52 protein-coding genes and 2 pseudogenes (2 of these 54 cut by a window edge) are annotated in these 56,901 nt (G+C 67.5%); 5 read left to right on the plus strand and 49 right to left on the minus strand.

Annotated elements, in window-relative coordinates; genetic code table 11:
* A protein-coding gene (locus BLT64_RS14520) for an NAD(P)/FAD-dependent oxidoreductase (RefSeq protein WP_011751174.1) crosses the window boundary here: on the minus strand, positions 1-113 show its beginning. The gene continues 1,207 nt to the left of window position 1, outside the view; only the first 113 of its 1,320 coding nucleotides appear in the window; the start codon lies at positions 111-113; the stop codon falls past the left edge of the window.
* A 236-nt stretch (positions 114-349) separates the two neighbouring features.
* Between BLT64_RS14520 and BLT64_RS14525 the strand changes: the two genes are divergently transcribed.
* Positions 350-826 carry an Lrp/AsnC family transcriptional regulator gene (locus BLT64_RS14525; RefSeq protein WP_011751175.1) on the plus strand — a complete coding sequence of 159 codons (477 nt, stop codon included), beginning with the start codon at positions 350-352 and terminating at the stop codon, positions 824-826.
* An 18-nt stretch (positions 827-844) separates the two neighbouring features.
* On the opposite strand, the gene BLT64_RS14530 is transcribed toward BLT64_RS14525, so the two are convergent.
* The 18 genes from BLT64_RS14530 to BLT64_RS14615 all read right to left on the minus strand — a co-directional run bounded on the left by BLT64_RS14530 (position 845) and on the right by BLT64_RS14615 (position 22,238).
* A complete protein-coding gene (locus BLT64_RS14530) occupies positions 845-2,506 on the minus strand; it encodes an ABC transporter ATP-binding protein (RefSeq protein ID WP_011751176.1) in 1,662 nt (553 codons plus the stop codon).
* The gene (locus BLT64_RS14535) at positions 2,506-3,348 is read right to left on the minus strand and encodes an ABC transporter permease (RefSeq protein WP_011751177.1); all 843 of its coding nucleotides are present in this window, start codon (positions 3,346-3,348) and stop codon (positions 2,506-2,508) included. Before BLT64_RS14535 ends, BLT64_RS14530 begins: the two co-directional genes overlap by 1 nt.
* Positions 3,348-4,301, minus strand: coding sequence for an ABC transporter permease (locus BLT64_RS14540; RefSeq protein WP_011751178.1), 954 nt, complete (start codon positions 4,299-4,301; stop codon positions 3,348-3,350). Before BLT64_RS14540 ends, BLT64_RS14535 begins: the two co-directional genes overlap by 1 nt.
* Positions 4,302-4,356: 55 nt before the next feature.
* The gene (locus BLT64_RS14545; protein ID WP_011751179.1) at positions 4,357-5,970 is read right to left on the minus strand and encodes an ABC transporter substrate-binding protein; all 1,614 of its coding nucleotides are present in this window, start codon (positions 5,968-5,970) and stop codon (positions 4,357-4,359) included.
* A gap of 57 nt (positions 5,971-6,027) precedes the next feature.
* Positions 6,028-6,735: an HAD-IA family hydrolase gene (locus BLT64_RS14550; protein WP_041530734.1), complete on the minus strand. Its 708-nt coding sequence runs from the start codon at positions 6,733-6,735 to the stop codon at positions 6,028-6,030.
* A 227-nt stretch (positions 6,736-6,962) separates the two neighbouring features.
* Positions 6,963-7,877 (minus strand): 2-hydroxyacid dehydrogenase, encoded by a 915-nt coding sequence (locus BLT64_RS14555; protein ID WP_011751181.1) that lies wholly within the window; start codon positions 7,875-7,877, stop codon positions 6,963-6,965.
* Positions 7,877-9,253, minus strand: coding sequence for an aspartate aminotransferase family protein (locus BLT64_RS14560; protein ID WP_011751182.1), 1,377 nt, complete (start codon positions 9,251-9,253; stop codon positions 7,877-7,879). Before BLT64_RS14560 ends, BLT64_RS14555 begins: the two co-directional genes overlap by 1 nt.
* Before the next feature lie 17 nt (positions 9,254-9,270).
* On the minus strand, positions 9,271-10,104 hold the full coding sequence (locus BLT64_RS14565; RefSeq protein ID WP_011751183.1) for a GNAT family N-acetyltransferase: 834 nt from the start codon (positions 10,102-10,104) through the stop codon (positions 9,271-9,273).
* A gap of 113 nt (positions 10,105-10,217) precedes the next feature.
* Positions 10,218-10,571, minus strand: coding sequence for a cupin domain-containing protein (locus tag BLT64_RS14570; protein WP_011751184.1), 354 nt, complete (start codon positions 10,569-10,571; stop codon positions 10,218-10,220).
* Positions 10,572-10,579: 8 nt separating this feature from the next.
* On the minus strand, positions 10,580-11,857 hold the full coding sequence (locus BLT64_RS14575) for an NAD(P)/FAD-dependent oxidoreductase (protein ID WP_011751185.1): 1,278 nt from the start codon (positions 11,855-11,857) through the stop codon (positions 10,580-10,582).
* 2 nt (positions 11,858-11,859) lie between these two features.
* Positions 11,860-12,525, minus strand: coding sequence for a haloacid dehalogenase type II (locus tag BLT64_RS14580; RefSeq protein WP_041530735.1), 666 nt, complete (start codon positions 12,523-12,525; stop codon positions 11,860-11,862).
* 144 nt (positions 12,526-12,669) lie between these two features.
* Positions 12,670-14,118, minus strand: coding sequence for an NAD-dependent succinate-semialdehyde dehydrogenase (locus BLT64_RS14585; protein WP_011751187.1), 1,449 nt, complete (start codon positions 14,116-14,118; stop codon positions 12,670-12,672).
* Complete coding sequence (locus tag BLT64_RS14590; RefSeq protein WP_011751188.1) at positions 14,115-15,155, minus strand: tartrate dehydrogenase; 1,041 nt, start codon at positions 15,153-15,155, stop codon at positions 14,115-14,117. The genes BLT64_RS14585 and BLT64_RS14590 overlap by 4 nt, the downstream gene beginning before the upstream one ends.
* Before the next feature lie 11 nt (positions 15,156-15,166).
* Positions 15,167-16,630: an aldehyde dehydrogenase family protein gene (locus BLT64_RS14595; protein WP_011751189.1), complete on the minus strand. Its 1,464-nt coding sequence runs from the start codon at positions 16,628-16,630 to the stop codon at positions 15,167-15,169.
* A gap of 125 nt (positions 16,631-16,755) precedes the next feature.
* A complete protein-coding gene (locus BLT64_RS14600) occupies positions 16,756-17,628 on the minus strand; it encodes a LysR family transcriptional regulator (protein WP_041530736.1) in 873 nt (290 codons plus the stop codon).
* A 55-nt stretch (positions 17,629-17,683) separates the two neighbouring features.
* Positions 17,684-19,642: a hydantoinase B/oxoprolinase family protein gene (locus BLT64_RS14605; protein ID WP_011751191.1), complete on the minus strand. Its 1,959-nt coding sequence runs from the start codon at positions 19,640-19,642 to the stop codon at positions 17,684-17,686.
* A 3-nt stretch (positions 19,643-19,645) separates the two neighbouring features.
* The gene (locus BLT64_RS14610; RefSeq protein ID WP_011751192.1) at positions 19,646-21,685 is read right to left on the minus strand and encodes a hydantoinase/oxoprolinase family protein; all 2,040 of its coding nucleotides are present in this window, start codon (positions 21,683-21,685) and stop codon (positions 19,646-19,648) included.
* An 88-nt stretch (positions 21,686-21,773) separates the two neighbouring features.
* Positions 21,774-22,238 carry a GNAT family N-acetyltransferase gene (locus BLT64_RS14615; RefSeq protein WP_011751193.1) on the minus strand — a complete coding sequence of 155 codons (465 nt, stop codon included), beginning with the start codon at positions 22,236-22,238 and terminating at the stop codon, positions 21,774-21,776.
* A gap of 158 nt (positions 22,239-22,396) precedes the next feature.
* On the opposite strand from BLT64_RS14615, the gene argE reads away from it, so the two are divergent.
* Both argE and BLT64_RS14630 read left to right on the plus strand, forming a co-directional pair.
* Positions 22,397-23,527, plus strand: coding sequence for an acetylornithine deacetylase (argE, locus tag BLT64_RS14620; protein ID WP_011751194.1), 1,131 nt, complete (start codon positions 22,397-22,399; stop codon positions 23,525-23,527).
* 478 nt (positions 23,528-24,005) lie between these two features.
* Positions 24,006-25,256, plus strand: a complete 1,251-nt coding sequence (locus BLT64_RS14630; protein ID WP_011751196.1) for an outer membrane protein — start codon at positions 24,006-24,008, stop codon at positions 25,254-25,256.
* Between the two features lie 118 nt (positions 25,257-25,374).
* Here BLT64_RS14630 and BLT64_RS14635 read toward each other — a convergent pair whose 3' ends face one another.
* The 8 genes from BLT64_RS14635 to BLT64_RS14670 form a co-directional block, all read right to left on the minus strand.
* A complete protein-coding gene (locus BLT64_RS14635) occupies positions 25,375-27,234 on the minus strand; it encodes a sigma-54-dependent Fis family transcriptional regulator (RefSeq protein WP_011751197.1) in 1,860 nt (619 codons plus the stop codon).
* Between the two features lie 78 nt (positions 27,235-27,312).
* Positions 27,313-28,386, minus strand: a complete 1,074-nt coding sequence (locus BLT64_RS14640) for a 2,3-butanediol dehydrogenase (RefSeq protein ID WP_011751198.1) — start codon at positions 28,384-28,386, stop codon at positions 27,313-27,315.
* 9 nt (positions 28,387-28,395) lie between these two features.
* Positions 28,396-28,725, minus strand: a complete 330-nt coding sequence (locus tag BLT64_RS14645) for a carboxymuconolactone decarboxylase family protein (protein WP_011751199.1) — start codon at positions 28,723-28,725, stop codon at positions 28,396-28,398.
* Positions 28,722-29,510 (minus strand): SDR family NAD(P)-dependent oxidoreductase, encoded by a 789-nt coding sequence (locus BLT64_RS14650; protein ID WP_011751200.1) that lies wholly within the window; start codon positions 29,508-29,510, stop codon positions 28,722-28,724. The genes BLT64_RS14645 and BLT64_RS14650 overlap by 4 nt, the downstream gene beginning before the upstream one ends.
* Positions 29,511-29,559: 49 nt before the next feature.
* A complete protein-coding gene (locus BLT64_RS14655) occupies positions 29,560-30,663 on the minus strand; it encodes an acetoin dehydrogenase dihydrolipoyllysine-residue acetyltransferase subunit (RefSeq protein ID WP_011751201.1) in 1,104 nt (367 codons plus the stop codon).
* Between the two features lies 1 nt (position 30,664).
* The gene (locus BLT64_RS14660; protein ID WP_011751202.1) at positions 30,665-31,672 is read right to left on the minus strand and encodes an alpha-ketoacid dehydrogenase subunit beta; all 1,008 of its coding nucleotides are present in this window, start codon (positions 31,670-31,672) and stop codon (positions 30,665-30,667) included.
* Positions 31,673-31,694: 22 nt separating this feature from the next.
* Positions 31,695-32,672: a thiamine pyrophosphate-dependent dehydrogenase E1 component subunit alpha gene (locus BLT64_RS14665; protein ID WP_011751203.1), complete on the minus strand. Its 978-nt coding sequence runs from the start codon at positions 32,670-32,672 to the stop codon at positions 31,695-31,697.
* 20 nt (positions 32,673-32,692) lie between these two features.
* Positions 32,693-33,706, minus strand: coding sequence for an ATP-NAD kinase family protein (locus tag BLT64_RS14670; protein WP_011751204.1), 1,014 nt, complete (start codon positions 33,704-33,706; stop codon positions 32,693-32,695).
* 90 nt (positions 33,707-33,796) lie between these two features.
* Here BLT64_RS14670 and BLT64_RS14675 point away from each other — a divergent pair, with 90 nt between their 5' ends.
* Positions 33,797-34,987 (plus strand): RNA polymerase factor sigma-54, encoded by a 1,191-nt coding sequence (locus BLT64_RS14675; RefSeq protein WP_011751205.1) that lies wholly within the window; start codon positions 33,797-33,799, stop codon positions 34,985-34,987.
* 143 nt (positions 34,988-35,130) lie between these two features.
* On the opposite strand, the gene BLT64_RS14680 is transcribed toward BLT64_RS14675, so the two are convergent.
* The 3 genes and pseudogenes from BLT64_RS14680 to BLT64_RS14690 form a co-directional block, all read right to left on the minus strand.
* The gene (locus tag BLT64_RS14680; RefSeq protein WP_011751206.1) at positions 35,131-36,174 is read right to left on the minus strand and encodes an AI-2E family transporter; all 1,044 of its coding nucleotides are present in this window, start codon (positions 36,172-36,174) and stop codon (positions 35,131-35,133) included.
* 188 nt (positions 36,175-36,362) lie between these two features.
* Positions 36,363-36,992 (minus strand): DsbA family protein, encoded by a 630-nt coding sequence (locus BLT64_RS14685; RefSeq protein ID WP_011751207.1) that lies wholly within the window; start codon positions 36,990-36,992, stop codon positions 36,363-36,365.
* Positions 36,993-37,043: 51 nt separating this feature from the next.
* Positions 37,044-37,602 (minus strand): annotated as a pseudogene (locus tag BLT64_RS14690) (L,D-transpeptidase).
* A gap of 229 nt (positions 37,603-37,831) precedes the next feature.
* Here BLT64_RS14690 and BLT64_RS14695 point away from each other — a divergent pair.
* Positions 37,832-38,172, plus strand: a pseudogene (locus BLT64_RS14695) (response regulator); the annotation flags it as partial.
* A 178-nt stretch (positions 38,173-38,350) separates the two neighbouring features.
* Here BLT64_RS14695 and acuI read toward each other — a convergent pair.
* From acuI to BLT64_RS14790, 19 genes are all read right to left on the minus strand, one after another.
* On the minus strand, positions 38,351-39,337 hold the full coding sequence (acuI, locus tag BLT64_RS14700; RefSeq protein WP_011751209.1) for an acrylyl-CoA reductase (NADPH): 987 nt from the start codon (positions 39,335-39,337) through the stop codon (positions 38,351-38,353).
* A 22-nt stretch (positions 39,338-39,359) separates the two neighbouring features.
* Positions 39,360-40,178, minus strand: coding sequence for an enoyl-CoA hydratase/isomerase family protein (locus tag BLT64_RS14705; RefSeq protein ID WP_011751210.1), 819 nt, complete (start codon positions 40,176-40,178; stop codon positions 39,360-39,362).
* A 29-nt stretch (positions 40,179-40,207) separates the two neighbouring features.
* Positions 40,208-41,407, minus strand: a complete 1,200-nt coding sequence (locus tag BLT64_RS14710) for an MFS transporter (RefSeq protein ID WP_011751211.1) — start codon at positions 41,405-41,407, stop codon at positions 40,208-40,210.
* 38 nt (positions 41,408-41,445) lie between these two features.
* Positions 41,446-42,648, minus strand: coding sequence for an ABC transporter substrate-binding protein (locus tag BLT64_RS14715; protein ID WP_011751212.1), 1,203 nt, complete (start codon positions 42,646-42,648; stop codon positions 41,446-41,448).
* 100 nt (positions 42,649-42,748) lie between these two features.
* Positions 42,749-43,513 carry a GntR family transcriptional regulator gene (locus tag BLT64_RS14720; RefSeq protein ID WP_011751213.1) on the minus strand — a complete coding sequence of 255 codons (765 nt, stop codon included), beginning with the start codon at positions 43,511-43,513 and terminating at the stop codon, positions 42,749-42,751.
* Positions 43,510-45,627 carry an acetate--CoA ligase family protein gene (locus BLT64_RS14725; RefSeq protein ID WP_011751214.1) on the minus strand — a complete coding sequence of 706 codons (2,118 nt, stop codon included), beginning with the start codon at positions 45,625-45,627 and terminating at the stop codon, positions 43,510-43,512. Before BLT64_RS14725 ends, BLT64_RS14720 begins: the two co-directional genes overlap by 4 nt.
* Before the next feature lie 88 nt (positions 45,628-45,715).
* Positions 45,716-46,423: an ABC transporter ATP-binding protein gene (locus BLT64_RS14730; RefSeq protein ID WP_011751215.1), complete on the minus strand. Its 708-nt coding sequence runs from the start codon at positions 46,421-46,423 to the stop codon at positions 45,716-45,718.
* A complete protein-coding gene (locus BLT64_RS14735) occupies positions 46,420-47,172 on the minus strand; it encodes an ABC transporter ATP-binding protein (protein ID WP_011751216.1) in 753 nt (250 codons plus the stop codon). The genes BLT64_RS14730 and BLT64_RS14735 overlap by 4 nt, the downstream gene beginning before the upstream one ends.
* On the minus strand, positions 47,169-48,170 hold the full coding sequence (locus BLT64_RS14740; RefSeq protein ID WP_011751217.1) for a branched-chain amino acid ABC transporter permease: 1,002 nt from the start codon (positions 48,168-48,170) through the stop codon (positions 47,169-47,171). Before BLT64_RS14740 ends, BLT64_RS14735 begins: the two co-directional genes overlap by 4 nt.
* Entirely contained in the window at positions 48,167-49,033 is an 867-nt protein-coding gene (locus BLT64_RS14745; protein WP_041530739.1) for a branched-chain amino acid ABC transporter permease, read from the minus strand. Before BLT64_RS14745 ends, BLT64_RS14740 begins: the two co-directional genes overlap by 4 nt.
* A gap of 495 nt (positions 49,034-49,528) precedes the next feature.
* Positions 49,529-50,107 carry a HupE/UreJ family protein gene (locus tag BLT64_RS14750; RefSeq protein ID WP_011751219.1) on the minus strand — a complete coding sequence of 193 codons (579 nt, stop codon included), beginning with the start codon at positions 50,105-50,107 and terminating at the stop codon, positions 49,529-49,531.
* Positions 50,108-50,152: 45 nt separating this feature from the next.
* Positions 50,153-50,467 carry a rhodanese-like domain-containing protein gene (locus tag BLT64_RS14755; protein WP_011751220.1) on the minus strand — a complete coding sequence of 105 codons (315 nt, stop codon included), beginning with the start codon at positions 50,465-50,467 and terminating at the stop codon, positions 50,153-50,155.
* 10 nt (positions 50,468-50,477) lie between these two features.
* Positions 50,478-50,984 (minus strand): cupin domain-containing protein, encoded by a 507-nt coding sequence (locus BLT64_RS14760; RefSeq protein ID WP_011751221.1) that lies wholly within the window; start codon positions 50,982-50,984, stop codon positions 50,478-50,480.
* Between the two features lie 114 nt (positions 50,985-51,098).
* Entirely contained in the window at positions 51,099-51,836 is a 738-nt protein-coding gene (locus tag BLT64_RS14765; RefSeq protein WP_011751222.1) for an ABC transporter ATP-binding protein, read from the minus strand.
* A complete protein-coding gene (locus BLT64_RS14770; protein WP_011751223.1) occupies positions 51,809-52,678 on the minus strand; it encodes an ABC transporter permease subunit in 870 nt (289 codons plus the stop codon). Before BLT64_RS14770 ends, BLT64_RS14765 begins: the two co-directional genes overlap by 28 nt.
* Position 52,679: 1 nt before the next feature.
* On the minus strand, positions 52,680-53,651 hold the full coding sequence (locus tag BLT64_RS14775; RefSeq protein WP_011751224.1) for an ABC transporter substrate-binding protein: 972 nt from the start codon (positions 53,649-53,651) through the stop codon (positions 52,680-52,682).
* A gap of 15 nt (positions 53,652-53,666) precedes the next feature.
* A complete protein-coding gene (locus tag BLT64_RS14780) occupies positions 53,667-54,995 on the minus strand; it encodes an LLM class flavin-dependent oxidoreductase (protein ID WP_011751225.1) in 1,329 nt (442 codons plus the stop codon).
* 173 nt (positions 54,996-55,168) lie between these two features.
* Positions 55,169-56,710, minus strand: a complete 1,542-nt coding sequence (locus tag BLT64_RS14785) for a copper resistance CopC/CopD family protein (protein WP_011751226.1) — start codon at positions 56,708-56,710, stop codon at positions 55,169-55,171.
* Positions 56,707-56,901, minus strand: partial view of a YcnI family protein gene (locus tag BLT64_RS14790; protein ID WP_041530740.1) — the end only. It continues 243 nt past the right edge of the window; 195 of the gene's 438 nt are visible here — the last part of the coding sequence; its start codon lies off the right edge, out of view; it ends in the stop codon at positions 56,707-56,709. Before BLT64_RS14790 ends, BLT64_RS14785 begins: the two co-directional genes overlap by 4 nt.

Below are 56,901 nucleotides of genomic sequence, written 5' to 3' on the forward strand. Positions count from 1 at the left end.
CGGGCCAGATAATAGGCGGTGCAGGTGCCGACGATCCCGCCGCCGATGACGACCGCGTCGGCTTCCGGGGGCAGGCTGTCAGGGGTTCGGATATGCAGCAATGGCGCGGGCATGCCAGTCTCCTTTCAGCACAGATTACCGGCGGGGCGGGATGAATTCTGCCGCAGTTGCCGGAATTGCAGCATTTCCTTTTGCACGAAAACCATCCGGCAGCGCCTTATGCCACAAGATATATTCGCGACACGCCGCAGGCCGCCCTCGTGCTTTCGATTGAGATGGCGGCAGTTTCTGCTAGTCTGCGCAACGACTCGGAGTCCCGGTCGCGGGACATGGCGCAGACAGGTGTCCGGTGAAGCTCGACCGCATAGATATCCGCATCCTGCACGAATTGCAGAAAAACGGCCGCATCACCAACGTCGAGTTGGCCGAACTGGTTCACCTGTCCCCCAGCCCCTGCCTGATGCGCGTCAAGAAGCTGCAGAAATCCGGCTATATCACCGGCTATTCCGCCCAGATCGACATCGCCAAGCTGGGCCCGACCCTGACCGTATTCACCGAGATCACGCTGAAGAACCACCGCCAGATCGACTTTTCCCGCTTTCAGCAGGCCATCGAGAAGATCGAGGAAGCCATCGAATGCCACCTGATCTCGGGCGGCTACGACTACCTGGTGAAATTCGTCACCGCCGGGATCTCGGACTACCAGTCGATCATGGAGCGGCTGATCGACGCCGAGGTCGGCATCGACAAGTATTTCAGCTTCGTCGTCATCAAGACGCCCTTCGCCAAGTCCCACCTGCCGCTCAGGACGCTGTTCGACGTCTAGGGACCGGCCGGGCATGGCTCAGCGCCGCGCAAGGGCGGCGCTGAATTCGGGGTCGCGCGACAGCCCGTCCAGCCAGCCGGTATCCAGCTTGGGAACCGAGGCGAACAGCAGCCGGGAATAGGCATGCTGCGCACCGCCATGGATGCGGTCGGCGGGCAGGTGCTCGACCTTCTCGCCGGCGAACATGACCATCACCTCGTCGCAGATCGCCTGGACCGTGGACAGGTCGTGGCTGATGAAGACATAGGACAGGTCCAGCTCGCGCTGCAATTCCTTCAGCAATTCGATCACCGCGGCGGCCACGACCGTGTCCAGCGCCGAGGTGATCTCGTCGCACAGGATCACCTCGGGGTTGGCGGCAAGCGCGCGGGCCAGGTTGACGCGCTGCTTCTGGCCGCCCGACAGCTCGCCCGGCAGGCGGTGGCGCATGGCGGCGGGCAGGCGCACCATGTCCAGCAGCTCGACGATCCGCGCCTCGCGGGCAGCGCCCTTCATGCCGTGATAGAAGCTCAGCGGCCGGCCCAGGATGTCGCCGACCGGCCGCGCGGGGTTGAGCGCGGTATCGGCAAGCTGGAACACGATCTGCAAGCGGCGCAATTCGTCCTTGCTGCGCTGCCGCGCATCGCCGGCCAGCACCTTTCCGCCCAGCAGGATCGAACCCGAGGACGGCGGCAACAGCCCGGCGATCGCCCGCGCCAGCGTGGATTTCCCGCTGCCGGATTCGCCGATCACGCCCAGGTTGCGGCCTTTTTCCAGCGCGCAGCCGACATCGCGCAAGGCCAGCTTGTGGGGCACGCCGCTGGCATCCACCGGACCATAACCGGCGGTGACGCCGACGACCTCCAGCGCCGGCACGGGCGCCGCCTGGGGCGCCGGTGCCACCGCGGCATGCGGCACGGGATGGAAGGCCGCCAGCAATTCGCGGGTATAGGGGTGCTGGGCATCGTGCAGGATCTGCTGGGTCGTGCCCACCTCCTGCACCTCGCCGCCGCGCAGCACGACGATGCGGTCGGCGATCTGGGCCACCACCGCCAGGTCGTGGCTGACATAGACCCCGGCCATGCCCCCCGCCGTCATCACGGATTTGAAGGCGCGCAGAACCTCGATCTGGGTGGTCACGTCCAGCGCGGTCGTCGGCTCGTCGAAGATCACCAGCTTGGGACCGCCGATCAGCGCCATCGCCGCCGAAAGCCGCTGCAACTGCCCGCCCGAGACCTGATGCGGATACCGCTGGCCGATGGTTTCGGGATCGGGCAGCGCCAGGGCACGGAACAGTTCGACCGCCTTGGCGCGGGCCTGGTCCATCGGCATCAGCTTGTGGATGCGCGCCACCTCGACCACCTGGTCCAGCAGCCGCTTGCAGGGGTTGAAGGCGGCGGCGGCGCTTTGCGGGACATAGGCCACCTCGGTGCCGCGCATCGCAGCGCGCTGGCGCTCGGACAGTTGCACCATGTCCTTGCCGTCCACCACCACCGCGCCGGACTGGACATAGCAGCCGGGCCGGCAATGCCCCATCAGCGTCATGGCAATGGTGGTCTTGCCCGAGCCGGATTCGCCGATCAGCGCGACGATCTCGCCCTCGGCGATGTCGAAGCTGACGCCCTTGATGATGTCGATGTCGCGCCCGGAATCGGTCACGGCACCCAGTTTCAGATCGCGGATTTCAACAAAACTGGCCATCATTCGCTCCGGTCGCGGATTCGCACGGGAAGGTTGTCGATCAGCAGGTTGACGGCGATCGTCAACGTCGCGATGGCGATCGAGGGCATGATGACCGCCGGCGCGCCAAAGGACAGGCCGCCGATATTCTCGCGCACCAGCGAGCCCCAGTCGGCATTCGGCGGCTGCACGCCCAGCCCCAGGAAGGACAGGCCCGAGAGCAGCAGCACGATGAAGACGAAGCGCAGCCCCATGTCGGTCAGCACCGGGCCAAGGATGTTCGGCAGCACCTCTTGCGTGATCAGGTAGGGCGTGCGCTCGCCCCGGGCCCGCGCGACGGTGACGAAATCCATCGTGCTGATGTTCACCGCCAGCGCCCGGGCGAAACGATAGGCGCCGGGGGTATAGATCACCGCCAGCACCCCGATCAGCACCGGGATGGACGAGCCGATCCCGGCGACGACGACCAGCCCGAACAGCTTGGACGGGATCGAGTTCAGCGCATCGAGGAACCGGCTGAGGCAGGTGTCCAGCCAGCCGCCGATCACCGCCGCCATCATGCCCAGCACCACGCCCAGAAAGCACGAGATCAGCACCGCCGCCACCGAAATCCCGACGGTATAGCGCGCGCCCATCAGGATGCGCGACAGCATGTCTCGTCCCAGATAGTCGGTTCCAAGCCAGTATTGCCCGGACATCGGGCCGAAATAGTCGAAATCGACGATCTCGCCCGGCGGATAGGGTGTGAACTGCCCGCCGAAAAGCGCGATGAAGAGCCAGAACAGGATCACGGCCGAGGCGACCAGTCCGACGGCATTGACGCGATAGCCCAGCAGGCCGCGGGAAAGGGATGAACTGGCCATTACTTGCGCAACCTCGGGTTCGAGACGATGGCGATGACATCGGCGATGGTGATGAGGATCAGGTAGCCAAGGCAGAAGATCATCGCGCAGGTCTGGATCAGCGGCAGGTCGCGAGTGGAGACCGCATCGACCATCAGCTTGGCGATGCCGGGATAGTTGAACACGGTCTCGACGATGATGACGCCCCCCAGCAGATAGGACAGCGACAGCGCGACCGCGTTCACGATGGGACCGATGGCGTTGGGCAGCGCATGGCGCAGCACGATGCGCGGCTTCGAGGCGCCCTTCAGCAGCGTCATCTCGGCATAGGGCATCTTCAGCGTCTCGACCACGGCGGCGCGGGTCATGCGGATCATCTGGGCCGAGATCACGAAGCTCAGCGTGATGACCGGCATGGCATAGGCCTTCAGCAGGCCCATCAGCGTGGTGGTGTCGCCGGTGAAGGACAGGGCGGGCAGCCAGTGCAGCCAGACCGCGAAGACCAGCACCGCCAGGGTGGCGATCATGAACTCGGGCACCGAGATGACGCCGACGACCAGCGTGTTCACCGCCCGGTCGTAGAGGCTGCCGCGATACATCGCCGTGGTGATGCCCAGGAACAACGCCACCGGAACCGCGAACATCGAGGTCACCGCCGCCAGCTTCAGCGTATTGGCCAGCCGGCCGCCGATCAGGTCGGCCACGGGCATGTTGTTGGCATAGGACTTGCCCAGATCGCCTTGCAGCAGCCCGCCCAGCCAGCGCAGGAAGCGCAGGATGGCGGGATCGTTCAGATGCATGGCCTCGCGCAGGCCGGCGACGGCCTCGGGGGTCGCCGCCTGCCCCAGCAGGATCTGCGCGATGTCGCCGGGCAACATCTCGGTCGCGGCGAAAACGATGAAGCTCACGATGACAAGCGTGATGACGGCGACGCCGAGGCGGCCCAGCACCAGTGAGACGACCTGTGGATTCATGTCAGGTCTCCGCAATCGGGTGAAGGCCCGCGAGGGTATCGCGGGCCGTTGGAAATCAGGCTTCCAGCCACAGATACTCGGCCATGGCATAGCCCATCTGCCCGCCCAGCGGGTTGGGCAGCAGGCCCTTGACCTTGCCCGCATGGGCATCGACGTTCGAGATATAGACCGGAATGCCGGTCCCCGCCTCGTTCGAGACCATGACCTGCATCTCGTCGTAGATCTCCTTGCGCCTGGCGGTGTCCAGCTCACCCCGCGCCTCGACCAGCATACGGTCGAATTTCTCGGATTTGTACTGGCTTTCGTTCCAGGGCGCGTCCGAGGCGTAAAGCAGCGAGAACAGGATGTCCGGCGTCGGGCGCGGGTTGATATTGCCGAAATGCACCGGCGCCTTCAGCCAGTAGTTCGACCAGTAGCCGTCCGACGGCACCCGCTGGATGTCGAAGCGCATGCCGATCTCGGCGCCCGCCTGCTGGAAGATCATCGCCATGTCCAGCGACGAGGCCGCCGCCTCGGACGCCACCACCGGGATCGGCTGGCCCAGCAGGCCCGCCTTTTCGAACAGCGATTTCGCGCGCTCGGGGTCGAATTCGCGCGGTTTCAGCTCGGCGTTGTGGAACGGGCTCATCGGCGGGACGGGCTGGTCGTTGGCGATCTCGGCCAGGCCGCGCAGCGCCGATTTCTGGATCAGCTCGCGGTTCATCAGGTATTTCATGCCTTCCACGAAGCCGGCCTTGTCGCCCGGCGCCAGATCCATCCGCGCGTTCAGGTTGGTGTAGTTGCCGCCCGTGGTGATGGACAGCACGAAATCGGGCTGGCTTTCCACCAGCCGCACCGATTGCGGCTTGATCGAGGCCGCGAACTGGATGTCGCCGGACAGCAGCGCGTTCACCCGCGCGCTGTCGTCGGGAATGGCGAAATATTCGAAGCTGTCCAGATGCGCCTTTTGCGGCTTGAAATAGTTCTCGTTGCGCTTGCCGATCGAGCGGACGCCCGGCTCGAACACTTCCGAGACGAAGGCGCCGGTGCCGTTCGCGGTCGAGAAATCGGTGGTGCCGTTCGCGATGATCATGAAGTGATGCATCGCCAGGATGGTCGGCAGGTCGGCATTCGGCGATTCAAGCGTGATCTGCACCGTCTGCGGGTCCAGCGCCTTGATCTCCTTGAACTGCTTGGCGATCGAGTTGACCTTGGAGCCCACCGCCGGGTCGAGATGGCGCTGAAGCGAGAACACCACGTCCTCGGCCTCCAGCGTCTTGCCGTCGTGGAAGGTCACGCCGGATTTCAGCTTGACGGTCCATACGGCCGCATCCCCGCTTTCGATGCTGTCGGCCAGTTCCATCTCGATCGAGCCGTCCTCCTTCATGAAGGTCAGCCGGTTGTAATAGGCGCAGCAGCGCGTGTAATCCGTCGAAAGCGAGGCCTTGGCCGGGTCCAGCGTGTCGGCGGTCGATGCCGACCAGCCCGCCGCCTTCAGATGCCCGCCCGAAACCGGCGTCTGCGCCAGCGCGGCCGTCGCGCGTCCCAGGACGGTGCCGCCCACGGCCAGCGAGATGCCGCCCGCCATGAACATGCGCAGCAATTCGCGGCGGTTGGCGCCGCGGCGGATCGCGTTCTCGACCATCGCGTCGTCGGCGCGGGTCCAGTTGGTGATTTCCCTGTCGTTCATTTTCTTTTCCCTTGCTGGAATGGTTGCGACGGACCCGGTCGCCCGGATCCGCACAAGTCACGCGGTCGCGGCCTCGGCCAGTTCGGCCATCGAGGTGAAGTGATGGTCAGGGGTGGTGAATTCGGCAGGCTCGATGGTGCCGCCATAGCCTTTCTGGGCATGCCGGCGCTGGATCCAACAATTGGTCATGCCCAGGTCGCGCGACACGCCGATGTCGTGATACTGGCTTTGCGCGACATGCAGGATGTCGTCCTTGCCGGCCCCCTCGCTTTCGACGAAGGCGAAGACCTGGCGGAAGAAGGCGGGATCGGGCTTTTCGACGCCGGTATCATCCACCGTGAAGGAGGCATGGAAGGGGTGCCCCAGCGCGGCGCTGAAATGCTCGAACGCCCAACGCTGGGCGTTGGTCATGGCGATCAGCCGGTATCTGCCCTTCAGCTTCGCCATGGCGGCGACGGAATCGGCAAAGGGTTTCCAGCCCGGCACCGCGTCGCGCAGCCGCGCGGCATGGGCGTCGTCCGCAGGCAGGCCCAGATCGGGCGCGATCACCTTGTAGACGCGCACCAGATCGTCGGGGAAATGCCCGACGCCCGGCATGTAGCGGGCGGCCCGATACAGGTCCAGCGCGCGCTCGGGGTCGAAATCGACGCCCTTTTCGGCAGCGATCGCGGCCAGCGCGCCGGTCAGCCCGGATTCGAAGTCGATCAGCGTGCCGACGACATCGAAGCTCATGTATTTGAATTGCGACAGCGGTCTTGCTGGCATCCTGTGCGTTCCCCGTTGTTCCCGCGTCCTTGCGCGGCGCTTGTTCCCTCGACCGAAGGGGGCTGGCCCCCGGTTGCCCGAGCCCCGGCCCATGTCTTTCCACCCACGCCGGATGGGCGTCCTTACCCCTCATCCTTCCGGCAAACCGGGCGCGAAAAACTCCAAATCCCGTCCCGGCGCAGCATAATCTTTCGTACCGCGCTGACCCTACGGCATCGCGGATATGGTCAATAACCGCGCGCGCGGTCCACCAGCCCCTCGGGCCTCTGGCCGCGAAGATCGGCGCGGATGCCGGCCAGCACATGCAGCGCGCCCTCATGCGCCACCGTCTGGCTGGCGACATGCGGCGTCAGGATGACGCGCGGGTGGCGCCATAGCCAATGGCCGGCCGGCAGCGGCTCAGGCTCGGTCACGTCAAGCATCGCCTGCGCGATCCGGCCGCTGTCCAGAGCCTGCCGCAGCGCATCCGCGTCCAGTTGCCGCCCGCGTCCCAGATGCACCAGCCGCGCGCCCATCGGCAGCTTGTCGAACAGGGCGGCGTTCAGCATCCCCTCGGTTTCCGCGGTCAGGGGCAGCAGGCACAGCAGGATGTCGGTGCGGGCCAGAAAGGCGTCCAGATCGGTATGGCAGGCGACGCCCTCGATCCGGCGCGGGCTGCGGCTCCATCCGGCCAGGTCGAAGCCGAAGGGGCGCAGCGATTCCAGCACCGCCTGGCCCAGATTGCCCAGGCCCATCACCCCCACGCGCCTGTCGGCGGCATCGACATTCATGCGCGGCAACCATTCGCCGCGCCGCTGCTGGTCCAGATAGGCGGGCAGGTCGCGATGCATGGCCAGCGTGGCCATGGTCGCATATTCGCGCATCTGCCGGGCGATGCCCGGCTCCAGCATCCGCACCACGCCGACGCCTTGGGGCAAGGCGGTCAGATCGAACTGATCGACCCCCGCCCCGACCGAGAATATCAGCCGCAGGTTCGGATAATCGCGCGCCAGCCCCTCGGGCGCGGTCCATGCCACCAGATAGCGCACGGCATGCGGGTCCGGCGCCTGTCCGACATGGAACGGCATATCGGGCAGGTCGCGGGCAAAGACCTCGCGAAAGACCGCGCCGCGCTCGGGGGTGGACAGGAACAGGACCGCCATCAGCGCAGCGCCGCGCGGATATCGGGATCCTCCAGCGTCAGGTCCAGCACCTTGCGGGTGCGGGCGACGATCAGGTCGATCTCTTCCTCGGTGCAGCACAGCGGCGGGGCATAGCCGATCACGCCCCAGCCAAAGGCGCGGATGACCAGCCCCTGATCCCAGGCGCGGTCGAAAATGCGCGTCGCGGGCTGGCTGGCAGCCGGCAGCGGGGTCTTCGCCGCCTTGTCGGTCACCAGCTCGATCGCCGCCAGCATGCCGCGCCCGCGCACATCGCCCACCAGCGGGTGGTCGCCAAGGCCGCGCAGCCCCTCCATCAGCCGGGCGCCCATCCTGCGGCCGTTTTCCAGCAATCCGCCCTCGTAGAGGTCCAGCACCGCCAGCCCGACGGCGGCCGAGACCGGATGCGCCGAATAGGTATAGCCGTGCCCCACCGCCGCGGCGCCCGCGCCATCGGCGATCACCTGATAGACGCGATCCGACATGAACACCGCGCCCATCGGCACATAGCCCGAGGTCAGCCCCTTGGCGGCGGTGATCAGGTCGGGGACGATGCCCTCTTCCTCGCAGGCGAAAAGCGGGCCGGTGCGGCCGAAGGCAGTGATGACCTCATCGGCGACGAAAAGGATGTCGAGTTCCGCGCACAGATCGCGCATCGCACGCATCCAGCCCTTGGGCGGCACCAGCACCCCGCCCGAGCCCTGGATCGGCTCGGCATAGAAGGCCGCGACCCGTTCGGGACCGCCCAGCTCGGCGACCTTGGCCAGCAACTGCGCCCTGGACGCCTCGATGATCGCGGCATCGTCGCTGCCTGCGGGGTTGCGATAGCTGTAATGCGACGGAATCTTGTGCTGCCAGTCATAAGGCACGCCGAAACCCGCATGGAACGAGGGGATCGCGGTCAGCCCCGCCCCCACGGTCGAAGAACCGTGATAGCCCTGCTCCAGCGAGATGAACTGGTCCTTCCCCGGCATCCCGCGCGCGTTCCAGTAATAGCGGATGAAGCGCACGGTGCTGTCCACCGCGTCCGAGCCGCCCAGCGTGAAATAGACATGGTCCAGATCGCCCGGCGCAGCCTCGGCCAGGCGCGCGGCCAGGCGCACGGCCGGCTCCGAACCCAGCCCGAAATAGCCGGTCGCATAGGCCAGCTCCCGCATCTGCTGCGTCGCGGCCTCGACCACGCTGTCCTGCCCGTAGCCGGCATTGACGCACCACAGGCCCGCAAAGCCGTCGATCAGCTCATGCCCCTGCGCGTCGCGCACGCGCGCGCCCTTGCCCGAGGCCAGCAGGCGCACGCCCGCAGCCTCGTGCCCGCGCCAGCTTGCGACGGGGTGGATCAGATGGGCGCGGTCGAGTTCGACCAGTGAATTGGCCAGCATGTCGTCTCTCCTGAAAGTCAGCCAAGCGCCTGCGCGGCGAGGGCGAAGCGATGAAAGTCCCCGGACCGGGCGGCGGGCGTGCCCCGGCTCATGCCGATGCCGCCGCCGACATGGGCCAGTCCCAGCCCGGTCAGCCAGGACGCAAGGCCGCTGTCCTCGGTCGTATCGACGCGAAGGAATTGCCCCGCACGGTCGGACAGCAGAAAGGACAGCAGATCCCTGGCCTCGTCCGCATCGGTGGCAACGACCGGACCCGCAACCTCTCCGCGGCCGAAGGGGCGCAGCGCGGCATAGCCCGCAATCCCGCCCGCCCGGCGCAGGACGGCAATGCGCCCGGCATGCGGCAGCGCGCGGATCAGCGGCGCGCGGTCCGCCCCGGTCGCATCGCGGTCGATGCCGGCGATGGCGTCCAGATCGTCCTCGCCGGCCCAATCGATGCCGGCGGGCGCCGCCGTCCCGGTCAGGATGCCCTGGTGCTGGACGATCCGCCCCTGTTCGGCAAAGCCCAGCTTGCGGTAAAGCGGCAGCCCGGCCTCGGTAGCGACCAGTCGCCATTCCCGCGGCGCCGCAAGGGCCATGGCGCCCTCCATCAGCCGGCGGCCCAAGCCCCTGCCCCGCATGTCCGGGCCGACGATGATCATGTTCATCATGCCGACCGGGCCGAAGACCGTCGCCATCGCCGTCCCGACGACCCGCCCGCCGGACAGCGCGACCACGCCCCGGCTGAGGCCGTGGATCAGCGCCCAGTCCTCGGGCCGGTGCGGCCAGTGCTCAAGGCGCGACAGCTCGACCGCCTGGGGGATGTGGTCGGGCTCAAAACGCGTCAGGACGGGATCGGTCGCAATCTGCATGGCATGGCCTTCGTCTTTCTGCCCGCGCAGCCTGCATGGCGGCAGGCGGCATCTGCGGTGCGGGGAACGGTCGGGGCGTGCGCGCGGCGGATCAGGCCGCGCGCACGCTTGGGTCATCCGACGATGACATAGATCTTGCGGACGGTTTCGACAGTCTTCCAGACGCCGCGATAGCCGGGCTTCATGATGAAGCTGTCGCCCTTGCGATAGGTGACGGGCGGCTGGCCGTCCTCGGTCAGTTCGACCACGCCGTCCAGGATATGGCAGAACTCGAAGCTCTCGCCCTTGATCGAGATGGTCTCGCCCGGCGTCGCCTCCCAGATGCCGGTGCGCACCTCGCCGCCCCGCGAGGCGTCCAGCGCCCAGGTCATGAACGAGGGATCGCCCGAAACCAGCCGGTCGGGGGCCGCCTTGCCCGGCGCGCCGGCGGGAAGGGTCGATGGGTCGATGGTCTGCAAAAGCGGCATGTCTGTCCTCAGCGGATAAGGTCAAGGGTTTTGTAGTAAAGGCCCACCAGCGGCAGGAACCACGGCTTGCCGGTATGGAACGGCACCGCCTGCCAGGGCAGCCCGTCCCAGGGATTGCGATTGGCACGGCCGGTCATCAGGTCGGCCATGATCTCGCCCATATGGGTGGCGATCTGCGCGCCATGGCCGGAATAGCCCATCGAGAAGTAAACCCCGTCCGCCTGCCCGGCGCGCGGAAAGCGATCGGCGGTCATGTCCACGAGCCCGCCCCAGCAATAGTCGATCGGCACCTCGCGAAGCTGCGGAAAGGTGCGCAGCAGCCCCGCGCGCAGGATCTCGCCGCTCTTGGCGTCCGAGCGCTGGTCCGAGCTCGCCGAGAACCGCGCCCGCCCGCCCCAGATCAGCCGGTTGTCCGGCGCAAGGCGGAAATAGTTGCCGATATTCATCGAGGTCACGCAGGTCCGGTTGCCCGGCATCGTCGCCGCGACCTCGGCATCCGTCAGGGGGCGGGTGGCGATGATGAAGCTGCCGACCGGCACGATGCGGCGGCGAAACCATGGAAAGGCGCCGGTCGTATAGGCGCCGGTCGCCAGCAGCACCTTGCCCGCCGTGACGCTGCCCCTGGGCGTGGTCAGCTTCCAGCCCGCGCCGGCCTGCTCGCGCGCGATGACCGGGGCGCGTTCGAAGATCGCCGCGCCGCGCCGCGCGGCCGCCTCGGCCAGCCCCACGACGAAGCGGCCCATATGCATCATCGCGCTTTTCTTTTGCAGCATCGCGCCGTGAAAGGCGTCCGAGCCGACCTCGCCCGCCAGTTCCGCCCGCGACAGCATCGCGGTATCGGGATCGGCGTCGCGGTGCAGCGCCTCGAAATTGCGGGCAAGGCTGTCGTAATGGCCGGGTTTCGAGGCCAGCTTCAGCTTGCCCGAGCGCCGAAAGGAACAGTCGATCCCCTCTTCGGCGATGATGCGCTCGATGGTTTCGATGCCCTGGTCGAAGGCATGATAAAGCGCCCGTGCCCTGTCCGCGCCGAAATGCTCGCGCGCAGCCAGATAGCTGTGGGCGATGCCGTTGTTCAGGTGCCCGCCATTGCGCCCCGATGCCCCGAAGCCGACCGTCTCGGCCTCCAGCACGACGACCGAATGCCCTTCGGCGGCCAGCTTGCGCGCGGCCCCGAGGCCCGTAAAGCCCGCGCCGATCACCGCCACGTCGTATTGGCCGGAGACGGGCCCCGGCGCACCCGAGGCGAATGCGGGCGCGGTGTCGTGCCAATAGGACTGAAATTTCATCGTCACAGACCGAACACGCCCGGCAGGCCGCGGATATCCGCGATCTCGGTATATTCGTAATAGGGGTTGGCGGGCTCGTGGCCGCGATTGACCCAGACCTTGGACTTGATGCCCAGGTCATGGGCCGTCATCAGGTCGTAGCGGAACGAGGACGAAACATGGGTGATGTCCTCGGGTCCGCAGCCCAGCGCGTCCAGCATGCATTCGAAGCCGTTCATCTGCGGCTTGTAGGTGCCGGTCTCCTCGGCGGTCAGGACCAGATGGAAGGGCGCGCCCAACTTTTCCACGTTGGACATGATCTGGCTTTTCATGGCGTTGGACAGGATCACCAGCGGGATTTCCCGGGCGACCTTGGCCAGCCCCTCGGGGACGTCGAAATGCGGACCCCAGGTCGGCACCTCGTTATAGATGCGCAGCGCGTCCTCGTCGCGGAAGGTGACGCCGTTGCGCTTGCAGGTGCGTTCCAGCGAATTGTGGACCACCTCGGCATAGGGTTTCCACGCGCCCAGGATCTCGTCCAGGCGATAGGCGGCGAAGTTCCTGATGAACTTCGCCATCGCCGACTCGGAGAGCTGCTCGGCATAGATGCGGCGGGCCGCCCCGGCCATGTCGAAATTGGTCAGCGTGCCGTAGCAGTCGAAGGTGATGAATTTTGGGCGGAAGGTCATGGTCCGGGTTCCCTGTCTGCGGCGCCAGCGCGGCGCCATTTCTTTCGATCCTATGCCGCGTCCCGCAGGCGTCGCTTGCCGTTTGCGGGACGCGGAAAGCATGAAACGCCGTATCCGCGCGGGCGGGCGGCAAATTCTACGGCGTCAGAGCCCGCCCATGTGGAAGGCCTTCACCTCCAGATATTCCTCGATCCCCGCCCGCGCGCCCTCGCGGCCCAGGCCCGAGGACTTGACGCCGCCAAAAGGCGAAACGGTGGTCGAGACCGCGCCGGTGTTCAGCCCCACCATGCCGAATTCCAGCGCCTCGGCCACGCGCCAGGCACGGCGGATATTCTCGGTATAGAAATAGGCGGCAAGGCCGAAGGGGGTGCCGTTCGCGATGGCGACGGCCTCGTCCTCGGTCTCAAAGCGGAAAAGCGGCGCGACGGGGCCGAAGGTTTCCTCGGATGCCAGCTCCATCTCGGTCGTGGCACCCGTCAGGACCACGGGGGCGGCATATTGCCCCTCGGGGATCTCGGCCCGGGCGGCAACGGTCGCGCCTTTCGCCACGGCATCCGCGACATGGCGCGCGATCTTGTCCAGCGCAGCGCGGTTGATCATCGGGCCGATGTCGTTGCCGGCCTGCGTGCCGGGACCGACCTTCATCGCCGCGACCTTGGCGCCCAGCTTTTCGGCAAAGGCGTCGTAGACGCCCGCCTGCACCAGGATCCGGTTCGAGCAGACGCAGGTCTGGCCGCCATTGCGGAACTTGGACGCGATCGCCCCCTCGACCGCCGCGTCCAGATCGGCATCGTCGAAGACGATGAAGGGCGCGTTGCCGCCCAGTTCCAGCGACAGCCGCTTTACCGTCGGCGCGGATTGCGCCATCAGAAGCGAGCCGACGCGGGTCGAGCCGGTAAAGCTGACCTTGCGCACCGTCGGGTTGGCGGTCAGTTCCGCGCCGATCTCGGCCGGCATCCCGGTGACGATGTTGACGACGCCCGCCGGAATCCCCGCGCGCTCGGCCAGAACGCCCAGGGCGAGCGCGGAATAAGGCGTGAACTCGGAAGGCTTGATGACCACGGTGCAGCCCGCCGCCAGGGCCGGGCCGACCTTGCGGGTGATCATCGCGTTCGGGAAGTTCCACGGCGTGATGATGGCCGAGACGCCGACCGGCTCCTTCAGCGTCAGGATACGGCGGTCGTTCGTCGGCGCCGGGATCACGGTGCCGTCGATGCGCCGCGCCTCCTCGGCGAACCATTTCACGAAAGAGGCGCCATAGGCGATTTCCCCCCGTGCCTCGGAAAGCGGCTTGCCCTGTTCCAGCGTCAGGATCAGCGCCAGATCCTCGGCATGCTGGTTCATCAGGTCGAACCAGCGTTCCAGCAGCGCCGCGCGCTCGGCATGGCTGCGCTTTTTCCACGAGGCGAAGGCGGCATCGGCGGCATCGATGGCCGCGCGGGTCTCGGCGGCCGACAGGTCGGGAATGGTGCCCATGACCTGCCCGGTCGCGGGGTCGGTGACCTGGACCACGGCGCCGCTGGCCGCATCGACCCAATTGCCGCCGATCAGCGCCTGCTGGCGAAGCAGATCCTTGTCCTTCAATGCCGTCATGCCTTGCCCTCCAGCGCGGCCAGAACGGCCTTGGTGATGTCGTCGGTCTTGTCGCGGCCCGGAACGGTGCCGATGCCCTGCGCGGTCACCGCCTCCATCGCCGCCATGATGCGGGCGGCGGTCGCGGCCTCGCCCAGATGATCCAGCATCATCGCCACCGACCAGATCGCCGCCATCGGATTGGCGATGCCCAGATGCGCGATGTCGGGGGCCGAGCCATGCACCGGCTCGAACATCGAGGGCGCCGAGCGGTCGGGGTTGATATTGGCCGAGGCCGCAAAGCCCAACCCCCCCTGGATCGCCGCGCCCAGGTCGGTCAGGATGTCGCCGAAAAGGTTCGAGGCCACCACCACGTCCAGGCTTTCCGGCGCCATCACCATGCGCGCGCACATCGCGTCGATATGGTAATGCGTCACCTCGACCTGCGGATATTCGGCAGCCAGCCGGTCGGTGATCTCGTCCCAGAACACCATGGAATATTTCTGCGCATTGGATTTCGTGACCGAGGCCAGCTTCCCCCGCCGTCGCATCGCCTGCTCGAAGCCGAAGCGGATGATCCGTTCCACGCCCGCGCGGGTGAAGATCGAGGTTTCCACCGCCACCTCGTCCGGGGTGCCGACATGGACGCGCCCGCCGGCGCCGGAATATTCGCCCTCGGTATTCTCGCGGATGCAGAGGATGTCGAAATCGCGGGTCTTCAGCGGCCCCTCGACACCGGGCAGCAGGCGGTGCGGGCGGATATTGGCATATTGCACGAAGGCCTTGCGGATCGGCAGCAGCAGCCCGTGCAGGGACACGCTGTCGGGCACCTTGGCGGGCCAGCCGACCGCGCCAAGGAAGATGGCGTCGAAGCCGCGCAGGGTCTCGATCCCGTCCTCGGGCATCATCTTGCCGGTTTGCAGGTAGTGGTCGCAGGACCACGGGAAGGTCGTGGTTTCCAGCACGGCGCCCGCAGCCCGGGCAACGGCGACGGCCGACTCGGTCACGGCGGTCCCGATGCCGTCTCCGGGGATGAGGGCGATCTTGTGGGTGGTCATGTCCGGCTCCTTCAAAGGTCGATCAGCACGCTTTTCTGGCGGCGGTTGGCGTGATAGGCGGCGCGGCCCAGATCCTTGCCGATGCCCGAGGACTTGTAGCCCCCCGTCGGCAGGATATGGTCGCGCGAGCGGCCGTAGCGGTTGATCCAGACCGTCCCGGCCTCGATCCGGCGCATGACGCGCAGCGCGCACGACAGGTCGCGGGTGAATATCCCGGCGCAAAGGCCATAGGTCGGATGGTCGGCCATGGCGACGGCCTGCTCTTCGTCCGCAAAAGGCTCCAAGGTCAGGACCGGGCCGAAGATCTCTTCGGTCACGGCGGGGGAATCGGGGGCGACGCCCGCCAGCAGCGTCGGCGCATAGAACCAGCCCGGATGATCCAGCCGCGCCGCGCCGGCCAGCACCTCGGCCCCTTGGGCAACGGCAGCCTGCACGATGCCGTCTATGCGGGCGATCTGGCGTTCCGAGATGATCGGGGAATATTGCGTTTCGGCATCCCATGTGGTGCCGGGACGGTGGTCGGCCATGCGCGCGATCAGCCTTTCCGCCAGCGCCTCGGCGATTTCCGCCGCGACCAGCACCCGGCTGCCCGCGACGCAGGCCTGCCCGGCGTTGAAGGTGATGGAACGCGCGATGCAATCGGCGGCCAGATCCAGGTCGGCATCGGCAAAGACGATCTGCGGCGACTTGCCGCCCAGTTCCAGCGTCATCGGCTTGACGCCGTTGCGGGCGATATTGCCCATGATCGCCTGCCCCGCCCCGGTCGAGCCGGTAAAGCTGACCTTGCCGATCCCGGGATGGCCGGTGATCGCATTGCCGGTGACCGGCCCGTCGCCCAGCACCACGTTGACCAGCCCGGCGGGAATGCCTGCGCGCACGGAAAGCTCGGCCATGTAAAGCGTCGAAAAGGGCGTCATCTCGGACGGCTTCAGCACCACCGCATTGCCTGCCGCCAGCGCCGGTGCCAGCTTCCATCCCGCCATCGACAGCGGAAAATTCCAGGGCGTGATCGCGCCCACGACGCCATAGGGCTCGTCCACGGTCATCCCCAGCGAGGCGTCGCGGGTCGGCACCAGGTCGCTGCCCTCCTTGTCCGCCATCTCGGCGAAAAAGCGGATCTGCTCGGCGGTCACGGCGATGTCGCCCACCGGCAATTGCGCGACGGGGCGGGTCGAGCAGGCGGCCTCGAACCGGGCCAGCGTCTCGGCCTCGGCCTCGATCAGGTCGGCCCATTTCAGCAGGGCGCGGGTGCGGTCGCGCGGGACGCCGCAACCCCAGCCCGAGGCGGCCAGCGCGGCCCGCCCGGCCGCGACCGCGCGATCCACCATATCCGCATCCGCGACCGGACTCTCGCCGAACGCCGCCCCGTCCGAGGGGCGATGCATGGCCAGCCGGCCCCGGTCGGCGACATGTTCGCCGGCGATGAAATGCCCGCGCGGCAGGTCCAGAGTGTCGGGATCGAAGGATCGGGTCATGGCACGCCTTCCGTTTTGCCTTGGACGAAAGCTTAGCCATCGGGGCCGTGCAGATATGCCGTGATCGCAATGGGCCGGAGCGGATTGTCCCGTTTGCGCCCCCGCCCGCGCAATTCTGTATCGCCCTAGCCGGGCGCGCGCAAAAGCGCGATCAGCGCCTGCGCAAGGCGCGGGATCGGCCGGGCGCCGTCGGTGGCAAGGGCCAGCCCCATGGCAAGGCGCGGGCGGAACGGGCGCATGGCCAGCCCCGCCATGTCCGCCCAATCGACCAGCCCGTCCACCAGCGCCACCCCCAGCCCCGCGCGCACCAGCGGCACCGCGGCGACGGAAGAGGCGACCTGGATCGCCACCTGCCGCACCAGCCCCTCGGCGCGAAAGGCCTGGTCCAGCGCCGGGCCGATCTCGGCATGGCTGCCATATGAGATCAGCGGCTGGCCGGCCAGATCGCCGGGGGCCACGGCATCGAGCCCCGCAAGCGCGTGGCCCTGCGGCATCAGCACCGCCAGCGGGATGGGGGCCAGCGTCTGTGTCCGCACGGTCGGGGCGAGGATCGGCGACAGGGTGACGGCAAGGTCGATGGCGCCGGTGCGCAGCGCCTCGGCGATCTCCTGCTTGGGCAGGGTGTGCAGGTGGATGCGGACCTCGGGGTGGCTGGCACGGAACCGGGCCAGCGCGGGCGGCAGCACCGACCACGCCACCGGCAGGCTGGCCCCCAGCCGCAAGAGGCCCAGCCGCCGCTCGCCCACGCGCCGGGCCAGATCGCCCAGCACCTCCATCTCGCGCAGCACGCGGGCGGCATCCTCGTGAAGCAGGTCGGCCTCGGGCGTGGGGATCAGGCGGCCGCCGATGCGCTGGAACAGCGCATAGCCCAGCTGATCCTCAAGGTGGTGCAGCAGCTTCGAGGCGGCGGGCTGCGAGATCGACAGGCTGTTCGCCGCCGCCGTCACCGAACCGTCGCGCATGATGGCGCAGAAAATCTCGAGCTGCCGCGTGTTCATGGGGGCCAGAGGCGCACAGGCGCTGCCCCTTGGCAAGGGGCAGCGCATGGGGGTGTCACAACGGATGGCGGTCGCGCAGATCCGCAAAGATCGCCGCCATCTCTTGCCCGACAGGCGCGGTGCCGCCGGCCTTTTCCACAGCCGCAAAGACCTGCTGCTTGAGGAAGAAGCGCCAGCCGACGGGAACCGAGGCCAGGAACTCCGTCAGCAAGTCATAGCGTTCCGGGGTCCAGACCCGCTCGAATTCGACGCGGCGGGCACCGAAGGTGAAGTCGGGCGCCTTGGCGCGAGGCGCGGCGCGGCAGGCCCTGGTCGCCGCATGGTCCACCTCGCCGTCGCGGATGACGACGCCGTAATCGGCCTCGGCCCGCTCGGCGCTGATCGCCCCCTTGGCGACATCGGCCATGACCAGGTCGACCGGCCGGGTCAGCGGATCGCCCCAGCCGCCGGCACCCGGCCCGACCACGCGGATCACGTCGCCCGGGGCACATTGCACGACGTCGGTATTGCCCAGATCCTGCTCGTCCGCGCGGCCCGGATTGCGGGTAAAGGTCGAAACCCCCGCCTCGGCCGCGCCGCGCAGCCCCCATGCCGGCATGATCGAGCGGTTGCGGTTGCGCGCCGTGACCACGGTGCCTGGGCTTGATACCTCGAATTCCATCACCGCCGAAAGGCCGCCGCGCCAGCGCCCCGCCGCGCCGGTGTCGCGTTCAAGGCCGTAGCGGCGGAAGCGGATCGGCACCTCGGCCTCGGAAATCTCGATGGGGGTATTGCGCAGGAAGCCGGTCGCGCCGCCCGCCCCGTCGCTGCCGTCCCCGAAGGGGGTGGCGCCGCCGCCGCCGCCCACCGGCCCGATCGAGGCCATGACCGGACGCCCCGCCCGGTCCACGGTCTTGATGTTCATGATCGCGTTCCCGCCCGGCGCCGCCGCCGGGATCAGGTCGGGCAGCGCGCGCGCAAACGCCCCCACCGTCACGATCTGCGTCATGGCGCAGGTCAGCGAGCGCATCCCCACCGCCGCGCCGGGGGCCGAGTTCACCACGCTGCCCTCGGGCAGCACGGCACGGGCCGGGCGCAGCGTGCCCGCGTTCAGCCACAGCGAATTGTCCAGCGTGTAGAGCACATAGGTCAGCCCGACCATGACCAGCGGATGCCGCTCGCGCCCGCCGGTCGGCATGTTCAGGGACGAGCCCAGCTGCGGGTCCGAGCCGGTATAGTCCAGCTCGACCTGATCGCCGCGGATGCGCAGGGTCAGGGCGATGCGGGCGGGCAGGCCCTGGGGCGCGTCCTCGTCGGCGTAATCGGCAAAGAAGTAATCGCCGTCGGGAATGGTCGTCAGGATGCGGCGGACCTGCGCCTCGGCATGGTCCAGGATCTGCTCGACGCCATCCAGGAAGGTGTCGAAGCCAAAGCGGCGGATGATCTCGGCCATCTTGCGCTCGCCCACGTTCACGCTGGCGACCTGCGCGGCCAGATCGCCGATATTCTGCTCGGGCATCCGCACGTTGGACCGGATGAGCCGCGCGACGAAGGGGTTCTCGACGCCCCGGTCGTAAAGCTTGACCGGCGGGATGCGCAGCCCCTCCTGCGCGATCTCGGTCAGCGCGCGCGACAGCGAGGCGGGCACCGCGCCGCCCACGTCGGTATTGTGGATATGGCCCACGACGAAGCAGGCCAGTTGCCCCTCGTGGAAGACCGGCTTCCAGATATGGATGTCGGGGGTGTGGGTGGCCACATGGCCCGCCGTCGGGTCGTTGGTGATGCAGATGTCGCCTTCGTTGTATTCGTCGATGCAGGCCAGCAACGGGCCGTAGTCGATGCCGGAATACCAGGGCGCGCCGAACTGGCGGGGATTGGCAAAGGCCAGCCCCTCGCGCGTCACGATCTGGCAGGAAAAATCCTCGGTCTCCTTGACGAAGGCGGAATGGGCGGTGCGCATCAGGGTAAAGGCCATCGCATCGGCGGCAGCACCGCAGAAATTGGCGAGAACCTGAAGGTTGCGTGCGTCGATCATGGGTCAGGCCCCTTTCGCGATCAGGAGGTTGCCGAAATCATCGACCTGCACATGAAAGCCGGGCGGAACGACGGTGGTGGTGTCGTCCTGCCGCACGATGGCCGGGCCGTCGAAGGCATGGCCGGGCGCCAGCGCCTCGCGGTCGTAAAGCGCCACCGTCGCGGGCCGGCCCGCGAACCAGGCCTCGACGTGATCCGAAGGCATGGCCGGATCGGTCGCCGGCGCGGGACGCGGCATCGCAGGCTTGGGCGTCGCACCCGCGATCACCAGTCGCAGGTTCACCATCTGGACCCCCGCACCCTCGCTGGCATGGCCGAACAGCCGCGCATGCTCGGCATGAAAGGCCCCCGCGATGGCCGCGACATCGCCCGAGGCGATCCAGCCGGCCTCCAGCACCGTCTCGATCTCATAGGACTGGCCCCGATAGCGCATGTCGGCCGAGACGCCGACCACCCCCTTGCCCGGATGCCCTTGCCGCGCCAGCCAGTCGCGGGCGGTCGCCTCCAGCTCGGCCAGGGGCGCGGCCAGCGCCGCCACCCCCTTGGCGTCGAGATCCAGATACAGCGTGCGGATGAAATCGTTCTTCAGATCCGCGATCAGCCCGCCTAGGGCCGAGACGCAGCCCGGGCGCGGGGGAACGACAACCCCCTTCATGTCCAACTCGCGCGCAAGATAGCAGGCCAGCATCGCGCCCGCGCCGCCGAATGCGAAAAGATGGAACTCGCGCGGATCGATGCCGAAGCGCGAGACCAGGCCCGAGACCTCGGCATACATCGCCGAGACCGAGATATCGACGATATGGCCCGCGACCTCCTCGACCGGGGCGCCCAGCCGCCCGGCCAGCGGCCGGATCGCCGCACGGGCGGCCGCGTGATCGACGCTGACCGCGCCATAACCCAGGTCGCCGTGGCCGATCAGGTTCTGCGCCGCCATCGCATCGGTGATCGTCGGCCTGACCCCGCCGCGCCCATAGCAGGCCGGACCGGGGGTCGAGCCCGCACTTTCCGGCCCCACCCGCAACACGCCCAGATCGTCCACCGAGGCGACCGAGCCGCCGCCCTGCCCGACCGAGCTGACCGCGACAGAGGGGATATGGATCTGGAAATCCCCGATCAGCTCGCCCGTGCCATATTGCGGCTGCCCGTCGAGGATCACCGCCACATCGGCCGAGGTCCCGCCGATATCGAGGCTCAGCACCTTGGGAAAGCCGCATTCCCTGGCCAGCCAGCCCGCGCCGATCACCCCCGAGGCGGTGCCGGACAGGATCATCTGCACGGGTTCCGCCCGCGCCTGCCCGATGCCCATGACGCCGCCGTTCGACTTGGTGATATGGGCGGGCACGGGGACGCCCTTGCCGGCCAGCGCCGCCTCGAACCGATCAAGGTAATGCGCCACGCGCGGCTGCACATAGCCCGAGATCACGGCCGTTACCGTGCGCTCGAACTCGCGGATCACCGGCCATGTGCCCGATGAGGTGACGACGGGCATCTCGGGCGCCATCTCGGCCAGCATCGCGGCGACGGCGCGCTCGTTTTCCGGGTTCCGGCAGGCATGCAGGAAGGCGACGACGATGCCTGCCGCGCCCGCCGCCCGTGCCGCCGCCAGCGCGCGGGCCACGTCCGCGCGTTCGGGGGCGTGCAGGATGGCGCCGGTCGCCTCGGTGCGCTCATCGATGCCAAAGACGTTTTCGCGCGGGACCAACGGCTTGGGGCGCACGGAATAAAGGTTGTGGATCTGCGGGATCTTCAGCCGGGCGATTTCCAGCACATCCTCGAAATTGCGGGTGGTGAACAGCGCCAGCATCGGGCCGTTCCTCTGGATCACCGTGTTGATGCCGACCGTGGTGCCGTGGGTGAAATACCCGACATCGCCGGGCGCGATCCCGTCCCGCGCCTGAAGCCGGTCGAGGCCGGCAAGGATCTCGGCCCCCGGCTGGTCGGGCCGCGAGAACACCTTGAGCGTGCGAAGCTGCCCGCTGCCCTCTTCCAGCACCGCGAAATCCGTGAAGGACCCGCCGACATCCACCCCGATGCGATAGCCCATTGCCCGCTCCCTATCCGTTTCGCGGCACTCTGCCACGGGCAGGCCGGCCCGGACCAATTCCCATTGGCATGATATCCATAGCCAGTGGTTATGAACCGGGCTTCGGCACCGACATGTAGAATTCGGGATGCGGCACCGGGCGGAAGCCGGCCTTTTCATAAACCGCATGGGCGTCGCGCGTGGCCAGCATCCAGGTGGGAATGTCCGCAAGTTCGGGATGGGTGCGGATGACCCTGGCCAGCCACACGGCCAGACCACGCCCGCGATGCGCCGGCAGCACGAAGACGTCGCGCAGATAGGCAAAGACCGTGTAATCCGTCACCAGCCGCGCAAAGCCCGCCATGGCCCCGTCCGGCGCGATCACCGCCATCGGCAGCGATCCGGCCAGCGCACGCTCAAGCCGGTCCCGCGGCAGGCCGTCGGACCAATAGGCCTCCTCTGCCAGAAAGCGCCCGACCAGATCCACGTCGACCGACGCGCGGTCGGTGGTCAGCAGATAGCCGTCGGCCCGGCGCCATGCGACGGGGGCGATATCGGGTGGGGTGATGGTCATTCCGGGCCTCCTTCTTTGCGCCAGACTGGCACGGCCAAGGCGAAAGGACAGGCCCAAGCCCGCCCCGCAACGGCAGGGAATTGCGCCTGCGCGGCCTTATTCGGCAGCATCTTCGTCCGACCCGCGCCGATGCTGGCGCAACGAACAAGGGGGTCCGCATGAATGTCGAGACGATCCTGGCCGACCTGGTCGCGGTGCCCTCGCTGCCCGGGACGCCCAACCGGGTGATGACGGATTGCCTGCGCGACTACCTCGCCGGGGCGCAGGTGACCGAGATCCCCGGCCCCGAGGGCGACCGCTTCAACCTGTTCGCCACCATCGGCCCGCGCGACGTGCCCGGCTATGTCCTGTCAGGCCACAGCGATGTCGTCCCGGTCGAGGGGCAGGACTGGGCCACGGATCCCTTTCGCCTGACCCGCGACGGCAACCGGCTGATCGGGCGCGGCACCACCGACATGAAGGGCTTTCTGGCCTGCGTCCTGTCGATGGTGCCGGAATTCGCCGCAATGGACCTGCGCCGGCCGATCCATGTCGCCCTGTCCTATGACGAGGAAATCGGCTGCCGGGGCGTCGGCCACATGATCGCCCGCCTGCCCGGGCTTTGCGCCCCGCCGCTGGGCTGCATCGTGGGCGAGCCCAGCGACATGCGCCCCGTCCTGTCCCACAAGGGCAAGCAGGCCATCGCCATCACGATCGAGGGACAGGCCGGACATTCCTCGAATCCCGCATTGGGGGTGAACGCGCTTTATCCGGCGGGCGAATTGCTGGTCTGGATTCGCGACCGGGCCGCCCGGCTGGCGACCGAGGGGCCGTTCGACCCACGCTTCGACCCGCCGCATTCGACGCTGCAAGCGGGGGTGATCCGGGGCGGCAGCGCAGTCAACATCATCCCGGATCGCGCCGTGATCGACATCGAGGTCCGCTCGGTCCCCGGACAGGCACCGCAGGAGGTGACGGCCGAGGTTCTGGCCGAACTTCACGCCGTCGCGGCGCGGTCGGGGGTGCGGGCGTCCTCTGCCGAGTTTTCCAGCTATCCTGCCCTGCCACCGCCCGAAGGCGACGACCTGTCCCGCCTGCTGGCGCGGTGGACCGGGCAAGAACCGCTGGCCGCCGTCAGCTATGGCACCGAGGCCGGGCTGTTCCACGCGGCCGGCATCCCCTCGATCATCTGCGGGCCGGGAAGCATCGCCCGCGCGCATCGCGCAAACGAGTTCATCCTGGACGAAGAGCTTGAAGCCTGCCGCCGGATGTTGCTGGCCCTGTCTGCCGAAATATCCGCGCCCGCGTAAGGGCCTGCACCGGGGCGAATCTGGATCGCTGGCCGGCCGGCCGGCATCGTCGCGAGGTTGCCTTGAGTTCAGGCCACGCATGCAGCCGGATCGGCTGCAACCCGCGCCGCTTCAATGCTGCGTTGTAAGACCCCGGTTTGCCCTGCAACAGCGGGAAGGTTCAGGCCGGATCATGGCAGGTTCTTAACCTGCTGGATTTGCCTTGTTAATCCTCCTGAACGACAAAGTTCTGCAAGAATGTCCATTGCAATCAAAAGTTGCAAAGCCGGTTAAGCGACACAGCTATCACTCTCACGTTTATCAGCATGTTTTCGGGCAGACGGGCCGCCGCGCACATATACCCACCGCTCGCAAGGCGGCCGGTAATGGGCCCCTTCGCACAAGGGCAATATCAACCAAACCAGTACAAACGGACAGGTTGCAGAAAATCGCCAGTGGTTGCTTTAAGAGATAAGTTAACAAGTGCATAGGAGACGAGATGAGCAACCGTATCGCTCTGATTTTGGCCGCAACCACTTTTCTTGCATCGCCCGCTTTTTCTGGCGGCTACGTCGCTCCGGTGATCCAACCGCAAATCAGCCCGGTCGTGGAAGTCGCCCGCCCGGCATTCAGTTGGACTGGTCCTTATGTCGGCGCTTACATCGGAAATACCAAACTCGATCTGAAGTCGACTGGTGAAATCCACCATGATGCCATTACGGTCGAGCACGACGCCATTACCGAGGAAATCCCCGCCGAAGTCATCGAACATCCCGAAGTCACCGAAGACCGGGTTGTCGAGGTGATTGAACACCCCGAAGTCACCGAGGAAAAGGTCGTCAAGGAGATCGACCATCCGGCGATCGTCGAGAAAATCCCTGCGGTGACAAAAGAACATCCAGAGGTGAAGGAAAAGGTAACGGTCGGCTGGGAAGAGGTTCAGATCGGAACTGAAACGGTAAAAGTCAGGGAAGACGTATACCGCGATGAAAATGGCGAAAAACAACGGGATGAAAATCACCATACCGGCTGGCGCCATGTCCCCGTCTATGAAGAAGTTCCGGTCTATGAAAATCGTCCCATCTATGAGGAACGGGTAGTTCAGGATGCATGGGTCGAAGTGATCTCGCCTGAAAAAGAGGTCGTGATCAAGGATGCCTGGACCGAAACCGTCACCGAAACCGTCGTGGTCCAGGAGGCATGGGTCGAAGAAGTCACCGAGACCGTCGTGGTGCAGGAAGCCCGGACCGAGATCGTGAAACCCGCCAGGACTGTCGTGGTGCAGGAAGCATGGACCGAGGTTGTCCGTGAAGCGTGGACCGAACAGCTCACCGATAGTTTCAGCGAGGATGGCAATAGCTATGGCCTGTTCGCGGGCTATCGCCGCCAATGGCAGAACAACTTTGTCGGTGGTATCGAAGTCCACTACGGAAGGAACGGCTCTAACCGATTCAACCTCGCGGAACTTGGAGGGACGGTGCAATTCGGCAAGGATACCTACGGCGCCGAACTTCAGGCGGGTTATGCGATCAAGCGCGCGTTGCCGTATATTGCCGTGGGCTATGCCAACATCCTGGATCAGGATGCCATGACCGTATCGCTAGGGCTGGATTATGCCGTTACCGACCGCCTGATCGTCGGCGCCAAATATACCCATTACGATATCGGCGATATCAGTGGAATCGACAGCATTCATCGGTTCGAGGGCGACGGCAATATGGTCAGCCTGCGCGCAGCGATCAAGTTCTGACGCTTTTCCCGGCGGTCGCCATCGTGCCGCCGGGTTATTCCGCAACGCAGGGCCGTATCTGGCGGCGTTTGAAACCCATCCCGGCCTGCCGACGGCCAAAGACCCGAGGCGCCAATTCCTATTTCGACTTGCGCAAGCGCCGGTAGAATGTCGAGCGGTCGATCTTCGCGGCACGGGCTGCAGCCGAGACATTGCCCCCATGTTCGTCCAGGAGCCGCAGCAATTCGTCCTCGGGCCTGCTGCCTGCCGGCGACCGGGACAGGGCGGCTCGATCCGCCATCCCTGCCGGCAGATGCGCGGGCAGGACCGGGGCACCGTCGCACATCGCCGCGGCAAGCTCGCAAAGATTGACGATCTCGCGGACGTTGCCGGGCCAGTCATGGGCCAGCAGCAGGGCCATGGCCTGCGGGGAAAATCGCGGCTTGCCCTCGGTCGCGCCGGCGATGCGGGCGATCAGCCATTCCAGGTCGGCCCGCGCCCGGACCGGCGGGATGTCCAGCACCAGCCCGTTCAGCCGGTAATAGAGATCCTGCCGGAACCGCCCCTCGGCCACCAGCTGGGCCAGGTCATGATGCGAGGCCGAGATGACGCGGATATCCACCGGCTCGGCGCGCGTGGCACCGACCGGCAGCAACTCGCGTTCCGACAGCACGCGCAGCAGCCGCGCCTGCAAGGCCAGCGGCATGTCTCCGATCTCGTCAAGGAACAGCGTGCCGCCATGCGCCTCGCGGATCAGGCCCTTCTTGCCGCGCGCGTGGGCGCCGGTAAAGGCGTTCGGGGTATAGCCGAACAGCTCGCTTTCGATCAGAGCCTCGGGCAGCGCGGCGCAGTTGATCGCGACGAAGGCCCCCCGCCTGCGCGAGGACTCGTGCATGGCGCGGGCGATGAACTCCTTGCCGGTCCCCGTCTCGCCGCGCAGGATGACGCTGATCTGGCGGTCCACCACCTTGGCGGCGCGCTCGGCCAGGCATTCCATGGCCGGATCGCCGCCATGGATCGCGCGCAGCGGCTGGGGCAGGCTGCCTTCCGCAGCCCGGCGCGGCGGCGCGGTCGGCGGCACGGCACGGGCAAAGATCAGCCCGCCGGCCTGCATCTCCAGCGCGCCGTCGACCGGCGCCATGGCGCGCGACAGCTTGGGCAGGTCGTCCATGTCATAGGCGAAGATATCGTCGAAGCGCCGCCCGATCAGCGCCTGGGCCGGCCCGCCAGCCAAAAGCTCGCGCGCATTGTTGGTCATGCCGCTGATGCGGCCCTCGGGGTCGATGGCGACCGCGGCCATCGGGTCCACGTCAAGGAACTCGGGCGAGGGGTTCAGCCGCAAGATCCAGTCGGCGCGATGCCGGCGCACCAGATTGGCCATCTCGATGCGCCGGACGCAGGATTTCATCACCTCCAGCGTCAGCGCCTGGCTCATCTTGTCCTGCGGCGCCTGCAGATGCGACAGGTCCAGCACGCCGATCAGCCCGCCGCGCGTGTCATGGACCGGCACTGCGGTGCAGGACAGCGGCGTCAGCGCCACGTCGAAATGGTCGGTGCGATGCACGGTGATCGCCCGCCCGGTGGCGAGGCAGGCGCCGACGCCGTTGGTGCCGACATGGCGTTCATGCCATTCCGAACCGGCGATCAGTCCGGCATGGCGCAGCTCGCGGTCCAGCTCCGCATCGCCGATGGCATCGACGGTCACGCCGCGCGCATTCGCGAGCAGCAGCACATAGCCCATCGCGTTCACACGGCGATACAGGTCCTCCATGCCGTGCCGGGCCACGCCCAGCAGCTCCTCGGATTCCTGGCGATGCTGGCGCAGTTCCTTCTGGGTGACGATGCGCGGCCCGGCATGGCGGCTGGGGTCGAGCTGGTGTTCGTTGACGCAGCGCCGCCACGAGGCCAGGACATCGGCATCCCGGCGCGGCGAGGTCTCGCCCTCGGCCACGCGAATGACTTCAAGGACATGCGTCCCCGTATCCGGCATCCCCCGCATCGGCTCCTCCCAAAGCCCGGCGCGACCATAGCACGGGTTGGCCGCGCCGGGGCAGAAATCTTGTCGCAGGCGCGGTTGTCAGCGCGAGAGGTCGATCAGGATCTTCAGCTGGCTGCCGGCAGGGTCCAGGAGTGCCTCGAACCCCTCGGCCACGGCGTCGGCCAGCGCGATGCGCCTGGTCACCACCCGCTTGGCCGGGATGGCGCCCGAGGCGATCAGCTCGATGGTGCGCGGCCAGCTATGGGTCGGATAGCACCACGAGCCGCGGATCTCGGCATCCTTGAACGTCAGCTGGAAGAAATCCACGCTGCCCTTGCCGGGATGCAGCCCGGTCTGCACGATCACCCCCTGCTTGCGCACCGCGTCGAGGCAGGATTGCAGCGCACGTTCGTTGCCGACGCATTCCAGCGCCACGTCGCAGCCGATGCCGTCCTGCGTGCCGGCGCGCACCCTCTCGCCCACATCCTCGCGCGCAGGATTGACGGTGACGACGCCCGGCACGACCTCGGCCGCAAGCGCCAGCCGCGTGTCGTTCACGTCCGACACGAACAACCGCGTCGCGCCGAAGGCCCGCGCGGTCAGAAGCGCAAGGATGCCGATGGGACCGGCGCCCGTCACCAGCACCGAATCCCCGGCGGTGATCCGGCCCCGGTCGCAGGCATAGACGCAGACGGCGGTCGGCTCGACCAGCGCGGCCTCTTCGTCGCTCATGCCGTCAGGGATCTTCTCGACATTGTAGTCGTTCAGCAGCGCCATCTCGGCCATGCCGCCCGAGGCCCAGGAAAGCCCGACCAGCGCCAGGCTGCCCGAGAGGTTGTGCCAGCCGCGGTCGGCAAAATATTCGCCGCCGCGCGGCATGATCAGCGGCTGCACCGCCACCCGGTCGCCGGGCGCCACCTTGGTCACGCCCTCGCCCACCGCCACGACCTCGCCGCCGAACTCGTGGCCCAGCACCTGCGGGCCATGGGCGCCGGAATAGGGATGCGGCTGGGTCGGGATGAAGATCGGACCCGAGGCATATTCATGCAGGTCGGTGCCGCAGATGCCGACATGGCTGTTTCGGATCAGCACCTGGCCGGGTCCGGGGCGGGGCGGCTCGGGAATGTCCTCGATCCGCAGATCCCTGGCGGCATGGAAACGCAATGCTTTCATGGCGACACCTCACAGCTCGTCGAAGGCGGCCAGCGCCTTTGCCGCATAGACCGTGCCCGGCCCGCCCGACATCTCGATGGCGACGGCCAGCACCTCCAGCAATTCCTCGCGGCTGGCGCCGTGGGCCTTGGCCTCGCTGGCGTGAAAGACGATGCAATCCTCGCAGCCGCGCCCGATGGCGACGGCGATGGCGATCATCTCCTTCATCGCCGGGCCGACCTTGCCCTCGCGGTTGGCGGCGACCATCAGCCCGCGAAAGGCGGACATGGTCTTGCCGTCGGCCTTGTAGAGCGCGGCGGCGCGCGCGTTCATCTCGGCCAGCTTCTGTTTCGCGTTCATACCAGCACCATCCCTCCATCGACGACCAGGCTTTGCCCGGTCATGTAATCGGACCCGGCCGAGGCGAGAAAGATCGAAACCCCCGCCAGATCGTCTGGGCGCGAAGGCCTGCCCAGCAGGATGTCGGCGGAAAAGCCCTCGAATGCCTCGTTGTCGCGTTGGGTCAGCCCCTCGTCCTTGAAGCCCTTGTCGATCAGCTTCCACATGTCGGTCGCGACCACGCCGGGGCAGATGGCGTTGACGCAGATGCCGTGCTTGCCGAAGGCGCGGGCGGCGGCCTGGGTCAGCGCCACCACGGCGAACTTGCTGGCCGAGTAATGCGCCAGGGGCTCATAGCCCTGCTTGCCGGCGATCGAGGCGGTGTTGACGATCTTGCCGCCGCCGCCCTGGGCGATGAACTGCTTCGCCGCCTCCTGGATGCCGATCAGCACGCCCATGGCATTCACGTCCATGACGCGGTGCCAGTCCTCTTCGGTGATGTCGTTGAACTGCTTGACCTGCGCGATGCCGGCATTGTTGAACATGGCGTCGAGCCGGCCGTATTCGGCGACGGTGCGGGCGATCAGGTCGCGCGCGCTGGCCCGGTCGGTCACGTCGACGGCAAGGCCGATGGCCTGCGCGCCCGCCTCGCGGATCTCGGCGGCGGTGGCCTCTGCGGTAGCGGCGGCAATGTCGGCGATCACCACCCGCGCACCGGCCCTGGCCAGCCCCTCGGCGATGGAGCGCCCGATGCCCCGGCCCGAGCCGGTGACGATGATGCTGCGGCCTTCGACGGAATTGCTCATGTCTCTCCTCCCATTGCAAAGGGCCGCCCCCTTGGGGACGGCCGGGCTCTCAGGCGATGAAGTCGCGGATCAGGCGGTTCACCTCGGCCGATTGCTCCATCTGCACCATGTGGCCCGCCCCAGAGACCACATGGCGGGACGCGCCTTGCAGGCTTTCGGCATGGGCGGCAGGGATGACGGCATCGGCCTCGCCCCAGATCACCTGCGCCGGCACGCCCGAGGCGGCCAGCGCCTCGGCCACCTGCTGGGCCTGCCGGCCCTCGCGGAACAGGCTGCCGGCCAGTTCGGTCAGGAAGTCCTGCACGCCGTCGAGGCGCTTGTATTTCAGCAAATCCTCGACCATCGCGCGGCTGACCAGCGACTGATCCTTGAACAGATGCGCCAGCACCGGCTTCAGGTCCTTGCGACCGGCGGCCCTCACGAAGCCGTCGATATAGTCCGAGTTGATCTCGGACCCGAGCCCCGCCGAACAGATCAGCGTGACCGAGGCGACGCGCGCGGGATGCTGCGCCGCCAGCGTGCCGGCAACCAGCCCGCCCATGGAATGGCCGGCCAGATGCGCCTTGTCGATGCCCAGATGGTCCATGAAGGCGATCACGGTCTGGACCATCAGCTCCAGCCCTGCCGGGCGCGCCGATTTCACCGACTGGCCATGACCGGGCAGGTCCAGCGCATAGACGGGCGCGTTTTCCGCCAGCGCGTCGATGTTGAACAGCCAGTTGTCCAGATCGCCGCCGAAGCCGTGGATCAGGATCAGGGGCATGCCCTCGCCCGGTCGCTCGGCATAGCGGATGCGGCCGGCGGGCAGGTCGGCGAACTGATAGCTCGGGCCTTCCTCGCCCTCGTCGTCACCGGCCGAAGGGGTCTCGTAGGCCGCGACATAGGCGTCGATCTCGTCCTCCGCGACCGAAGGCGGCGCCATGACGGCCAGAAGCGCGCGCACCGGATAGGTCTCGCCCTCGACGCCGATGCGGCGGCGCAAGAGCCCGCCGTCGGCAGCCTCGACCACATTGGCGATCTTGTCGGTCTCGACATCCATGATCTCGTCGCCGGGCTTGATCTCGGCGCCCTCGGCGACATGCCAGGCGGCAAGCTTGCCCTCCTTCATCGACAGGCCCCATTTCGGCATCAGGATCGGAGTGATGTCTGCCATGTCAGTTCTCCAGCGTCTTGCGGACGGCCGCGGCGATGCGCTCGGCCGAGGGCACATAGGCATCCTCCAGCGAGGGCGAGAAAGGCACCGGCGCATGCGGCGGCGTCACCATCCGGATGGGTGCCTTGAGCGCGTCGAAGGCGTCCTGCGCCACGGTCGCAGCAATGTCGGCGGCGATGGAACAGCGCGGGTTCGCCTCGTCCACGCAGACCAGCCGGCCGGTCGCCTCGACGCTTTCCAGCACCGTGTCCATGTCGATGGGCGACAGCGTGCGCAGGTCGATCACCTCGACATCGACGCCGTCCTTCTTCAGCAGCTCGGCAGCCTCGACCGAGCGGCCGACCATCTGGCCATAGGTGACGATGGTTGCGTCCCGGCCCTCGCGGACGATGTTCGCCTCGCCGAAGGGGATGGTATAGGGCTCCTCGGGCACATCCGCCGTGCTGGCGTAAAGGTTCTTGTGTTCGAGGAAGATCACCGGGTCGTTGTCCCTGATCGCCTGGATCAGCAGGCCCTTGCAGTCATAGGCGTTCGAGGGGCAGACCACCTTGAGGCCGGGGATATGCGTGAACAGCGGCGTCAGCATCTGGCTGTGCTGGGCGGCGGCGCGGAAACCGGCGCCGCACATGGCGCGGATCACCACCGGGGTCTCGGCCTTGCCGCCGAACATGTAGCGAAACTTCGCCGCCTGGTTAAAGACCTGGTCCAGGCAGACGCCGATGAAGTCGATGAACATCAGTTCCGCCACCGGCCGCAGTCCCGCCGTCGCCGCACCGATGGCCGCGCCGACATAGGCGCTTTCCGACAGCGGCGTGTCGATCATCTGGTTCGGGTGCTTGGCGTAAAGCCCCTTGCTGACGCCCAGAACCCCGCCCCAGGCGTCGTCCTCGCCCTGCGCGCCGGCGCCGCCGACGATATCCTCGCCCATCATGATCACGGTGGGGTCGCGGGTCATCTCCTGATCCAGCGCCTCGTTCACCGCGTCCTTCATGCTGATGATGCGTGCCATTTCCTTTTCCTCCCTCGCTCGATCAGTTCACATAGACGTCGGTGGTCAGCTGCTCGGGGCCGGGCAGCGGCGCGGCGATGGCCTCGGCCACGGCCTCGTCGATCAACTGCGCCACTTCGGCGTCGATGGCGTCCAGCTCGGACTCCGAGATCACCCCGGCCTCGGTCACCTTCTGGCGGAACAGCTTCAGGCAATCGTTGTTGGCGCGGTTGTATTCGTTCTCGCCCGGCGCCTTGTAGGTCTGGGCGTCGCCCTCGAAATGGCCGAAGAAGCGCACGTTCTTGCATTCCAGCAGCGTCGGCCCGGCGCCTTCGCGGGCGCGGCGGATGACCTCGCCCGCCGCCTCGTAGACGGCAAAGAAATCCAGCCCGTCCACGGTGATCCCCGGCATGCCGAAGCCGGTCGCCCGGTCCACATAGCTGTCCGAGGCGGTGGCGTAATCGACCGAGGTCGATTCGGCATAGCCGTTGTTCTCGACCACGAAGATCGCCGGCAGGTTCCAGATCGCGGCCAGGTTCATGCTTTCCAGCACCGTGCCCTGGTTCGAGGCGCCGTCGCCGAAGAAGGTGATGCCGACGCCGTCATGGCCCAGCTTCTGCGCCGCCAGCGCCGCGCCGCAAACCAGCGGCGCACCGGCGCCCAGGATGCCGTTCGCGCCCATCATCCCCAAGGACAGGTCGGCGATATGCATCGAGCCGCCCTTGCCCGCGCAGCAGCCGGTGGCCTTGCCATAGATCTCGGCCATCATCGCCTTGACGTCGACGCCCTTGGCGATGCAATGGCCGTGGCCGCGATGGGTCGAGGCGATGCGGTCTCGGTCGTGCAGATGCATCATGATGCCGACCGCCGTCGCCTCCTCCCCGGCATAAAGGTGGACGAAGCCGGGGATCTCGCCGCGGGCGAAATCGACATGCAGCCGCTCTTCGAAATCGCGGATGGTCTTCATCTTGCGATAGGCGTCCAGAAGCTGCTCTTTCGGCAGCGGAAACGGATTGGACATGAACTCCTCCCTTGTCTGGTTCAGTCTGGGTTGCGGATGAACAGCCCGGCCTGCGCGGCATGGGCCATGCAGGCGGGCACGTCGATGGTGCGGAAGGCGTCGGGCACCAGCCGCACCGAGACCCGGTCGCCTTCGGTGAATGTCAGCTCGCGCTCGCCGTCGAAGGCCAGCGTGCCGGCGTGGATCGAGGGGCGATGCGCCTGGCCCGGCGCCATTCGCGCGACCCCCGCGATGCCGACGCGGTCGATGAGCCCCGGCGCGATGGGGGCCAGCAACTGGCGCGGCGCATCGGGCGACAGCCGGACATGCCGGCCCTCGGGCGTGGCGCGGTCCACCGGGTCGCAAAGGCCGGCGATGGCCGACATGCCGATGGCCTGCGGCAGGCCGAAGGTCACGAACAGGTCGCGGAACCCGGTGGTTTTCCAGATGGCGCGGGCACCGACGAAGCGGTCCTCGACCACCGCGACATCGACCAGCGCGATCTCGCGCCGCTCGCCCAGCGTGACCTCCAGCCATTTGTTCGGGCGCAGCGCCACCGGCTTGGGCACCTGCCCGGTGACGGCCAGGCCCACGGCCAGACCGGTGATGGTCGGCTCGCGCAGTTCCGGGAACGCATTGTTGGTGCCGGTCGAGACGCCGGCCACCGGCACCGCGCCACAGGCACCGACCACCACGCGATTGGTGCCGTCGCCGCCCAGCACCACGATGGCGCGCACCCCGTCCTCGGCCATCATCCGGGCGGCGCGGGCGCTGTCCTCGGGCGTCGCCGTGACGGGCATGTCGAGATAGCGCAGGCGCGGGAAATTCGCGTGGCCCAGGCGCAATTCGCGCTGGATGCTGCGCTCCAGGTGAAAGCGGATGCCGCCGTTTTCCGGCATGACCACGACTTCCTCGACCCCCGCCGCAGCCAGGCCGGCCATCATGCGCAGCACGATATTGGCGCGGTCGTTGATGGGCAGGTTGCCCGCATGCGAGATCACCCGCCGGATGTCGCGGGCCGAAATCGGATTGGCAATGATGCCGACCTTGACCATGTCTGTCCTCCCTGTTGATACTGCAAGCAACAAGCGTGCCAAAATATGGATGTGGGCTTTTCAATGGGTTGCGTGTGATGCGGCTGTGGCGTGCCACAGTCGCGGCGCAACAACCGGGCGGCGGGGCGGATGCGGCAGGAACTGACGCAAAGGCAGATCGGGAAACTGGCGCTCAGCCAGAAGATGCAGCTGTCGCTGGATGTGCTGCGCATGGATGCCGGGCGGCTGTCGCGCCGGATCAGGCTGGAACTGGCGCGCAACCCCGCGCTGACTTGCGCGGATCCCGATCTGCTGCCGCAGCCGGACGATCCGCGCGCCGAGCTGATCGCGCAGATCGGACTGCTGCCTCTGCCGGCGGACCAGATGCGGATCGCGCAGGAACTGGTCCATTGCCTCGACGACCGCGGCCTGCTGGCCGATCCGCTGGCCGAGATCGCCGGCTGGCTGGGCACCACGCCCGCCGTCCTCGAGGGCTTGCTGCCGCATCTGCACCGGCTTGAACCGCACGGCGTCTTTGCCCGCGACATGTCCGAGTGTTTCCGCCTGCAACTGCGGGCGAAGAACCTGCTGGACCCATGGATGGACCGGCTGCTCGACCGGCTGGATCTGGTTGCCGAAGGCAATCTTTCGGCGATCGCCGCCTTTCTTGGAACGGATCACGAGGATGCGGGGGACATGATCGCGGATATCCGCGCCCTCACGCCGGCACCGCTGGGCATCCCGGCTGCCGGCGGGCCGCCCCCCGAGCTGGAACTGACGGCGCAGGGCGTGTTGAAGCCCGGCCCGTCGCTTGCACTGGCCCTTGGCGACGAGGGCGACGGCGAAGCGCGGGCCATGGCGCAGGGTCTGGTCGCGGCGGTAGAGAACCGCATGCAGACGCTGCTGCGCATCGGCACGGCGCTGATCGAGATCCAGTCGTCCTGGCTGCTTGGCCACGGCGCACGGCGTCCGCTGACCATGACCGCGCTTGGCACGAGTCTGGGCCTCAGCAAAAGCACCATCAGCCGCGCGGTCGCCGGAGTGGTCATACGAACGCCCGCCGGTCCCGTGCATTTGCGCGACCTTCTGAAACCGCCGATCAGTTCGCACAACCCCGACCTGGACCGCGAGGGCGTCCTGCAGACCCTTTCCCAGATCATTGGCGACTGGCCCGAGGGATACCGCTGCACCGATGCACGCCTTGCCGAAAAGCTTGCGGCGCGAGGAATCCGCCTCTCGCGCCGGACGGTCGCCAAGTATCGGCTGGGACTAGGGGTGCCGAGGCACAGGCAGGACGAATGAAGGCGTCGGCGTCAGAGTAAACACTCGCCCCGCAGGGCGGCTGGACGCGGCAGGCTGGTGAACGGGGGACGCTGCCGCGAACCTGGGAAAAATCCGGCGGCACGGGATCGCATCCGCCGGTTTCATCGCATCCCGTGCCCGGATCACTGCTCGTCGCGAAACAGGCTCCAGACCGCGATGAAGAACGCCGCGATCAGAGGGCCGACGACAAAGCCGTTCATCCCCATCTGCGAAATGCCGCCCAGGGTCGAGACCAGCACGACGTAATCCGGCAGGCTGCTGCGCCGGCCCACCAGCGGCGGGCGCAGGAGATTGTCGATGGTGCTGATGACCAAAACCCCGACCGCCATGATGACGATGCCCTTCAGGTAGGCGCCGGTGATCAGGTAATAGACGGCGAAAGGCAGCCAGACCAGGAACGCGCCCACGGCGGGCAGCAGCGACAGCACGCCCATGATCACGCCGCAGAGCAGCGCGGCCTCGATCCCGACCAGCCAGAAGGTCACGCCGCCGATGGTGCCCTGGATGGTCGCGATGACCACGTTGCCGGTGACGGTCGCCTTCACCACATCGACGAATTTCTGCATGATGTGCCGGGTGTGCGGCGCGCTCAGCGGGCTGGCGGCGCTGATGGACCCGACCAGTCCCCGGCCGTCGCGAAACAGGAAGAACAGCACGTAGAGCATGACGCCGAGGCCGATCGAGAACTGCGCGGCCCCCTGCCCGATCACCATCGCCCGGGACGCGATGAACTGCGCCGCCTGCCCGACAAAGGAGACCAGCCGGGACTGGATCTCCTCGAAGCTGCCGAGGTTCATCGCCGACAGCGCATCCAGGACGAAGGACGGCATGGCGCCGCGAACCTGGTCCATGACCGCCGCCAGATCCGGCTCTTGCGAGCTGACGCTTTGATAGACGCTCGTCGCCTGCCGGGCCAGCGCCCCCAGGATGAGCGTGGCGGGAATGACGACGATGAAGATGCAGGCCAGCACGCTGAGCAAGGCGGCCAGATTGCGCCGTCCGCCCAGCACATGCTCCAGCCGGTCGTGGAGCGGGCTGAACAGGATGGCAAGGATGACCGCCCAAAGCACGCCGCCATAGAATGGCAGCACGACCCAGATCAGCGCGACCGTCGTGATCAGAACGACCGCGACAAGGCTGGCATCCTGTATCGTCCGTTTCTTCATCCGCAATGTGCCGCCCGGCTTATTTCGAGGTGTCCCGTTTATCGTCTCGTGGGTCTGTGCATCAAGGGCGCTCGGGGGGTTCATCAAGAGCGCCCAGACGCCCGCCCTGCATGGCATGGGCCGCTCGAACGCACAGACTGCCCCTTCGGGCGGCTCTGATCATGCGAGGCGGTTTCCGACCCCCCTTCTCAGCCCATCGTCTCCCGCGCGCGCCGGACCAGCCCGCGCAGGTCGTCGAGGCTGTATTCGCCGAAGGCGCCCTCGTCGCCTGCGACGAAGGTGGGGGTGCCGATCAGGCCCATATGCTCGGCCAGCATATGGCTCATGGAAATGTGGCGCTCGACCGGCTCGGCCGCCATGTCGCGCTCCAACCGTGCGGTATCCAGGCCAACATCGCGCGCAGCCCGCATCGTGGCCGCCTCGGTGACCCGGCCCTTGGTCCGAAACAGCGCCCTATGCATCTGCCAGTATCTGCCCTGTTGCAGCGAGGCGAGCGAGGCCCGTGCCGCAAAGTCCGAATCCTCGCCGAAGACCGGCCATTCGCGGAACACCACCCGCAGGTTCCTGTCCGAGGTGATCAGCCGATGCATCGGCTCGACCATCTTGCGGCAGAACGGGCAGTTGTAGTCGAAGAACTCGGTCAGGGTGATGTCGCCCTGCGGGTTGCCCAGAACCGGCGCCGTGGGGTCGCGCTCCAGCGATTGGCGCAGGTCGTCGGGCATCGGGTTGTCGCGCGTTTCCTGCGCAAGGCCGGCGCGACCCAGAACCGGCAGCGCCAGCAGGCTGGCACCCGCAAGGACGAGGTGACGGCGTTGCATGATGTCTCCTTCATGTTTCGGACCGGCGGAAATGCCCCGCCGCCCCTTGGTTCAAATGATCCGCACCTGCGTGCCGACCGGGCAAAGCGCGAACAGCTCGGCAATCTTCTCGTTGCAGAGCCCGATGCAGCTGTCCGAGGGCAGCCGGCCGATCTTGCGCGTGTCATGGGTGCCATGGATCAGAGAGGCAGGCCAGGGCAGATACATCGCGTGGCTGCCGAGCGGGTTCGCCGGATCGCCGCCGGCGACCGGCTTCCAGTCGGGAAAGCGCTCCATCTGCGAGGCGGTGGAGGTCCAGCCTGGCCCCTCTTTCTTGCGCACGATCTCGGTATGGCCGCGCTTGGTCAACGCGTCCGAGATCGGGACCAAGGTCGGATAGACCCGATAGATCGCCTCGTCCCCACTCCAGAAATGCAGGGCGCGGGACTTGGTGTCGGCGACGATGGCGCCCTTGCCGAGCGTATCGAAATGATCCTGCCAGCGCTGCATGGTGAAACTGCTGATATTGCGGCGCGGCCCTTTCTGCGCGCACAGGACCGCCGGCATGGCCAGCCCCCCCGACTGCGATCACGCCCAGTCCCAAGGCACGGCGACGGTTGATGTCGCTCATCTTGCCGCTCCTTTCCTTGTCTGCGGGTCATGCCCCGCCCGGCGGTTGTTCCTGCAAAAGGAAGGCAGGCTTAAGCCGACCGCCGCGCAGGCGCGTCTCGTCCAGCGTCACCCCAACAGGGTTGGGGAACAATATCGTCATCATGGGGACTGGCTAAGGATGCCACCTTAAGCCCAGCTTAAGCCCCGTCGACGATAGCGTGATCGTCACGAATTACGGGGAAACACGGATGCGCTTGCTGGTTGTCGAGGACGATCCGGTCCTGTCCACGGCCTCAGCGCCGGATTGGGGCTGTCGGGGTTCACGGCCGATACCGTCGGCACCCTGACCGATGCCCGCGCCGCGCTGGAGGGTGGCGGCTTCGCAGGCATGGTCCTGGACATCATGTTGCCCGACGGCTCGGGCCTGGACCTGCTGGCTGAACTGCGCAGCAGGGGATCGCGAATCCCGGTCCTTCTGCTGACGGCGCGCGATCAGGTGCGCGACCGAGTCTTCGGTCTCGATGCCGGCGCGGACGATTATCTGGGCAAGCCTTCTGATCTGGAGGAACTCGCCGCGTCATCCCGCGCCTTCCCCGCCCCGGAACGGCGGAAACAGCGCATCCCTCGCCATCAACGCCATCAAACCTCGCTGACCAGGGCCGCGGCGGATGCCGGAGATGGCCTTCGGGCCACGCCCTTTGCGGGCCGGTCCCGGCATCCGCAGACATCATGCCCTCGCCCCGAGATCGGTGACCGATGGCGAGTCGTCATCCGTCCCGGACGTTCACGATCAATCGCCCTCGCACCTTTCCGGCCAGCAGATCGGGCGCGCGGTCGAGCACCTTGGCAAGGGCGATCTCGGTCGCGACCTGCTCCAACGTCCTCGCTTCGACCTCCTTCGCCAGCGCCTTCCAGGCCCGGGCACGCAGCGCCATCGGGCAGAACACGCTGTCGATGCCGGCCAGCGTCACGCCGCGCAGGATGAAGGGGGCGACGGTGGCGGGAAACTCCATGCTCTCGGCCAGGCCGCAGGCTGCAACGGTGCCGCCATATTTCGTGCCCGCGCATACATTGGCCAGCGTCACGCCGCCGACGGCATCGACCGCGCCAATCCAGCGTTCGCGGCCCAGCGGCTTGCCGGGTGCCGAAAGCTCGGCCCGATCCAGGATCTCGGCTGCGCCGAGGCCGGTCAGATAGTCGGCCTCGCTGGCCTTGCCGGTCGCCGCGACGACGCGGTAGCCCCGGCCGGCGAGCAGCTTCACGGCAAAGCTGCCGACGCCGCCCGTTGCCCCGGTCACCAGAACATCGCCGTCGCCGGGCTTCACGCCATGCCGTTCAAGAGCGAGCACGCATAGCATTGCGGTAAACCCGGCCGTGCCGATGGCCATCGCCTGCCTTGTGTCCAGACCCTCGGGCAGTTTCAGCGTGCGTTCGGAGGCCACGCGCATCCGTTCGGCATAGCCGCCCCATCGCGTCTCGCCCATGCCGAAGCCGGTATGGACCACCTTGTCGCCCGGCCGGAAGGCATCGCTGCCGGACTGGACGACCGTGCCGGCGAAATCGATGCCGGGAACCATAGGAAAGCGGCGGACGACCGGGCTTTTCCCGGTCAGCGCCAGCGCGTCCTTGTAGTTCATCGTGGACCATTCGACCGCGACCGTCAGGTCGCCCTCGGGCAGCGCATCATCGTCGAGCTGCGCCAGCCTGGCCGAATATCCGCTCTCGTCCTTGTCGATCAGGATTGCGTCGAACATGGTTTCCCCCTTTCGCTTGGTGTCATGCGCCGGCAAAGCGCGCCTCGCGCCAGGCCAGCGCCTTGCCCAGCCCCTGGTCGCGCAGCACCTTGAGAAAGCCGCGCTTGAGCTCCGTCCCCTCGCCTTCCAGCAGGATGTCGATATCCAGCGAGGCCCGCAGCGCCGCCTGCATCCCCATCAGCTCATAGCTGCGGTGCATCGCCTGCTTGGTCCGCCGCATCGCCATCGCGTCCAGCCGCGAGATCCGCCGGGCCAGCGCCGCGGCCTCGGCCAGCAGATCCTCGGCCGGCACGATACGGTTGATCAGGCCCCAGTCCAGCGCCTGGGGCGCCGAGATCGAATCCTCGCCGGTAAAGATCACGCCCTTGGCGATCTTGGGCGGCACATGCCATGGCAGCAGCATGGCGACGATGCCGGCGCCGAATTTCAGCTCCGGCTCGCCGAAAACCGCGCTTTCCACGGAAAGCGCGAGGTCGCATCCCATCATCAGCTCGAAGCCGCCGGCAAGCGCCGGGCCGTTCACCGCCGCGATAGTCGGGACCGCCAGGTTCCAGAAGGACATGATGCCGCGGAAATCGGCCTCCAGCACCGGCTCCCATTCCCGCACGCCCTGCGGCGTCGCCTCGGCCTGGGCCTTGAGGTCGAAGCCGGATGAGAACGCCTTGCCCGCGCCGGTGACGATGACGGCGCGGATGCCGTCATCGCGCGAGATCAGCGTGCAAAGCTGGTCCAGCTCTGCCAGCATGTGCTGGTTCATGGCATTGGCGCGCTCGGGCCGGTTGAAGGTGACGACGGCGATGCCCGGCTCGGGCTGGTCATAAAGAAGCGTATCCCATTCCATCGGGAACTCCGTTGCTGAGGATTGCGGTTTCAGCGCCGGCCATGGGCCAGGCGCTTGGCCTCGGGCAGCCGGCGCAGCCGCCACATGGCCAGCACGCCCAGCCAGGGGCCGATGGCCAGCGTGGCAAAGGCGTGGCTCCAGCCGCTGGCCGCGACGATCAGCGGCATGGCCTGGATGATGAGGAAGGTCAGCAGAAAGCCCATGCAGGTCTGAAGCGTCAGCATGGTGCCGACCAGTTCGGGCTCGGACAGTTCCGCGACGCTGGCCGAGAACTGCGCCGAATCGGCGATCACGCTGACGCCCCAGATCAGCGCGACGGCAATGACGGCGAAGGCGCCCAGCGCCGGGGTCAGGCCGATCAGCAGGGCGCAGGCGCCGCTGATCGCCATGGCCGCCATGGTGACGGTGGTGCGGCCGAAGCGGTCGGCCAGCATCCCGGCCACGACGCAGCCAATGGCACCCACCGCGATCACCGCGAAGGTGACGAGCCCCGATTTCGCGGCCAGCGGGCTTGCCGCCTGCGTCAGCGCCCATTCCAGGAACACGCCGATCCAGGCCCACATGGCGTAAAGCTCCCACATATGGCCAAGATATCCGGCATTCGCCAGCAGCACCGGCTTGCGCAACACGGCCTGCCGGGCCTCGGACAGGCGAAAGCGGGCGGCGCGGCGCAGATGCGGGCCGAGACCCGAGAACAGGATCGCACCCGCCGCGCTGGCCGCGCAAAGGCTGGAGATGACGATCGTGGTGCGCCAGTCCAGCCCGACCACCGCGTTGAACAGGTGCGGCAGCGACGATCCCAGCGTCAGCGCACCCACCAGCACGCCGATCATCAGCCCCATGCCCTTCTGCGTCCAGCCCGCGGCCATCTTCATGCCCACGGGATAGACCCCGGCCAGCGTCATGCCGGTGACAAAGCGCAGCGCCACGGTCGCCGCGCCGTCGAAGCCCGTGACCAGCAAAAGCGCATTGGCCGCCGCCCCGCCTATGGCCGAGGCGGCGAACAGCCGCCGGGGATCGAAGCGGTCGGCCATGCCGGTCAGCGCGCTGAGCAGGGTCCCGGCGACAAAGCCAAGCTGCACCGCGCCGGTCAACAGGCCCGCCTGCTGGCCCGACAGGGTACCATCGGCCACCAGCGCCGTCGCCGCAGCCGTGGCCGAGAACCACAGCGTCATGGCCGAGACCTGACAGAACAGGATCAATCCGATGGATAGCGGTTTTCCGGCCATGGCTGCTCTTTCCTGTCAAAGCGTGGCGGGGGGCGGGGTCAGAAACCCTTGCACCCGGTTTCCTCGGGAAGCAGGTTGATCTGGTCCCAGCTCATCCGTGTGACGGGTTTCCAGCCGATGGATGCGCCGTGCCGCGGCGGGTCCAGGGCGACCGCCTCGGCGACGAAGGTGCCTTGCATCCCCTGGTGATCCTCGGCGCGGATATCGATGGGACCCACCACGGTTTCGGCGACAGTGTCTTCGAGTGCCTTGATGATCGCATCGGTCGAGATCTCGTCCGCCGCCTCCAGCACGGCCAGCACGAACTGCATCCCCGCATAGGCCTGGATGGCCTGATAGCCCGGCACGATGCCGTATTCCTCGTGATAGGCCTTGACCAGCTCCGCGATCTGCGGGCTCTCATCCTCCTGCATCCACGAGGCGGTCAGCCCGTTGGCGATCATGCCCACGCCGTTCTTGCCAAGCGCCTGCAGCATCGTGTCGGGGATGCCCGCCGGGGTCATGATCGGAAAGTCCAGCCCATAGCCGCGCGCCTGGTTGACAAAGGCGGTCAGGTCGTCGCCCACCGCCAGCGCCAGGTAGATGCCGTCGGCATCGCTGGCCTGGATCTGCGCGATGGCGCTGGACCAGTCCGCCGTGCCCACCGGGCGGCCGGCCTCTCCGGCGATCTGGATGCCGGGTATATGCGAAAACTCCGCCTTGTTGGACAGGCCATAGGCATAGTCGTGATAGACCACGAACCATTTCCGTCCGATCATGTCGGGACGCTCGGCGAACATCGCCGCGCTGGCCTTGGCGGTATTGCCGTCATGGGGCACGGTGCGGAACATGAAGCGGCTGCATTGCTCGCCGGTGATCGGCACCGCCTGGGCGTTGGTGGTGACGATGGGCACGTTCAGCCGCGGCGCCTGGGCGTTGATGCCCAGCGTGACCGCGCTGCTCGCCCCGCCCAGCAGCAGCGAGACCTTGTCCTCCAGCACCAGCTTCTGCGCCTTGCGCAACCCGTTGGCGGGATTGCCGCCGGTATCCTCGACGATCAGCCTGACCGGCTCGCCCTTGACGATGGCACCCTTCGCGGCCAGCAGAAAGCCGTTGCGCATGTCGTTGCCCAGGGGCGCCAGCACCCCGGTCGTGGGCACGAACACGCCGATGGCAACCTCGGCCGCCGCCGGGCCTGCCGGCAACGCGGCGCAGGCCGCCAGCGCGCATGCCGCCATCCCGCTGAGACGAAACTTTCCCATTCTCTCCTCCACTCCTGCGATGCGGGCATGAGCAGCCACCCGGCGCCCCCTCCCCGAGGCGCCGACGACCGGGTCCGTTCCCGCTTTGTGAACCCGTTGATTATGACCCGGCGGAACGTCGCTCTTCTTCGAGACGCTCGTGCACGGCCAGAACTCCCGTTCTGATATCGGCCAGCAGCTTGCGCACCGCCTGACGCGCTCGGACGGGATCGCCCGCGCGGATCGCCTCGCTGATCGCCTGCCAGTTGCCGGCCCAGGTCAGGCGTTCGGCCTCGTCCTGGAACAGGCGCCGCGTCAGTGGCAGCGTCTGGCGGCCCAGCGAGAACAGGATCGAGCGCGCGATCTCGTTGCCGGCCGCCTCCGAGATATACATGCTGAGTTGATAGACGATGGCGATGAACTCCTCCTCGTCACCGGCCTCGTTGGCCGCCAGCAGGCGCCGGGTGCCTTCGTCCATGATCGACGGGACCTCGGGGTCCCGCCGTTCGGCCAGTTCCTCGGCGCATATGCCCATCAGCGCCGCGCGCACGTTGAAGATGTCGCGCAGCCGCTCGGCGGTCAGCCGGGTGACGCTGGCGCCGCGGCGCGAGGCCATGGTCACCAGCCCCTCGCGCTCCAGAATCCTCAACGCTTCCCTGATCGGGCCGCGGCTGACCTCGAACCGTTCGGCCAACGCGCTTTCCTGCAACCGCTGGCCCGGTTCGAACTCGCCGTTGATGATCAGCGCCATGATCCTGGCGCTGAGCTGTTCGGGCAGGGTCTGCATGCCATCGGCCTCGGCCGGATCGGTCCGAAATGTCCTGGCCAGATCGACATGGGTGCCGAATGTCGGGGTTTGCGGATTGCTGGAAGCGCGATTGATCAATTCAATACCCTCATGCCGTGAATGAGTCTTGCCTGAGCACGAACGGCCCGCGATGTCGATTGATATACCGATATGCCCCGTTTCAGGAACTTCCTGCGCTGGTCGCGGACGAAATCGTCCTGGTATTTGTCGCCCGAGCTGCGCAATGCCAGCGACATGGCCGCGCCGTCGGGGCGCGCGCGGGCGATCGAATCGCAGATCCGTTCCAGCGCGACCAGCCCCGCCTCGTCGCTTTCCATGAAGTCGAGCACCCAGCCCATCTCGACGAAGACCACCAACCGGTCGATGACCGGCGAGTCCTTGAGCAGGTTGATGATCTCCTCGAAGATATAGCGGTCGCCGTCGCGCAGGCCCCAGACCGGGATGTCGATGGGGTTGGCGACGCTGGTGCCGGGAATGCCGAAGCGCCTCAGCCCTTCCTCGGTCGCCGGATCCAGCGCGGGCACGACCAGCCCCGCGCGTGCCGCCGCGTCCGACGCGGTGACGCTGACCCCGCCGCCCGAGCCGAAGATCGCCAGCCGCTCGCCCGGGCCACGGCCATGCGCGGCCAGCGCCAGCAGCGTGTCCATCAGGTCGTCGACATTGGACACCTGGATCACCCCCGATTGCGCCAGCGCCGCGTCCCACAGCAGGCCGTCCGTCGCCATCGCCGCCGTATGGCTGGAGGCCGCGACCTGGCCCTGCTCGGTCTGCGCTCCGCGCAGGATCACCACGGGCTTGGCCATCGCGGCGGCGGCGCGGAAGAACAGCCCCGGATCGCGCAGCGATTCCATGTAGAAGGCGATGATCTCGGTCTCGGGGTCCTGCTCGGCCTGCAGCAGCAGATCGACCATGTCCACGTCCGAGCAGTTGCCGCAGGACAGCGCCCGTCCCAGCGGCAGGCCCCAGACCTGCGCGCGGCGCACCACGTCGCCGGCAAAGGTGCCGCTTTGGGAAAAGAAGGTGATGCCCCCGCCCTCGGTCGGGTTGTAGCGCGCCGCCCCGACCGCCATGCGCGAGGCGGCCGAGAAGGTGCCGATGCAGTTCGGCCCGACCATGCGCATCGCCCCGTCCGCGACCTGCTCCAGCATCCGGCGCTCCAGATCGGCGCTGTCGCTGGAAAACTCGGCGAAGCCCGCCGTCAGCACCTGCGCCAGCTTGACCCCCTTGGCGCGGCATTCGGCCAGCACGTCGGGCACGCGATGGCTGGCGACGGCGACCAGCGCGCGGTCGATCCCGTCCGGCGCATCGGTGATCGTCGGATAGGCCTTGAGGCCGCAGATCTCGTCGGCGCTGGGGTGGATCGGATAGATCGGGCCGGTGAAGCCGAAATCCACGAGGTTGCGGATCATGTGATGGCCCAGCTTGTCGGCCGAGGTCGAGGCGCCGACAAAGGCGATGGCCCCGGGATTGAACAGCGCCCCCATTCCCGCCAGCTTGGCACGGCGGGCGTCGAGCGCGGCCGCGGTTTCCGCATCACCGCGCGGGGTGGTGGCGGGACGCACGCCGCCCGCGACCGCGTCGACCGCGACCGCCCGCGCGCCGCAAAGGATGATCGGGTTGATGTCGAGTTCGGCGATCTCCTCGTTCAGCAACATGCCGTCCGGTCCGCCGACCGCCATCAGGCAGCGGGTCAACGCGGCGCGTCCGGCCGCATCCCCGCCGGCGAAGGGGGCGGGAAAGGCCGCATCGACCATCGCCCGGCCTTGCGCCTCGGTCAGCGGCGCCAGCGCTGCGACGGGCTTGCCGCGCTGTTCGACCCCGCTGCCGCCGGCGCCGAACAGCACCACAGGCCCGTAATCCGGGTCGATCCGCCCGCCGATGAAGACCTCGAGCCCGGCAGGCACCATCTCTTCGACCAGCACGCCCTCGATGTGGGCCGAGGGATGCGAGGCGCGGCAGGCATCCATGATCGAGCGCCAGGCATCCCCTGCCCCGTCCGCCGCCACCGATAGGCGCACGCCGCCGGCATCGACCTTGTGGACGATGTCGGGCGAGACCACCTTCAGCGCGCAGGGGGCACCGATGCGCGAGACGATGGCATGGGCATCGTCCGGCGAGGTCGCCAGTTCCGGCAGCGTGGTCTCGATGCCGTAGCGCGCCAGCAGTTCCTTGGATTCGATTTCGGTTCTCATCTCATTCCTGAATGTTGATCTGTGAAAGCCCCGCGCGTTCCATGGCCGCGCCCCTTTCCGCCCCGTGCAAGCCGCCGCCGACAACGGGTCATTCGACCGTCAGCATCCGTTCCAGCCCCTCGCGATCCGCCAGCGCCTCGTCGCGGGCGAAGCTGCGGGTGATCTGGCCGTTCTCGACGACATGGAAGGCATCCCCGACCGAAAGCGCCAGCGGGATGCTCTGCTCGACGAGGATGACGCCGATGCCGCGCTTGCGCGCCTCTTCGATGGATTGGGCGATGGCGCCGACATAGCTGGGCGACAGGCCCTCGGTCGGCTCGTCCAGCATCATGTAGGCCGGGTTGGCCAGCATGGCGCGGGCCACGACCAGCATCTGCTGCTCGCCCCCGCTCATCGTGCCGGCCTTCTGGCCCATCCGCTCGCCCAGGCGAGGAAAGATCTCGACCGCCTCGGCGATGCTGAAGTCCCGGCCGGAGCCGGTCGGCCGGCGCGCGACTTCCAGGTTTTCCTCGACCGTCAGATTGGCAAAGACCTTGCGATCCTCGGGCACCAGCGTCACGCCCATCTGGGCGCGGCGAAAGGTCGGGCCCGCCAGTTCCCGGCCGTTCAGCGTGATCCGCCCCTCGGTCCGGTCCACCAGCCCCATGGTCGCGCGCAGCGTCGTGGTCTTGCCCATGCCGTTCAGGCCCAGAAGGCACACCACCGAGGCGGCCGGCACCTCGAAGCTGAGCCCGTGCAGGATCTGGCTGGCACCGTAGAAGGCCGAGAGGTTCTCGTAACGAAGCACCGCGTTCATTGTGCGAAACTCCCGTGCAGATAGGCTTGGCGGACGGCCTCGTTGCCGCGGATCTCGTCGGGCGGGGCATCGGCGATGACAGTGCCGTGCTGCATGACGGTGATGCGGTCGGACAGGCGCATGACCATGCCCACGTCATGCTCGACCACGATGATGGTCAGGCCCATGGTCTCGCGCAGCATGGTGATCAGCGCGGCGATGGTCTCGCGGTCGCCGCGCGACATGCCGGCCAGCGGCTCGTCCATCAGGATCAGCCGGGGCTTCAGCGCAAGGCCGATGGCGATGTCCAGCGCGCGCTGATAACCATGCGCCAGCATTCCGGCCTTCGCATCCTCGCGCCCGCGCAGCCCGACGCTGGCAAGGATACCCCGCGCCTCGTCGGCGGCCTCGTCCTCGTGCTGATGGGACTGCCACAGCGAGGCCGAGCACCCTTCGCGCGAACGGATCGCCAGCGCGACGTTTTCCAGCACCGGCAGGTCCATGAAGATGCTGGTGCGCTGGAAGGTGCGCGCGACGCCGCCCCGCGCCAGCCGCTCGGGCGGCCAGCCGGTGATGTCGCGACCGTCGAACAGGACGGTGCCGGACATCGGCGGAATCGACCCGGTGATGAGGTTGAACAGCGTGGTCTTGCCGGCGCCGTTGGGACCGATGATCGAGTGGATCGAACCCTGCTCCACCCGCAGGTCGACCCCGTTCACCGCCTTCAGCCCGCCGAAATGCTTGGTCAGTTCGTTGACTTCCAGGATCATTGCGCGGCCCTCCGCCCCGGCTTGCGTGCCGACAGGCGCGTCGCGATCCGGGCCGCGCCGCCGAACAGCCCGCCCGGCGCGACGATGACGATCAGCACGAAAAGCGCACCGAAATAGATCAGCCATGCATCGGTGAAGCTGCTGACGTAATGCTCGGCCAGGGTAAAGACCACCGCGCCGATGACCGGGCCAAAGATCGTGCCGACGCCGCCCAGGACGACATACATCAGCACCTTGCCCGATTCGAGCCAATGCAGCAGGTCGGGCGAGGTCGCGCCGTTGAACAGCACGAACAACAGCCCGGCGAGGGACGCGAGCGAGGCCGAGATCATATAGGAGATCAGCTTGAGCAGGGTGACGTTCATGCCGATGAACCGCGCCCGCTCGCTGTTCTCGCGGATGGCCAGCCACGCCCGCCCCAGCGGCGCATGCCGGATATGCAGCGCCCCGGCCAGCGCCAGCAGCAACGCGCCCAGCAGGATCGCATACCAGGTCGCCGGGCTGACGATCTGCGCACCGAAGAAGGTGGCCATGGGGATGCCCTGCAAGCCGTCCTCGCCGCCGGTGATGTCGGAAAAGACAAAAACGAGCGCGAACATGATCTGGCTCAGCGCCAGGGTCAGGATCGCAAAGGTCTTGCCGACCTGGCGCACCAGGATCGCGCCGACAGCCCCAGAAACCAGCAGCGTCGCCGCCAGCGTCAGCAGGATCAGCACGGCGATGTCCGAACTGACGCTTTTCGACAGCAGGCCCGCGACATAGGCGCCGAACCCGTACCAGGCGGCATGTCCAAAGGACAAAAGCCCGGTATTGCCGGTCAGCATGTCGAGGCTGAGCGCCAGGATCGCCGCGATCAGCGCATGGGACGCCAGCATCAGCAGGAAGGGCTGGCCCGCGCTCGCAAAGGGCAGGCAAAGCCCCGTGGCCGCGATGACGGCCAGCCCGACCAGGCCGCCCCGGCTGCGGACGCGCCGCTCCGATAGGGTTGTTGCGATCATTCGGTCCTCCCCTCGCCGAAAAATCCGCGCGGCCAGTTGATGAGCATCGCCATGACCACGATGAACAGCAGCATCAGCGCCAGCTGGCCGCCGAAATAGCCCTCGCCAAAGACCAGGATCAGGCCGACCGCATAGGCCGCGACCACCGCGCCCCTCAGGCTGCCGAGACCGCCCAGGATGACCGTCATGAAGGCCAGGATCAGGATCTTGTCGCCGACCACCGCATGGGCGGTGAAGATCGGTGCCGCCGCGACCCCCGACGCCGCGGCCAGGGCGGCGCTGACGCCCACGACCGAATGCATCAGCCGTTCGCGGTCGATGCCGATGCAGGCGCCCATCTCTGGGTCGTCGTTGGCCGCGCGCACGCGCAAGCCCCATTTCGAGTTCTTCAGGAACAGGATCAGTGCGATCGTCAGCGCAATGGCCAGCACCGAGACGAAGACGCGATAGGTCGGCAGGCTGATGCCCCCCAGCGAGATCACGCCGCCCAGCACCTGCGGAACCGGCATGATCTGCACGTTGCGGCCGCCGAGTTCGTAAAGAATGCCGGTGATGAGCAGCGCCAGGCCAAAGGTCAGAAGCAGGCTGTCCACCATCGGGCGGTCGCGGATCCGCGCAAGGATCGCCCAGTCGATCAGCACGCCGATCAGTCCCACCGCCACCGGCGCGACGACCAGCGCCACGCCGAAGGGAACGCCCGAGGCGACCAGCCAGACGCCCGCCATGGCCCCGGCGCTGAACAAGGCGCCATGGGCGAAATTCACGATCCGGCCAACGCCGTAGATCAGGGTCAGCCCAAGGCTGAACAAGAGCAGTACCGAGCCCAGAACGATGCCGTTCAGGACCAGCGATAGTGCAAGCATTTCCGGCTCCTCCCTCCGAATGCTTCGCTGAATCGGAGAGTGCGGCTGTATTGTCTTAATGTCAACAATTTTATAGTCGACAATAATTGCACCCCGCATGTAGAGCCCACCGGCACAGGCCGGCAGGGGGCCTGCACCGGGTGATCTGGTGTCCGCTGCGACCTCAATCCCGACGCAATCCCGGATGTGGCTGGGGATAATCGGCGGTGGGCGCGCTGCTGTCGGTGGCGGTCAGCTCGCTTGTCGGCGATCCGCGTAGACGGCTCGGTCTACCCAGGCGGGCGGCATGATCCCTTATACGCTGGGCGTGCGGATCTTTCCCGCCGCAGCCTCGCTGTCTACGCCATGGCAGGATCCAAGCGCGATGGCGTTTTCGCGCCCCTCGATCCATTCACATCGTGCAAGGTCCGGCACCCGCATCCTGTCGGGCTTGGGAATGCCGGCAAGGGGAACGGTTGGTTCTTGTCGTTGCGCCGCCACTGCGGCGCAACGTCATCATCCGGCCAGCCCGCCAAGCGCGAACGACCCGACGAGCGCGATGACCGCGCCCAGCCCACGCGACAGCATCGGCCCCGGATGCAGGCGCCCCACCCTGCCGATGCCAAGACCCGCCAGATGCAGCAGAAGCGTCGCCAGCACGAACCCCGCCGCATAAGGCGCGAGATTGCCGGCGGCAGGCATCTCGGTGCCGTGCGCATGGCCGTGGAAAACGGCAAAGGCCGCAACGACCAGGCCAGCCGCCCATAGCGGCGGACGCAGGGCCAGCATGACGGCGACCCCGATCACGATGGACGAGGCGGCGATCCCCGCCTCGACAGCGGGAAGGGGGACGTCCGCCGCGCCCAGCAATCCGCCCGCCATCATCGCCAGCGGAAAGGCCAGGAGGAGGATCGGCGCGGCGGCCCCTCCCAATGAGGCGGCCCAAAGACCCACGGCGACCATGGCGACGACGTGATCCAGGCCCAGAAGGGGATGCGAGAAACCGGAGGCGAAGCCGCCGCCATGCAGATGCCCGGGATGCGCAAGGGCCACAGCCGGGCTGAGAAGCAGAAACAGGGTAAGCGCAATGCGCATGACATGGTCTTCCAGAAAGCGTTGATGTCGTTCAGACGCCGCCGTTCAGGCGACGCCGCGTTCCTTCAGTGCCGCATAGCCGCCCTCGACATCGGCGACATTGGTGAAGCCAAGCCCGGCCAGCGTCCCGACCACGGGACCGGAGCCGTTGACCGAGCCGCAAAAGACGACGATGCGGGCATCCTTTGGCACCGAGGCAAGGGGTCCGGCGAAGACCTCGGCCACCAGCGGCTTGGGCAGGATGACGGCCGAGGCGATCTCTCCGTTTTCGGCCCTTCCCTTGGGCGCGCGCACGTCGATCAGCAGATCGATCCCCGACAGGTCGGCGGAAAGCTCGGCGGCGGTGATACGGTTGGACATGATGTCTCCTTCAGGATGTGGGGGCCGGGTGGATGGGATCGACCCAGTAGACGCTTTCGGGGGCCTCGACCGGATCGACATCGGTGATGTTGACCACCACCGCCTCGTTGTCCGAACGCACCAGCACGCATTCCAGCACCTGGTCGGGATCGGCGTTGATCTCCTGATGCGGGACATAGGGCGGGACATAGATGAAATCGCCCGGACCGGCCTCGGCGACATATTCCAGCCGCTCGCCCCAGCGAAGCCGCGCCTTGCCGCGCACGACATAGATCACGCTTTCCAGCGGCCCGTGATGATGGACGCCGGTCTTGGCATCGGGCTCGATGGCGACCGTCCCGGCCCAGATGCTTTGGGCGCCGACGCGGGCATGGTTGATCGCCGCTTGCCGGAACATCCCGGGGGTCTGGGCGGTGCTGGAATCCAGCCGGTCCCCCTTGATGACCCGCACGCCGTCATATTTCCAGCGCGGCGCCTCTTGATGGTCATGGGAATGATGGTCGTGGTCGTGGGGCATCCTCTTTCTCCTTCTGCGGTCGTGCGGCGGCGTTTTCCGGTTCACTTGCGGCCCAGGCGCCGGCCATGCTGCCGCCGATGGCCAGGACATCGGTCGTGATCGAAAGGCCCTGTCTCAATGCGCGGCCCCGTGCGCCACGCCCAGCCAGTCCAGCAACGCCCCGCGGATACGGGCGAATTCGGGGTCGGCCACGTCGCGCGGCCGGTCCAGCGCGATGGGTTCGTGATGGGCGATTACGCCCTCTTTCATCACCAGCACCCGATCGGCCAGCAGGATCGCCTCTTCGACGTCGTGAGTGACCAGCAGGATCGCGCAGCCGTGGCGCTGCCACAATTCGGCCACCAGGGCCTGCGCCTTGATCCGGGTCAGCGCATCCAGCGCGGCGAAGGGTTCGTCCAGCAAAAGCAGGTCGGGTTCCCGCACCAGCGCCCGCGCCAGGGCGGCGCGCTGTGCCTCGCCGCCCGACAGCACCTTGGGCCAGACATCGGCGCGATGACCGATGCCGACCTCGTCCAGCGCGCGCTCGGCCCGTTTTCGGTCGGGGCGGCCCGGCAAGCCCAGGACGACATTGTGCCAGACCCGCTTCCACGGCATCAGCCGCGGCGCCTGGAAGGCGATGGCGCGGCGCGAAGGCACCACCACCTCGCCCTCGAACTCCGGGTCCAGATCGCCCAGGATGCGCAGCAGCGTGGACTTGCCGCAGCCCGAGGCGCCCAGCAGCGCGACGAATTCGCCCGGCCGGATGGCAAGGTCCAGGTTGTCGATCACCCGGCGCGGGCCGAAGGCGCGGCTGAGCCCCCGCACCGCGACGGCCGCGGGTGTTTTCAGGCTCCGGTGAAGTTGGGTCGCCATGACAGGAAGATCCTTTCCAAGCTGCGCACCACCAGATCGACGGCAAGGCCGAGCAGGGCATAGACGACAAGGCAGACGACGATCACGTCGGTCTGGAAGAATTCGCGCGCATTGGCCATCAGATAGCCCACGCCGGCGGTGGCGTTGATCTGCTCGCCAAAGACAAGCGCCAGCCAGGCGATGCCCAGCGAATAGCGCAGGCCGACCAGGGCATTGGGCAGCGCACCGGGCAGGATGACATGGCGCACCAGCCCGGCACGGCCAAGGCCCAGCGTCCGCCCGGCCTCGATCAGGGACTGGTCCACGCCCCGGATGCCGGCATAGACGTTGAGATACAACGGAAAGGCCGTCGCAAGCGCGATCAGCGCGATTTTCGGCGCCTCGCCGATGCCGAACCAGATGATCAGCAGCGGGATCAGCGCCACGTTCGGCACGGTGCGCAGCATCTGCATGGGCGCGTCGACCAGATCCTCGCCCAGCCGGGTCAGGCCGGACAGGATGGCAAGCGCGACGCCGATGGTGCCGCCGATCAGCAGCCCGCTCATCGCGCGCTGCATCGATACGACGACCGCCTCTTGCAACTCGCCGGTCTGGATCAGCTTCGCGGCGCTGGAAAGCACGGTGGCAGGCCCCGCCAGCACCTCGGCGGGCAGGACGCCGGTGATCGAGGCGAGATGCCAGACCAGCACCAGCGCCACCGGGCCGATGCCCCGGCGCAGCCAGCGCGGCACCTGCCGCCCGCGGGCCGTGGCCGGGGTCAGCCGCACCAGCGCATCCGCCGGCTCGGCCGGGCGATCCTTGCGCAGTGCGGCATAGCTGCGGTCGATCTCGGTGATGCTCATGTCAGTTCAGCGCGATGACGGGCGGGTCGCGATAGACATGGGCCGACAGGTCCAGCGATCCGTCAAGCACCCCGGCCTCGACCCAGGTGGCAAAGACGTTCTGCAGGCTGGCGACGAAGGCGTCGTCGATGGGCAGCCGCTTGTAGGCGGTCTGCTCGGCGTAAAGCGGCTCGACGGTGGCGCGGTCCTGCTTGCTGAAGCCTTCGTAGAAGGTCAGGAAATCCTCGCGGTTCTCGCGGGCCCATTCGTAGCTTTTCTCGATCCGGGCCAGGTAATCCTTGATCGCCTCGATCTTCGCCGGGTCGCCGAGGGTCTTTTCGGTCACGGCATAGACGATATTGCCGGTGTTCACGCCCTGGCCATCGTAAAGCTCGCGGGCACCAAGCACGCCGATGCTGCGCGCCTTGTAGATGCCCCAGATCGCCCAGGCGTCGATCCCGCCGGACTGGAAGGCCGCCGAGGCGTCGGCCGGGGTCAGGAAAGCCAGCTTGACGTCCTGCTGATCGATCCCGGCATTCTTCAGCGTGCCCAGGGTCAGGTAATGCGCCACGCTGCCCCGGGTGGTGGGCGAAATGGTCTTGCCCTTCAGGTCCCCGATGCTCTGGATCGGGCTGTCCTTGGGCACGATGATCGAGGTGCCCAGCCCGCCGTTGTGGAAGGCCGCGGCGATCTTGATCCTGGAGCCGCCGGCGATGGCGCTGACCGCCGGGCTGTCGGCGGACATGCCGATGTCCACCGCCTCGGCCTTCAGCGCCTCATGCAGGTTCACCGCGGCCGGATAGACCGACCATTCGATCTTGTAGGGCAGGTCGTCCAGCAGCCCTGCGGCCTCGAGCCGGGCGCGCTGCTCGCCCACCTGGTCGCCGACGCGCAGGGTGACGCCGGACAGATCCTGCGCGCCCGCCTGCGTGGCCAGCGCCAGTGCGGCGGCCGCCAGAAGCGTACCGAATCCGCGACGAGAGATTGGGGTCATGACGGTTCCTTTCTGTCACTCGGCCGCGATGCGCCGGGAGGTGTGGCGGTTCACGGGTTTGGCCAGCCCCAGCGAATCGCGGAAGGTGGTGCCTTCGTATTCGCGGCGGAACAGCCCGCGGTCCTGCAGGATGGGAATGACGGTTTCGGCAAAGACCGAAAGCTCGTCCGGCAACGAGTTGTTATAGACGAAGCCGTCCGCCGCGGGCTCCAGGAACCAGCGTTCGAAGGCATCGGCGACCTGCTCGGGCGTGCCGACGAAATCGGTGCGCGGCGTGGCGAAACGCTGCGCCGTCTCGCGCAGGGTCAGGTTGCCCTCGCGCGCCAGCCGGATCACTCGTCCCGAGGTCGAGCGGTTCGAGTTCTGCGCGAAGCGCTCGACCTCAGGAAAGGGGGCGTCCAGATCGTATTGCGAAAAGTCGTGCTCGTTGAAGGACCGCGCCATGATCAGCAGCGCATCCTCGATCGAGGTCAGGGCGATGAAATCCCGATACTTGCGCTCGGCCTCCTCCTCGGTCGAGCCGATGACCGGGCGCAGCCCCGGCAGAACGAACAGATCCGCCGGGTTGCGGCCGAAGCCTGCCGCGCGGCGCTTCACGTCGGCGTAATAGGCCCTGGCGGACAGCAGGTCGTCGTCCTGCACGAAGATCGCATCCGAGCGCGCGGCGGCGAAGTTGCGCCCGTCCTCGGATGCTCCGGCCTGGAAGATGACCGGCTGGCCCTGCGGCGAGCGCGCGATGTTCAGCGGCCCCTCGACCTGGAAGAACGGCCCGCGATGGTCCAGCCGGTGCAGCTTTTCGGGGTCGAAGAACCGGCCCGACGCCTTGTCGTGGACCAGCGCATCGTCCTCCCACGAATCCCACAGGCCCTGCACCACGTCCAGATGCTCGGCGGCAAGGCGATAGCGCGTGGCGTGATCGTAATGCTTGTCGCGGCTGAAATTGCGGGCCGAGCCCTCCAGCCAGCTCGTCACCACGTTCCAGCCCGCGCGCCCGCCCGAGATATGGTCGAGCGAGGCGAACTGCCGCGCCACGTTGTAGGGCTCGGCATAGCTTACGGTCAGGGTTCCGACCAGGCCGATCCGATCCGTCACCGCCGCCAGCGCCGACAGGATGGTCAGGGGCTCGAAGCGGTTGAGGTAATGGGGGCTGGACTTGGGCGTGATATGCACGCTGTCGGCGACGAACAGGAAATCGAACTTCGCCGCCTCGGCGACCTGCGCCTGGCGCCGGTAATAGCCGAAATCGGTCGAGGCGCCGGGATGCGCGGCCGGATGGCGCCAGTCGCCCCAGCCCGTGCCGTTGCCATGCATCATGAAGCCCAGTTTCAGCCGTCGCGCGCCCATGGTCCTGCACCTTCCGTAAAAATCACGACAAGTGTTGCCGTCTTTCCCGTTGCTAGCCCTTTGCCAGGCCGGGATGAATTCCAAAGATCCGCCATCCGAGAGAAGATTTTCACGGTCGGCGCGGGCTGTCGGGGGATTTGCATTCCCTGCCGCCACGCCTGCGAATCGCCGCGTCAGGAGGCCGGCGCGATCTCGATCAGGTCGCGCAGTTCCTCGACCCGGAAATCGCTGACCAGGACGCGCAGCGTCAGCACCCAGTAGCCGTCGAGGGGCAAGAGAAAGCGCCCGGCATCCACCACGCCGCAATCGGGGGCGGCTTCGTGGCGGAACGGCCCCAGCCCATAGGCGGGCTTCGACAGTTCGACCTCGACCGATTTGGGCGTGACCGGCTGGCCATCGACCCGCAGGTCCGAAACCGTGACCGAGACCAGCCCGACCCGGGGCGGCGACACGCCGATCTCGGCCGACAGCGCGGGCGAGGCGAGTTGCAACCGGATCTCGGGCAGGACGGACGGCAGGCTGCGTGGCGGCGGCGTATAGCGCCACAGCGCCACCGTGGCGATGATCAGCACGACCAGCGCCAGCTCGACCTCGATGGCGAGCCGCAGCGGACCGCCGTCGCCCCGCATGGCGCGCGGGGCCAGCAGCAGCCGGTTCGCCAGCGCCACCGCCAGCATCAGCGCCACCAGCCCCAGCTTGACCAGCAGCACGCGGCCGTAATCGGTGCTCCAAAGCGCGGCGGGACGGCCCAGCTGCACAAGGGCGATGGCGGTGCCCGAGGCCAGGACGACCCCCAGCACCCAGGGGATCAGCCGAGAGAACCGCCGCAATGCCCCGCGGCGACCGCGCGCCGGATCGGCCAGCAGCGGCACCAGCGCGCCGATCCACAGCGCCGCCGCCACCACATGCGCGGCAACCGCCGGCCGCATCAGCAGGCCGGGCGCCGCCGTCGCCGCATGGCCCGAACTCGCGGCGGCCGCCCCGGCCAGCAGCAGCGCCAGCAGGGCGGCGATGCGGCCCGGCAGACAAGCGGCCAGCAGCGCGGCGGCGGCGAAGGCCAGCGCCAGCCCCGGCGCGCCTGCGGCACCCTCGCGCCAGGGCGCCGAAGTCAACAGGCCGGCGGGGGACAGCGCCAGCAGATCCAGGCCCTGAAAACCCCAGACCAGCGGCAGGGCCAGAAGCCCCGCCCCCGCCGCGACAGGCGATCCGCGCCGGGGCTCGTCCGACAGAAAGGCCCGGAACACCGCGCCGCCGACACCGATCAGCAATGCCGCGACCAGCACGGCACGCAGCAGCCACAGCCCGGCGCGCGTGGCCGGCGGCGCCCCGGGCGCGGCCTGGATCGCGCCGGTGGACTCGCCCAGCGAAAACAGGCTGGCCCCGGCGACCGGATGCCCGTCGCCCGACGTCACGCGCCATGACAGCAGATGGCTGCCCCGGTCCAGATCGGGGGGCATGGCATAGATCAGGCGGTTGCCCTGCACCTGCGGCGGGTCCAGCAGCCGACTCTCGCCCGTGGCGGCAGTCAGCCGCGCGACCAATGGGCGGGCCGGTTCGCTGAAGGTCAGCGACAGCACGGGCGGGGCGGTCTGCAGCACCGCGCCATCGGGCGGGTCGGCGGCAATCAGGCTGGCATGGCCAAGCGCCAGCCCGGCGGACCAGATCAGCGCAGCCAGCCCGGCCAGAACGAACCGAAAGGCTCTGCCGCCGATCATTGCGCCGGCAGAACGCGCAGCACCGGGGCGGGATGGTCGGCTTTCGCGTCGGGCTCGATCCAGCGCAGCTGGCTGTCGCCGCAGGTCTGGATCACCGGCAGGGCGATGGTTTCGGGCGCGTCGGCCGTTACCGTGGCACGCAAGCCGAACCCTTCCTTGCGCCCATCGGGCAGCGGACCGCCTTGCCAGCC

Origin of the sequence: Paracoccus denitrificans (assembly GCF_900100045.1) — a bacterium.
Classification (GTDB): Bacteria; Pseudomonadota; Alphaproteobacteria; order Rhodobacterales; family Rhodobacteraceae; genus Paracoccus; species Paracoccus denitrificans.

Bases quoted from the DNA above. Each gene is read 5' to 3' on its own strand.
- BLT64_RS14740 (WP_011751217.1), bottom strand. From the start codon at position 48,170: ATGATCGCAACAACCCTATCGGAGCGGCGCGTCCGCAGCCGGGGCGGC.
- BLT64_RS14550 (WP_041530734.1), bottom strand. From the start codon at position 6,735: ATGCCAGCAAGACCGCTGTCGCAATTCAAATACATGAGCTTCGATGTC.
- BLT64_RS14540 (WP_011751178.1), bottom strand. From the start codon at position 4,301: ATGAATCCACAGGTCGTCTCACTGGTGCTGGGCCGCCTCGGCGTCGCC.
- BLT64_RS14775 (WP_011751224.1), bottom strand. From the start codon at position 53,651: ATGACCCCAATCTCTCGTCGCGGATTCGGTACGCTTCTGGCGGCCGCC.
- BLT64_RS14535 (WP_011751177.1), bottom strand. From the start codon at position 3,348: ATGGCCAGTTCATCCCTTTCCCGCGGCCTGCTGGGCTATCGCGTCAAT.
- BLT64_RS14615 (WP_011751193.1), bottom strand. From the start codon at position 22,238: ATGACCATCACCCCACCCGATATCGCCCCCGTCGCATGGCGCCGGGCC.
- BLT64_RS14735 (WP_011751216.1), bottom strand. From the start codon at position 47,172: ATGATCCTGGAAGTCAACGAACTGACCAAGCATTTCGGCGGGCTGAAG.
- BLT64_RS14710 (WP_011751211.1), bottom strand. From the start codon at position 41,407: ATGGCCGGAAAACCGCTATCCATCGGATTGATCCTGTTCTGTCAGGTC.
- BLT64_RS14650 (WP_011751200.1), bottom strand. From the start codon at position 29,510: ATGAGCAATTCCGTCGAAGGCCGCAGCATCATCGTCACCGGCTCGGGC.
- BLT64_RS14770 (WP_011751223.1), bottom strand. From the start codon at position 52,678: ATGAGCATCACCGAGATCGACCGCAGCTATGCCGCACTGCGCAAGGAT.
- BLT64_RS14780 (WP_011751225.1), bottom strand. From the start codon at position 54,995: ATGGGCGCGCGACGGCTGAAACTGGGCTTCATGATGCATGGCAACGGC.
- BLT64_RS14580 (WP_041530735.1), bottom strand. From the start codon at position 12,525: ATGACCTTCCGCCCAAAATTCATCACCTTCGACTGCTACGGCACGCTG.
- BLT64_RS14640 (WP_011751198.1), bottom strand. From the start codon at position 28,386: ATGAAAGCATTGCGTTTCCATGCCGCCAGGGATCTGCGGATCGAGGAC.
- BLT64_RS14600 (WP_041530736.1), bottom strand. From the start codon at position 17,628: ATGAACACGCGGCAGCTCGAGATTTTCTGCGCCATCATGCGCGACGGT.
- BLT64_RS14670 (WP_011751204.1), bottom strand. From the start codon at position 33,706: ATGGTCAAGGTCGGCATCATTGCCAATCCGATTTCGGCCCGCGACATC.
- BLT64_RS14605 (WP_011751191.1), bottom strand. From the start codon at position 19,642: ATGATCGACGCACGCAACCTTCAGGTTCTCGCCAATTTCTGCGGTGCT.
- BLT64_RS14590 (WP_011751188.1), bottom strand. From the start codon at position 15,155: ATGACCACCCACAAGATCGCCCTCATCCCCGGAGACGGCATCGGGACC.
- argE (WP_011751194.1), top strand. From the start codon at position 22,397: ATGAATGTCGAGACGATCCTGGCCGACCTGGTCGCGGTGCCCTCGCTG.
- BLT64_RS14565 (WP_011751183.1), bottom strand. From the start codon at position 10,104: ATGCAGATTGCGACCGATCCCGTCCTGACGCGTTTTGAGCCCGACCAC.
- BLT64_RS14545 (WP_011751179.1), bottom strand. From the start codon at position 5,970: ATGAACGACAGGGAAATCACCAACTGGACCCGCGCCGACGACGCGATG.
- acuI (WP_011751209.1), bottom strand. From the start codon at position 39,337: ATGTTCGACGCAATCCTGATCGACAAGGACGAGAGCGGATATTCGGCC.
- BLT64_RS14745 (WP_041530739.1), bottom strand. From the start codon at position 49,033: ATGCTTGCACTATCGCTGGTCCTGAACGGCATCGTTCTGGGCTCGGTA.
- BLT64_RS14785 (WP_011751226.1), bottom strand. From the start codon at position 56,710: ATGATCGGCGGCAGAGCCTTTCGGTTCGTTCTGGCCGGGCTGGCTGCG.
- BLT64_RS14560 (WP_011751182.1), bottom strand. From the start codon at position 9,253: ATGCTGGCCAATTCACTGGTCGAACTCGACCGCGCCCATCTGATCCAC.
- BLT64_RS14555 (WP_011751181.1), bottom strand. From the start codon at position 7,877: ATGGCGGTCCTGTTCCTGTCCACCCCCGAGCGCGGCGCGGTCTTTCGC.
- BLT64_RS14725 (WP_011751214.1), bottom strand. From the start codon at position 45,627: ATGAGAACCGAAATCGAATCCAAGGAACTGCTGGCGCGCTACGGCATC.
- BLT64_RS14655 (WP_011751201.1), bottom strand. From the start codon at position 30,663: ATGGCAGACATCACTCCGATCCTGATGCCGAAATGGGGCCTGTCGATG.
- BLT64_RS14530 (WP_011751176.1), bottom strand. From the start codon at position 2,506: ATGGCCAGTTTTGTTGAAATCCGCGATCTGAAACTGGGTGCCGTGACC.
- BLT64_RS14575 (WP_011751185.1), bottom strand. From the start codon at position 11,857: ATGAAATTTCAGTCCTATTGGCACGACACCGCGCCCGCATTCGCCTCG.
- BLT64_RS14595 (WP_011751189.1), bottom strand. From the start codon at position 16,630: ATGACCCGATCCTTCGATCCCGACACTCTGGACCTGCCGCGCGGGCAT.
- BLT64_RS14660 (WP_011751202.1), bottom strand. From the start codon at position 31,672: ATGGCACGCATCATCAGCATGAAGGACGCGGTGAACGAGGCGCTGGAT.
- BLT64_RS14630 (WP_011751196.1), top strand. From the start codon at position 24,006: ATGAGCAACCGTATCGCTCTGATTTTGGCCGCAACCACTTTTCTTGCA.
- BLT64_RS14750 (WP_011751219.1), bottom strand. From the start codon at position 50,107: ATGCGCATTGCGCTTACCCTGTTTCTGCTTCTCAGCCCGGCTGTGGCC.
- BLT64_RS14570 (WP_011751184.1), bottom strand. From the start codon at position 10,571: ATGCCGCTTTTGCAGACCATCGACCCATCGACCCTTCCCGCCGGCGCG.
- BLT64_RS14610 (WP_011751192.1), bottom strand. From the start codon at position 21,685: ATGGGCTATCGCATCGGGGTGGATGTCGGCGGGTCCTTCACGGATTTC.
- BLT64_RS14635 (WP_011751197.1), bottom strand. From the start codon at position 27,234: ATGCGGGGGATGCCGGATACGGGGACGCATGTCCTTGAAGTCATTCGC.
- BLT64_RS14680 (WP_011751206.1), bottom strand. From the start codon at position 36,174: ATGAAGAAACGGACGATACAGGATGCCAGCCTTGTCGCGGTCGTTCTG.
- BLT64_RS14765 (WP_011751222.1), bottom strand. From the start codon at position 51,836: ATGGCGACCCAACTTCACCGGAGCCTGAAAACACCCGCGGCCGTCGCG.
- BLT64_RS14585 (WP_011751187.1), bottom strand. From the start codon at position 14,118: ATGACGGCATTGAAGGACAAGGATCTGCTTCGCCAGCAGGCGCTGATC.
- BLT64_RS14730 (WP_011751215.1), bottom strand. From the start codon at position 46,423: ATGAACGCGGTGCTTCGTTACGAGAACCTCTCGGCCTTCTACGGTGCC.
- BLT64_RS14760 (WP_011751221.1), bottom strand. From the start codon at position 50,984: ATGCCCCACGACCACGACCATCATTCCCATGACCATCAAGAGGCGCCG.
- BLT64_RS14715 (WP_011751212.1), bottom strand. From the start codon at position 42,648: ATGGGAAAGTTTCGTCTCAGCGGGATGGCGGCATGCGCGCTGGCGGCC.
- BLT64_RS14645 (WP_011751199.1), bottom strand. From the start codon at position 28,725: ATGAACGCGAAACAGAAGCTGGCCGAGATGAACGCGCGCGCCGCCGCG.
- BLT64_RS14665 (WP_011751203.1), bottom strand. From the start codon at position 32,672: ATGTCCAATCCGTTTCCGCTGCCGAAAGAGCAGCTTCTGGACGCCTAT.
- BLT64_RS14705 (WP_011751210.1), bottom strand. From the start codon at position 40,178: ATGGAATGGGATACGCTTCTTTATGACCAGCCCGAGCCGGGCATCGCC.
- BLT64_RS14755 (WP_011751220.1), bottom strand. From the start codon at position 50,467: ATGTCCAACCGTATCACCGCCGCCGAGCTTTCCGCCGACCTGTCGGGG.
- BLT64_RS14685 (WP_011751207.1), bottom strand. From the start codon at position 36,992: ATGCAACGCCGTCACCTCGTCCTTGCGGGTGCCAGCCTGCTGGCGCTG.